The organism is Dactylosporangium sp. NPDC049140 (assembly GCF_040648435.1).
In genome coordinates, this window is sequence record NZ_JBEZDS010000016.1 from 57672 (window position 1) to 115045 (window position 57374).

Genomic DNA, 57374 nt, shown 5'->3' on the forward strand with positions numbered 1-57374 from the left:
CTCCGGGTCACGGACGTACAGCACCTTCGAGTGGTCGTTGAGCACGCCGGAGAGCAGGAAGTTGGTCTCGCGGAAGTACGACGCGTAGAGCAGCCGGCGCCAGAAGGTGTTCACGTCGACGCCGCCGCTGCCGTCGTACGTCGAGTACTGGTCCTGGTCGCCCGAGCCGCCGGTCGGCCGGTCGAACTCGGCGTTGCGGTCGGCGGTCTTGCCCTTGCCGACGATCGCGTAGACGTCGCCCATCTGCTCGCCGTAGTAGATCTGCGGATGGGTGACCTTGATCTGGTCCTCGTCCGAGGCGCACTGCTCGCTGCCCTGGTCGTCGGGCTTGGTGTTGTCGCTGAGGAAGCCGGAGACGTAGAACGGCTGGCCCCCGCAGACGACCTGGTTGGCCGGGGCCGCGACGAAGCCGTAGCCGTGCGTGTAGACGCTGTGCCGGTTCTGCCAGTTGTTCTGCTGGAGCTGGTCGTAGCGGATCTCCCGGACGCCCACGATGTAGTCCTGGGTGCGGGACTTCCCCGTCTTGGGGTCGGTCAGCGAGTACCGGTCGATGTCCAGCTTCGGGTTGAACTCGTAGAAGCCGCGGACCTGCTGCTGCTGGGTGTACGTGTCACCGACGACGGCCGGGTCGAGCAGCCGGATGTTGTTGACGGTCGGGTCGGTGCCGTTGATCAGCGATTGGGGCGGACTGGTGTTGTCCGCCGCGTACGGCGTCACCTGCACGTCCTTCAAGCCGTAGGCCTCGCGGGTGGCGTCGATCGCGTACTTGAAGTACGGCGCCTCCTTCTGCAGCTGGCTCGGCTTGACGGTGAACGACTGCACCGCGGCCGGGTAGATGCCGCCGACCGCCACCGCCGACAGCGCCAGCAGGCCGAGCGCCAGGCCGGGCCATACCAGGTTGCGCATGAAGGCGTTGGAGAACACGAGAATGGCGATGGCGACCACGATGGAGATCCACGCGAGGATCTCCTTGGCCGGCAGAAGAGCATTGATGTTGGTGTACCCGGCGCCGTACAGATCCTGCGTGGGGAACTTGTCGAGCAGCAGGCCGCGGCGGTCCAGGAAGTACGCCGCCGCCTTGAGCAGCACGAAGGCCGCGACGAGGGTGGTCAGGTGGGCCCGCGCCGCGGCCGTCATCCGCTCGCCGGCGCCCTGCAGGCGCACCCCGCCGAAGAGGTAGTGCAGCGCGAGCGCGCCGATCAGCGAGAAGACCACGGCGGTGAAGGCGACGCCCAGCAGGTACCGCCAGAACGGGTACTCGAACACGTAGAACGACAGGTCCACGTGGAACTGCGGGTCGGTCTGGCCGAACGGGGTGCTGTTGCTGAACAGCATCCAGTCCTGCCAGTGGCCCTGTGCCGAGAGGCCGGAGAACAGCCCGATCAGGCCGGCGACCAGGACGATCCAGCCGGTCATGTGCGGCAGCAGGAACAGGCGGTAGCGGTCCAGCGCGTGCTGCTCGGCCGAGTGCGGCCGCAGCAGCGGGCGGGTGCGGTAGGCCAGGTAGAGGTTGGCGGCGATGACGAGCCCGACGGCCACGCCGAAGATCGCGAACATCCAGATCCGCGTCGTGAGCACCCCGGTGAAGACCTGGGGGTACTTGACCTCGGAGAACCACAGATAGTCGGCCCACGCCCCGACCACCCGGTCGAACAACGTGAACAGCAGGAAGACGACCACCAGGACGGCGATCGTGACCCGCCCTCGCCGGCTCACCCTGGTCATTGGATTACGCATTACCACGGTCGGCTCCGCCCGTTCGCGTATGGAAACTCGTCCAGCGTAGTCATCGGCTACACAGCGTCGGCGTCCGACCGGCTCGCAGCGTGTCGAGCGCGGTCAGCGCGTCGTCGATGTTGTTCACTTTGATCAAGGGCAGGCCCGCCTGCGGGTTGTCCATCGCCTCGCCGCAGTTGGCCGCGGGCGTGAGGAACACCTTGGCCCCGGCGGCCTTCGCGGCCACGAGCTTCTGCGGGATGCCGCCGATCGGGCCGACAGCGCCGGCGTCGTCGATCGTGCCGGTCCCGGCGATGACTATGCCGCCCGTGAGGTCCTCGGGCTTGATCGTGTCGATGATGCCCAGCGTGAACATCAGGCCGGCCGACGGGCCGCCGATGCGGTCGAGCTGGATCGTCAGCTTGAAGGGGTGCGGCTGGCTGGTGCCGGCCTGGATGCCGATGCGCGGGCTGCCGTCGTCGCCGGCCTTGGTCGCGACCTCGACGGTCTGCGTCTGCCCGCCCCGCACGATCTCGATCTGGTGCGTCGTGCCGGCCGGCTTGGCCCGCACGAGCTGGGTGAGCTTGTCGGGGCTGTCCACCGCGGTGCCGTCCACGGACTTGATGACGTCGTCCTTCTGCAGCTTGCCCTCGGCCGGGAAACCGGCGCTGACCTCGGCCACGGTGACCATGACCGGGTAGCCGAGCTCGCGCAGGGCGACGGTCTCGGCCGACGTCTGCGACTGCTGGAAGTCGCGGGCGTTGTCCTCGTCGACCTGCTGCTGGGTGCGGTCCGGCGGGTAGATGAGCTCGCGCGGCACGACCGCCCGGTCCTGCTGCCACCAGCCGATCATGGCGTCGAGCAGGGTCATGTCCGGCTGGACCGAGACGGTGGTCATGCGCAGCTGACCCTTGGACTTGGTGGCCTCGGCCCCGTCGACGCTGATGATCGGGTGTCCGCCGGGCTTGCCCGTGTCTGTGCCGAGCGTGTCGTACGTCGGGCCGGGGCCCATCTCGACGTACGGCACCTTGACCACGGTCGCCTGCCAAGCCAGCACCAACAGGAGCAGCGCGCCGAACAGCACGGTCAGCCCACGACGTCTCATGGCGGCGAGCCTAGCGCTCCCGGCCCGGAGCACCTGGAAGCGAGTACCTTTGGGGAATGCCAGCAGACATCCCGTTCGGCTTCGGTCCGTCCGGCGGCGACGTGCCGGATCCGAACGATCCGCGCCAGATGCAGCAATTCCTGAGCCAGCTGCAACAGTTGTTCGCCACGCCCGGTGGCGGTCCGGTCAACTGGGATCTGGCGCGACAGCTGGCTCAGGCCCACCTCACCGGGGCCGGCCCGGCGGCCGGCGTGTCGCAGTTCCCGGTCGGCTTCGCGATGCCCGGCACCCCGTTGCCGACGGCGGAGCCGAGCGACCCGGACGCCGCCAAGCCCGTCGGCGACCCGGCCGTGACGGCCGTCGAGCGCGCCGCGGTCATCGAGGCCCTGCGCCTGGCCGACCTGTGGCTCGAGCCGGAGTCCTCGCTGCCCTCCGGCGTCCGGTCGACGGCCGCCTGGAGCCGCGGCGAGTGGCTCAACCAGACCCTGCCGATCTGGCGCAAGCTCTGCGACCCGGTGGCGGCCCGCATGGTCTCGGCGATGACCGAGCTCGTGCCCGAGGAGATGCGCGCCCAGATGGGGCCGATGACCTCGATGGTGGCCTCGCTCGGCGGGGCGCTGCTCGGCGGTCAGCTGGGCACCGCGCTGGGTTCGCTGGCGGCCGAGGTCCTGTCGGCCGGCGACATCGGCCTGCCCCTCGGCCCGGCCGGCACGGCGGCACTGGTGCCGGCGAACATCGCGGAGTACGGCAAAGGGCTGGAAATCCCCGACGACCAGGTCCGTCTCTATGTGGCCCTGCGCGAGGCGGCCCACCAACGGCTCTTCGGGCACGTCCCGTGGCTGCGTGGACACGTCTTCGCCGCCGTCGAGGCCTACGCGGCCGGCATCCACGTCGACCGCGAGGCGATCGAGGAGGCGATGAGCCGCATCGACCCCTCCACGCTGGGCAACGACCCGCAGGAGCTGGTGCTCGAGGGCATCTTCACACCCGAGGACACGCCGCAGCAGCGCGCGGCCCTGGCCCGGCTCGAGACGGCGCTCGCGCTCGTCGAGGGCTGGGTCTGCCACGTGGTGGACCGCGCGGCCGGCGACCGCCTGCCCGACGTCGTGAAGCTCTCCGAGGCCTTCCGCCGCCGCCGCGCGGCCGGCGGCCCGGCCGAGCAGACGTTCGCGGCCCTGGTCGGCCTGGAGCTGCGGCCGCGGCGGCTGCGCGAGGCCACGGCGCTGTGGAACGCGCTCACCGAGCACCGCGGGGTCAGCGGGCGCGACGCGCTCTGGGGCCACCCGGACCTGCTGCCCGACGAGGAGGCGTTCGCCGACCCGGACATGTTCGCGCGGACCCAGCTCGACCTCGGCGACCTCGGCTTCAACGACGAGACCGGCACCGCGGAAGAGCCCAAGCCCGAGGACTGAACCAGGTCAGGTCAGCAGCGCGCGGGTCGCGTCCCAGCCGTCCAGCCCGAGATCCAGGCGACGGAGGTCTTCGGGGCCGCGCAGGCGGTGCCAGCCCGGCGCGGAGGCGACCATTGTCGGCTCCGGGGCCGGGCGGCGCGCCGCGGCCACGTCGCCGGTCTCGGCGTCGAGCTCGGGCACCCACTCCGGCAGCGGCAGGCGGGCGGCCGCGCCGAGCAGGCCCCCGTTGTGCGCCGGGGCGACCGCCAGGTGGCGGGTCGACAGCGGTCGCAGCAGCTTGCCCACGAGCATGGCCGGGAGGTCGGGGGCGTCGGCGACCAGTACCGCCGCCTTGTCGTGCCCGTCGGCGGCCGCGGCGGCGAGCGCGGCGCGGATGGTCGGGGCCGGGATCTCGTAGATCCGGGTCGACGGCCAGGCGATCTTGGCGGCCAGGGGCAGGTCGGCCGTGATGGCGGCGATGGCCGGCTGGACGCGCGGCAGCGGGGTCAGCAGGTCGACGAGATCCTCGGCCATGGCCGAGCGCCAGGTGTCGGGGTCGGTACCGGGCGGAGCCCAGACGACCGGCACGAGTAGCGCGACGACGGCGGCAACCGTCATTCGGTGATCCCAAGACCGGCGGCCGCTGACACCCCCTCAAGATACCCCCGGGCGCGCTCCGACTTCGGATAGCGGGCAACCAGGGCCCAGAAGGCGCTGCTGTGGCTCGGGATGACCAGGTGTGACAGCTCGTGCAGCAGCACGTAGTCGATGACCCAGTCGGGCATCTCCTGCACGCGGTGGGAGATCCGGATGGTACCGTCGGCCGGCGTGCAAGATCCCCAACGCCCGTTCTGGTTCTGCACCCAGCGAACGCTCGCCGGGCGGGCGGCCGAAGGATGGTCGGGCAGGTAGCGGGCCGCGAGGCGTTGCGCCCGACCGGCCAGCTCCACATCGGTCCGCCGTGCTCGCTGCTCCCGCACCGCCAGGCGCTCGAGCATCCGGTCGACCCACTCGCGCTCTTCGGCGCGGGAGAACTGGGCCGGAATCAGCACCACCACACGCTCGCCGTCACGGTACGCCGACACCGTGCGACGGCGGCGCTTGCTGCGCCGCACCTCAATGACCGGCTTGCGGGTCATGCCGGCCGCCCCCCTCGGGTCCCGCTCACGGGGGAACGCTAGCCGGAGGAAGCCATCCCTTCGCAAGGCCCAATCTCTGGGAGCGCGTCCGTAAGTCACCCATTCGTGGGCACTCGCCGGAAAGATTCCGCCGGAAGTCCGGCCTGCTCCGGGTACCCGCGACGATTTCATCCACAGCAACCCACACCGTTGCCCACACGGTTATCCCCAGGCTGTGCATAGTGTGTACGGTGCGGTTAGAGGAAGATCTTCCGATTACGCTCGGCGTGTCCCGTCTAACCGCACTTTCCCCGAGTGTCCGACAAGGCACACTCACCACGTTGGCCTAGCTGGTCAGCACCGGTGCGCGGAACGTGCCGGACCGAGATGAGGAGGGCATCGTGGCCGAGACCTACAACGGCTACTGCGTCAAGTGCAAGGAGAAGCGGGACTTCGAGGGCGAGATCGCCATCTCGAAGACCGGCATGAAGATGGCCAAGGGCGCCTGCCCGGTCTGCGGCACCACGGTCAACCGAATCCTCGGCAAGGCCTGAGCCCGCAGCTCGGCCCGCCTCGCACCGACGCACCTCGGACTGGCTTGCGGCGCCGTACCGCGCTGAGTGCCCTCCCCGCCCGGCATTCGGCCGGATCGGTCCGCGCTTTATGACGGACATTTCCGGAATATCGGTCCTGCGGCAGTCAGCGAGGTTCGCCATCCACGCCGGAGGGACCGAAGCTTCAGATGCTCGCGTGAACCCCGCGCGGTACGCGGCCTTTGCCCCTTTCCCTGTGGATAACCAGCCCGCCGGCTGTGGATAACGCCGGCCAGCGGTGGATCGTCCTGTGGACAACCACCGCCGGCCGGCGGCAGGCGTGGGAGCGTTGGGGCATGCGACCGAGGCTGCTTCCGGGGCTGCGGCGCCTCTGGCGCGACGAGCGGACCATCCAGCTGGGCACCGACCCGGCCACCGCCGTCGTGCTCGAGCTGAGGCGGCCGGGGCTGGCGCGGGTGCTCGACCTGCTCGACGGGTCGCGCACGCTGCAGCGGGTGTTCACCGAGGCCCGGCCGTTCGGGGTGGACGGGGCGGAGGTGCTCGACCTGGTCGAGGCGCTGCGGGCCACGGGGATGGTGGTGGCCGCGCACGAGATGCTGCCGACCGGGCTGCGGCCGGACGAGGGGGATGGGCTCGCTACCGAGGCGGCGGCGATCAGCCTTCGGCTGCGGGCGGGGCTGACGGGGACTGATGGGGGCGGGCCGGCGTCTGAGGCGGAGCCGCCACCGGTGACTACTACGCAGCCAACGGCGGCCGCCTCGATGGAACTGCGGCCGATGTCCGCGACGGGCCGGGCGACTGAGGCGGCGACGGGGCCCGCGGCGGTGGCAGGGCGGGCGACTTCAGCGGGAGAGGCCGCGCTGGACCTACGGCCGATGTCCGGTGCGGAGCGGCCCACGGCGGCGACGCGGTCGGGGACGGCCGGAGCGCGCCGGCAGACGGCGGCCGGGGTGTTACGACGGCGCCGGACGGCGCGCGTGATAGTGGCCGGTGACGGGCCTCTGGTGGCGCCGCTGGCCGCGGCGCTGGCCGGGGCCGGGGTCGGGCACGTCGAACCGGTGGTCGAGGGCCGGGCGACGGCCGCGGATGTGGCGGTCGGCGGCCTGGCCCGCGACGACGTGGCGGCCTCGCGGTTCCTGGCCACTTCCACCGCGATCGCCCGGCACGCGCCCTGGGTACGGATGACGCCCGGGCGCGAGGACGGCATCGACTTCGTGGTGCGGGTGGGCGACCGGCGCCTCGATGCGCTCGACCGGCGCGGGGTGCGCGTGCATCTGCTGCCGCGGCTGGAGGTGCGGGTGCGGCTCGGCACGGTAATCGTCGGCCCGCTCGTCCGGCCCAGCCGGTCGCCGTGCCGCGGCTGCCTGGAACTGCACCGGCAGGACCGCGATCCGGCCTGGCCCGCGCTCGCGGCCCAGCTGGCCACCGCCCCGCCGGGCATCGGCGAGCCGTGCAGCCTGACCACGGCGATGGCGGGGGCGGCGTTCGCGGCCGACGAGGTGTTGTCATACCTCGACGGGATCGCACTGCGCACCGAGGCGGCGATCGTCGAGATCCCCCGGCCGGGAGAGATCCGGCGCCGGGAGTGGACCGCCCATCCGCGCTGCGACTGCCGTCGCCGACGACGAACCGGCTCGAAGGGACAGGGGGTGCCTTGAGTGAGCAGAGCGGGGGCCCGAAAGCGGACGACAAAGCGGCCGATGCAGCCCGGCCGGGCGAGCACAGGACTCCGCTCGGTCACATTCAGGGTCGCCCCGAGGCGGACGCCGGAGGCCGAAAAGGGCGGACATCCACGCTGTGACTGCCGTCGCCGTCGTCGGGGTGGCTCGAGCGGGTAAGAATGACTTGTGACCGAGATCCCTAGGGGCGCAGTGGCCCGCACCGCACGGCTGGCGTCGCTTCCCCTCGGGCTGGCCGGGCGCGCCGCGCTCGGGCTGGGCAAGCGCGTGACAGGTATGGCCGCCGAAGTCGTCTCCGCCGATGTACAGCGCCGCACCGCCGAGCACCTGTTCAGCGTTCTTGGGCAGCTCAAGGGCGGCGCGATGAAGATGGGGCAGGCGCTGTCGGTCTTCGAGGCCGCACTGCCCGAGGAGCTCGCCGGGCCGTACCGGGCGGCCCTGACCAAGCTCCAGGAGGCCGCCCCGCCGCTGCCCGCCGCCAGCGTGCACAAGGTGCTCGCCGAGTCGCTCGGGGCCGACTGGCGCGAAAGGTTCAAGGAGTTCGACGACAAGCCGGCCGCCGCCGCGTCCATCGGGCAGGTGCACCGGGCCGTGTGGTTGGACGGGCGGGACGTGGCCGTCAAGGTCCAGTACCCGGGGGCCGGCGACGCCCTGCGCTCCGACCTCAACCAGCTGGCGCGCTTCGCCGGGCTCTTCAAGGCGATCCAGCCCGGCCTGGACGTCAAGCCGCTCGTGGCCGAGATCCGCGACCGGGTCACCGAGGAGCTCGACTACGAGCTCGAGGCGCGCTCGCAGGCCGCGTTCGCCGCGGCCTTCGCTGACGACCCCGACATTTTCGTACCCCCGGTGCTCGCCTCCTCGCCCCGCGTCCTCGTCACCGAGTGGGTGGAGGGGACGCCGCTGTCGGGGATCATCTCCAGCGGTACCGAGGAACAGCGCAACCGGGCCGGGCACCTCATGGCGCTGCTGCACTTCTCCGCCCCGGCCCGGGTCGAGATGCTCCACGCGGACCCGCACCCCGGCAACTACCGCCTGCTCGACGACGGCCGGCTCGGCGTGCTCGACTTCGGCGCGGTCGCCCGGCTGCCCGGCGGCCACCCCGACATCATCGGCCGGCTGACCCGCCTGGCCCTGGCCGGGGACGCCGAGGCGGTGCTGGACGGCCTGCGGCAGGAGGGGTTCATCAAGGGCGTCGCGAAGGTCGACGCGCCCGCCGTGCTCGGCTACATCCGGCCGATGCTCGACCCGCTCGCCGAGGACGAGTTCCAGTTCACGCGGGCCTGGCTGCGCGGGGAGGCGACCCGGCTCGCCAATCCCAAGAGCCCGGCGTACGCGCTGAGCCGCCAGCTCAACCTGCCCCCGTCGTACATGCTGGTGCACCGCGTCACGCTCGGCTCGATCGGCGTGCTGTGCCAATTGGAAGCAAAGGCCGCCTATCGCTCCATCCTGACCGAGTGGCTGCCGGGGTTCGCCGAGCCGGAGGCCAAGAAGGCCCGGCGCAAGAAGTAGCGGCCGGCGCAGGAAAGGCGCAGCGCAAGCAGCAGGGGGCCGGCGCGGAGAGGCCGGCCCAAGCAGCAGCAGCGGACGCGCAGGAGGCCGGCCCAAGCAGCAGCAGCGCGGAGAAGGCCCGACACGAAGAAGGCACGCGCGAAGCAGCAGCAGCAGCAAGACACGGAAACGGGCCCCTCCGCGTGAAGGGGCCCGTTTCTCGTCATCAGGGTCAGGGTCGGGTCAGGAAACGCTCCTGCTCGCGACGAGCGCGCATGGCGACCTGACGGGCGGACGGGTAAGCCTCAGAGTGGATGGCAGTCTGAGGCCGACGCATTCGCGCTCTCGACAGTGCTTCGTGAAGTAGTTGCAAAGACATCGCGTAACTCCTGGGTCGGTCGGTGACGAACTCGGTGGAACTAAGCCGGGTCGGCTGCGCGGCGCGCAGTCCTCGGCTGGCCGGCTGGCGATGTGCGCTCATCTCAGGCCGCCACACCGGCGACCACGGCCGCCGTACGGGCGGCAACCTCGCCGCGCAGGACGGCGTCGCGAGCGACGTCCTCCTTGCGCGGGCGGCCCCGCGGACGCTTACGCGGCACAACCGCGCCGCGCTCGAAGATCTCGCCGCCCCAGACGCCCCAGGGCTCGGCGCGCTCGATCGCGCCCGCCAGGCACTCGGCGCGGAGCGGGCACTCCACGCAGAGCGACTTCGCGAGCTCGAGCTCCGCCGGCGAGTCGGCGAACCACAGGTCCGGGTCGAAGGTGCGGCACGGCAGGTCGGACTTCACACCCCGCGCAGCTGCACGGAGACGCTCGTCCGAGGCCGGGTCGATGCGCACATCGATCGATGCCAAGGCCAGGCTCATCCCGGTCACCCCTTTCTGTCTTTCGATCGTTTGGTGTGATCGTTTGGTGCAAATGAATGAGGCCGCGGATCCCGGTTACGGGTTCCGCGGCCTCGAGGTGAGCCGGTTGGTCGGTCTGTTAGACCGGCCTGCCTCGAGGTGGTATGCCGCGGACTCCGCCATTGGGCTTCGGAGCCGTCATGTCGTCGTGCTTCGCGCTGAACCCAGTGGTCCCCTGAACCCGGATTCCGCGCTGGTCGAGCAGAGCCGCCGAGGCGACGTGGATCTCATCGGTCGTGACGTCGGTCCGGATCTCCGCCGGCTCGGTCTCCCGAACCGTCAGATCCACCCGGGCCGACCCGGTAGCGCCCGCGACGAGCGCGGCCGGAACCAGAGCAGCCGGAACGCCGGTAACGCCCGCAACGCGCGCGGCCGGAACCAGAGCAGTCGGAGCCAGGGCAGCCGGAATCGGAGCCAGGGCAGAGTCCTGCCATTGCCGGGAAGCGGTCGGCGCTGTCGACAAGCAGAGGGCAGGCAGCAGCGCGTGCCGCTCCGAGGTCAGATAGAGCTTCACGGGTCCCACCTTCTCTCTAGCTACTCGTCGTGAGTCGACCGCCGGTCGTCCGGCGTCGTGTTCGCAGGCTATGCCGTGCCCCAACGGTAGGGCAAACGATTTATCGGGGAAAGTTTTTTGTCAGTTTCCAGCCCCCGGGCAACCGCTCGCGCTGGTACTCAGTGTGCCATGTCGGGCCAGCTCATGGTGCCCCGAAACGCTCAAACTTCATCGATGGACCGGGCCAGCGCGTCGACGCTCGTGCCACCCACGAGCGCGACGACGTCGTCGCCGTACAACATCAGCTTTCGCGGCCCGATCCCCGCGATGGCGGCCAGCTCCTCGCGGCGCGACGGCCGCCGCTCGGCGATCGCGGACAGCGTCACGTCGGTGAAGACCACGAACGCCGGCACCTTCTGGATCGCGGCCAGCCGGGCCCGCCAGTCCACCAGCCGGGCCAGCAGGTCCTCGTCGAGGTCCGACGGGCACGTCGAGCAGCGCCCGAGCTTGCGGTCGGCCCCGTTGACCAGCCCTGTGCCGCACACCCGGCAGGACACGGCCATGACCCGCCGGACGCGCCCGGCCACGGCGGCCTTGTCCAGCGGGCGGCGGGGAGCGGGCGCGGCGCCGGCCGAGGCCGCGCCGGCCGAGGCGGTCGTGGGCACGAACCGGCTCGGCCGCCGGGCCCGGCCGCCGGGAGTGCGCGCGGCCGCGTGCGAGAGCCAGAGGGTGTGGCGGGCGCGGGTGACGCCGACGTACAGCAGCCGCCGCTCCTCCTCCACCGCGTCCGGAGTGCGGGCGTGGATCACCGGGAGGGTCCCCTCGGTGAGCCCGACGAGGAACACGGCGTCCCACTCGAGCCCCTTGGCGGAGTGCAGCGAGGACAGCGTGACGCCCTCGACAGTCGGCACGTGCTGCAGCGCCGCCCGCCGCTGCAACTCGGTGTTGAACTCGTCCAGCGACAGCGTCGCCATGCCCTCGGCCAGGCTGACGAGCGCGGCGACCGCCTCCCAGCGCTCCCGCTGGGCCCCGCCGGCGGGCGGGGCGTCGGCGCGCCAGGCCACCCGCTCGAGCGCCGTGTGCACGATCTCGAGCAGCCCGCCCTCGTGCGGGCCGCGGTAGGAGCGCAGGGCGATCATCGCCTCGCGGACCTCGGTGCGCTCGAAGAAGCGCTCGGTGCCGTGCACCACGTAGGGGATGCCGGCCTCGGCCAGCGCCTCCTGGTAGACCTCGGACTGGGCGTTGACCCGGAACAGCACGGCGATCTCGCGCGCCGGGGTGCCGGCGGCGATCAGCTCCGCGCAGCGCGCCGCCACGGCCGCGGCCTCCTCGGGCTCGTCGGCGAAGGTCTTCACGGTCGGCTCCGGGCCGGCCGGGCGCTGCCCGACGAGCTCCAGCCGCAGCCGGGACAGCTCGCCGCGGGCGCGGGAGATGACGGCGTTGGCGAGGCCGACGACCTGCGGGGTGGAGCGGTAGTCGCGGGTGAGCCGGACGACCGTGGCGCCGGGGTGGCGGCGGCGGAAGTCCACGAGGTACGACGCGCTCGCCCCGGTGAACGAGTAGATCGTCTGGCTGGCGTCGCCGACGACGGTGAGGTCTTCGCGCCCGCCCAGCCAGGCGTCGAGCAGCCGCTGCTGCATCGGGTTGACGTCCTGGTACTCGTCCACGACGAAGTGCCGGTACTGCGCCCGGACCTGCTCGGCGACGTCCGGGTGCTCCTCGACGGCCCAGATCGCGGCGCGGATCATGTCCTCGAAGTCGATCACGCCCTGGGCGCGCTTGGCCCGCTCGTAGTGCGCGTACACCTTGCCGACCAGGGCCCCGTCGAACGGCGGCTCGCGCAGCGCCTTGGCCGCCGCGGCCGCGTAGTCGTCCGGCTCGACAAGCGACGCCTTGGCCCACTCGATCTCGCTCGCGAGGTCGCGCGACACCTCGCGGTCGGTCTTCAGCCCGGCCTTGGTCGCGGCCAGGCCCACCAGCCGGGCCTTGCTGTCCAGCAGCTGGGGCATGTCGCGGCCGGAGAAGAGCCGGGGCGCGAAGTACCGCACCTGGCGCAGCGCCGCCGCGTGGAACGTGCGCGCCTGCACCCCGTCGGCGCCCAGGCGCCCCAGGCGCTCGCGCATCTCGGCGGCCGCCCGCGCGGTGAACGTGACGGCGAGGACGTGCTGGGCCCGGACCTGCCCGGACCGGACCCGGTGGGCGATGCGGTGCGTGATCGCCCTGGTCTTGCCCGTCCCCGCGCCGGCGAGGATGCACAGGGGTCCCGCCGGGGCGGTCACGGCGATGGACTGGTCCCGGTCCAATCCCGCGAGAATCTCTGAGGAGTCCGCCACAGCTGGACATCATTCCAGTTGGGTACGACGTTATGCCGTTTCGCCTGTGTGACCCCGCCGATGCTTTCTGGAGGAACCACCCCATGCTGACCATGTACTCCACCACCTGGTGCGGCTACTGCCACCGCCTCAAGACCCAGATGGACCGCGAGGGCATCCAGTACCAGGTGATCGACATCGAGCGGGACCCCGCGGCCGCGAAGTTCGTCGAGACCGTCAACGGCGGCAACCAGACGGTTCCGACCCTGCGCTTCGACGACGGCGTGTCCATGACCAACCCGACGATCGTGCAGGTCAAGAAGCATCTGGAAACTGTCGGTAGCTGAACGGGAGCAAATCCGTTACGGTGGCTGGCTAGAAACGCCGGGATGCCTGGGGAGGCCGGCCACCATGCGGGTTGCCCGTCTGTACGCCGTGCGCAACGCGCCGGAGCGGCCGCGGGTGGCCGATCCCGAGCGGCGCCGCCGGATCGCCGACTACCTCGCGGGCGGCACGACGATCGGCCGCGGCCACGGGCCGGCCGTGCTGCACACCGACGGGCTGTGGCTGTGGCCGGAGCGCTTCGTGGGCGAGATCCGCGACGAGGGCCTCGCGCCCGAGCCCGACCTGCTCGCGCGCATGCACGCCCACTCCTACCGGCCCGAGGCGCCCGCGCCCGGGGAACGGCTCAACGACGAGGCGATGCGCTCCTGGCGTGCCGGGCCGCCGGTGGACCCGCGGCAGCTGGTCACGTACTTCGTGCGGGTCAGTCCCGAGACGACGCCGGAGCGCCCGCTGTCGCTGCTGCGGCGCACGGTGAGCCCGGCGGGCGGGGTGACCGAGGAGGCCGTCTGGCGCGACCTCGCCTGGCACCCCACCAACGCCTTCGTGAGCCAGCGCATCGACGACGAGCTGCGCGAGGTCTCCCCCGCGCACGCCGCCGCCGTCCTGGACCGCTGGTGCGCGGCCTGGCACCGCGAAGCGCTCAGGCGTACAGCCAGGACGTGATCAGGTAGTGCGCGATCGAGGCCGGGAACGGCAGCCCGAACTCGGCCGACTCGCCCGCGAGCACCGCCGCGATCTCGCTCCGCGTCAGCCACCGCGCCTCCGCGATCTCCTCCACGTCGACGGTGATCGCCGCGCCCTCCGGGGCGAGCGCGTGGAAGCCGAGCATCAGCGAGCCCGGGAAGGGCCAGGGCTGGCTGGCGAGGTACGTGACCGCGCCGACGCGCACGCCGACCTCCTCGAGCACCTCCCGGGCGACCGCCATCTCGGCCGACTCGCCGGGCTCCACGAACCCGGCGAGGGTGGAGAAGCGCGGCACCGTGGCGCCGAGCGCCTTCCACTGCGCGTTGAACCCGAGCAGGCAGCGCCCGTCCGGGCCGGCCACGCCGTCGTGCACCAGCATGATCACCGCGGGGTCGGTGCGCGGCCAGAGCGTCTCCTCGCCGTCCTCGGTCACCCGCACCCAGCCGCCCTGGGCGGGGCGGGTCAGCCGGCCGCTCAGCGGGCTGTACGGGTGCCGCGAGTGCCAGTTGGCCAGCGCGACCGAGGTGATGAACAGCCCCGCGGGCAGGTCGGTCAGGGCCGCCCCGACCTGGCGCAGGTTGACCCGGCGGGTGCCCTCGGACTCGGTGACGTCGGCGGCGACCGCGAAGTACACGGTGCCATCGTCCGCCTCGCCGAGGAAGAAGCGCTCCCCTGCCGGCGCGTCGGCGGGGTCGATGAGGACCAGCTCCGGCGCGTCGCCCGGGTGGACCAGCACGTGGCCGTCGTCGACCACCACGACCCGGGCCCGTTCGAAGGCCGCGGCGAGCCAGGCCTCGTCGGTGCGCCGGTGCGCGGCCCGGTCGAGCGGGCCGCGCGCGAACGGCGGAGCGTCGGGCACTAACGCGGTCATGCCGCCTCGGCGCGCTGGACCGAGGTGAGGGCGGCGAGCCCGGACTCGATCCGGGCGGCGTCGCCGAGGACGACGGCGGCGGCCCGGGCCGGGGCCAGGTACTGCGCGGCCGCCGCGGCCACGTCCTCCTTGCTCGCCTTGGCCAGCCGGGCGGCGTGCTCGGCCAGGTAGTCCAGCCGCAGCCCGAAGCCCGCGTAGGTGGAGACCAGCCCGGCCAGCCCGGCCTGGGTGGACATCCCGAGCTGGAGCGTGCCCAGCGCGTACTGCCGCGCCTGCTCCAGCTCCTCGTCCTTCGGCGGGAGGCTGGCGATCCGCCCGAGCTCGTACAGCGTCTCCAGCAGCGCCGGACCGGTCACCTCGGTGGCGACCTCGGCGGAGACCACGAGCGCGGAGCCGGCTACGGCGTGCTCGATGAGCGAGTGGGGTCCGTAGGTGTACCCCTTGTCCTCGCGGATGTTCTCGACCCAGCGGGAGGAGAAGTACCCGCCGAAGACCAGGTTCGCCAGCTGCAGCGCGGCGTGGTCGGGGTGCCGGCGCGACACCGCCGGCAGCGCCAGGCGCAGCGAGGACTGCACCGAGTCGGGCCGGTCGACCAGGGTCAGCGGGCCGGGCTCGAGCGCCGGGGCGGGCGGCAGCTCGGCCAGCAGGCCGCCGCCGTTCCACTTGCCCAGCATCCGCTCGGCCGCGGCGATCGCCTGCTCCGGCTCGAGGTCGCCGACGACCACGAGCGTGGCGCCGGCCGGGTGTACCCGCTCGCTGTGCAGCAGTCGCAGCTCGTCGGGTACGACCGACTCGACCTGCTCCGGCGCCGGGGTCTGCACCGCGTAGGGGTGGGCGCCGTACATCCGCTTGAGCAGCGCGACCCGGGCCAGGTGGCTCGGCTGGCTCTGCGCGACGCGGATCCGGTCGACGAGGCGGGCGCGCTCGGTGTCGACCTCCTCCGCCGGGTACGCGGCGTCGGTGAGCACGGCGGAAAGGATGTCCAGCAGCCGATCGAGCCCGTCCACCAGGGAGTTGCCCGAGATCAGCAGGCGGTCGGGGTCGGCGCCGGCGGAGAGCCCGCCGCCGACCTTCTGCAGCTCGGCCGCGATGTCGACGGTCGACATGGTCGAGGTGCCGGACAGCACCGTCTGGGTCAGCAGCGCGGCCCGGGACAGGTCGGCCTGGGCGAACGGCATCCGCAGGCGGACCTCCGCCAGCGGCACCGACGGGCGGCGCAGCGCGATCACGGTGAGGCCGTTGTCCAGGGTGTGCTCGACGGTCGAGGGCACCTTGAGCGCGCGGTTGGGCCCGAGGACCGGCAGGGCGCGCGAGGGGGTTGGCACAGTCACTTGGCTCCTCCGGCGATGACCTCGACCGCGGCGCGGCGGGACGGCACGAGCTGGGCCGCGGCCGCGACGATCTGCTCCTCGGTGACGTCACCGATCAGCGTGTGGAGCCGGTTGAGCAGCTCCGGCTCGCCGCGCTGCTGCTCCAGCACGGCCATCTGCAGGGCGCGGCCGAGCACCGCGTCGGTGTCGCGCAGCAGGTGGGTGGCCATGCGCGCCTGGGTCCGGCTCAGCTCGTCGGGGGCGAGCCCGTCGCTCGCGATGCGGGCGCACTCTTCCTCGACGGTGCGCAGCACCTTGTCGACGTCGCCGCCGGGAGGGAGGTGGGCCTGCAGCACCAGGGCGGTGGGGTCGCGTACCGCGAAGGGCTCACCCATGAAGCCGATGTACCCGCCGACGCTGGTCACCGACCGGTCCCGCAGCACCAGCCGCTCGACCAGGCGCGACGCGTCGCCGTCGGTGAGGACCTCGGCGAGGACCACGTAGGGCAGGTAGCCGGCGAGGTCGTTGACCGGGTCGGGCACCCGCCAGGCGGCCGCGATGGCGGGCAGCGGCGCCAGCCGGTCCTCGTAGGTGGAGCGGCGCTCCGCGGTGAGGTCGGCCTCGGTGAAGTCGGGGCGCACCGGTGCGGGCCGGGCCGGCACGTCGCCGAAGTGCCGCTCGACCAGCTCGGTCGCGGTGGCCACGTCGAAGTCCCCGGAGACCGCGAGCACGGCGTTGCCGCAGGCGTAATACCGGTCGAAGAAGTCGGCCGCGTCGGCCACGGTCGCCGACTCGAGGTCCTCGAACGAGCCGTAGCCGTCGTGCGCGTTGGCGAACGTATCGAACATGACCGGGGGGAGCCGCAGCCAGGGGAAGCCGCCGTAGGGACGGTTGAGCACGTTGACCCGGATCTCCTCCTTGACCACGTCGATCTGGTTGCGGAGGTTCTCCTCGGTCAGCCGCGGCGCGCGCATCCGGTCGGCCTCGAGGAAGAGGGCCCGCTCCAGCGCGTTGGAGGGCAGCGTCTCGAAGTAGTCGGTGTAGTCGAAGTGCGTCGAGCCGTTGAACGTGCCGCCCGAGCCCTGCACGTGCCGGAAGTGGGCGAGCTTCTCCAGGTTTTCCGAGCCCTGGAACATCAGGTGTTCGAACAGGTGGGCGAAGCCGGTGCGCCCCTGGGGCTCGGATCTGATGCCGACGTCGTAGACCACCGCCACGCCGACGACCGGCGCGGCGCGATCTGGGGTCAGCACCACGCGCAGGCCGTTGGCCAGGGTGAAGCGCTCGACGGGATACTTGGAAGCCGGGATCCGCACAGCGGGGCTACGACTGGACACCCACCGAATCTACTTCGTTTCGGGCCGAAATCCGGATTCGGTGTTCGGCCAGACCGGCGTAAACGCCCACTCCGGCGATCACGGCGAGCAGCGGCAGGCCCAGCAGCCAGCCGTAAGGCCCGCGGGAGCGCGGTGTCGAGGGCGCCGCGACCGGCGTTGCGGCCGGAGAGACGGCGAGTGATGTTGATCTCACCGAAGGTGATGGCGAGGGGCTCGGCAGCCGCCGGGTGAGCGCCTGAATGAGATCGAGCCGCCCGAGGCCGTTGTCGGCGTCGGGGCCGGCCGGGCCCGCGTCGACCGCGGTCAGCGTGAGCCGGCGGACGATCTCGGGCGCCTTGACCCCCGGGTACGCCGCCCGGACCAGCGCGACCGCGGCCCCGAGGATGCCGGGCGAGGCGCTGCCGTCGTCGACGCGGTACCGGTTGCCGCTGTTCGTGGTCATGATCTGGAACCCGGGCACGCCCAGGCCCAGCTTGCGGCCGCTCGCCGATGTCACCAGCACCTCGCCGGTGCGGGTGAGCGGAACCGCGGTGATCACGCCGTCGTAGGCGGCCGGGTAGGGCTCGAAGTCGCGGCCGGGCTGGTCGCCGTCGGCGGCCACGATTATCGCGTCGGCGGCCTGGGCGTCGCGGACCGCCTGCAGCAGCCGCTCGCTGCCGGCCACCGAGTACCCGATCACGATGACCGCGGTGCGCTGGGCGATCGCCGCCTCGATGCCGGCCGCGAGCTCGTCGCCGGTGGGCGCCCGGCCGACCGGGGTGTCGAGCACGATCGGCTGCACCTTGGCGCCGGGCGCGATGCCGATGACGCCGTCGGCGTGCTCGGAGCCGTGGCCCTGACCGGCGATGATGCCGGCGAGCGCGGTACCGTGCCCGTCCGGGTCGGCCTCCGGGACGCCGGCGGCCGGCGGGTCCGACGGGCTCGGCGCGGCCCCGGGGTCGCCCGGCGTGGTGACGCGGACGGGGTCGAGCACGGCGCCGGCGAGGTCGGCGTGGGCCCGGTCGACGCCGCGGTCGATCACCGCGACCGTCACGCCCTCGCCGCGGGTGTGCCCGTTGGCCTCGGCGACGCTGAGGTACCGCAGGTGCCACTCGGTGTCGCGGATGACGTCGGCCCGGGCGGCGCCGGCGGGCACCACGGCCGCGAAGAGTCCGAGGGCCACCGCGGCCAGCCGCTGCTTCATGCGGGCTAGCGTGCCGGATGGATGCAAGCGGCGCCACTTGCCCTGCTCAGACGGGGCGGATGCTCTCGGGGGCCTCGTCGGCGACGTAGTCGAACTGACGGTGCGTGTCGGGGATGGACACGTACAGGATCGCCGCCTCGGGCTTGCCCAGGTCCACCAGGGCGATCGAGACCAGCTCGCTCTTGGCCCGCAGCCCGGGCTGGTTGAAGTGCAGGCGGAACTTGAGCAGCCGGGCCGGGCGCCCGCCCAGCGTCAGGTCCTTCGCCGCGATCTGCTCGAGCTGGTTGCCCTTGGGGTAGAAGCTGATCCGCACGTCGGCGGCGATCTGGTCGCCGACGCAGTGCAGGTCGAGGACCATGCCGTCGTTGACCGCGGCGGGAACGTGGCCGGACAGGATCGTGGCGTGGTAGTCGGCGCCGGCCCCGTCGTAGTTCGGCTCGGTGACGAAGTCCTGGCCGATGCGGTACGTGATCTTGAGTTCGCCCTGGTCGCGCCAGTTCTCGGCGAGCGGGCGCCAGGGCTCGCCGTACTGCTTGTAGCTGATCCCGGACTCGCCGTCGCTCGTGCGCGGACCCGGCGGGACCTCCTCGCCGCCCTGGTTCGGGTTGTCCGGCGGGATGGTCGGCGGCGGGCAGCGCCGCGCCAGCTCGGGCCGGGTGTCGCTGGGCCCCTCGGCCTGCTTGTTGAACAGCCCGCCCGGCGTGGTCGCGTTGTTGGTCATCACCGACACGAGGATCACGATGAGCCCGATCGCGACGACCAGGATGGCGCCCCCGCCCAGCCACTTCAGGATTCGCTGGTTGCGGCGGATCGGATCGTCGTCGCCGGCGCGCTCGAGATCCGGCAGATCCGGCGGCGGTACCACGGGAGGCGTCCCCGACCGCCCGACCCGCCCGGACGCGTAGCCCCCCGCGACCCGCTGCTCGCGCCGGCGGAACGGTTCGGCGGGTGCGGCTGATGGCGACGCGGGCACGGTGACCGGTTCGATCACGGTCTGTGTGTCCGGCGTCGCCCACGGCGAATTCTGCTCGGTCATGTCAAAACCCAGTGTCGCAGCCGAATGCGACGGCGACCAGCAGCCCCCCGCCCCGCCCAGCTGGGGATTCGCTGGGGGTTGTGGACTACGGCTGCGGGTGGGGCGGCGGGTGCAGCTGGGTGACCTGCGGATAGCGGTGCGAATCGTCCGCCGCCACGGGTCCGATGACCACGAGCGCAACGGTCAGCACCCCGGCGGTGGCAACGCCCACCACCAGTGCGACTTCGCGAACGTACGGTGCCTGCATGTTGAGCGCTCCCCCTCGCATGCCCTCTTGGACAGCTTCGGGGACGGATCGGTTGCACCGACAGGCGCGTGTCGGAAGCTTGCCAATTCATTGAGACTTGGCTGTTACCTAGGTGGCGGGAAGCTCCGTGATGAGGGCGAGCAGCCCGGCCTCGTCCAGCAGGTCGGCCGGGCGGACCGTCTCGCCGCCGCGCACATAGAAGAACGCGGCCCCGACGCCGGCCAGGGGCACCCCCCGCAGCTGCGCCCACGCCAGGCGGTAGGCCGCCAGCTGCACCGCCGCCGCCGTCGCGTCCGCACCGCCCGGGCGCCCGCCGGTCTTCCAGTCCACGACGTCGAAGCGGCCGTCCGGGTACCGGTAGACCGCGTCCATCCGCCCGCGCACCACCACCCCGGCGATCACCGACGCGAACGGCACCTCGACGTCGAGCGGCACCCGGTCGGCCCATTCGCTCGCCAGGAACCGCGCCTGCAGGTCGGCCAGGGCCGAGTCGGGGGCGGCGTCCTCGTCGGCCGCGCCCGGCAGCTCGTCGAGGTCGATCAGCCGCTCGGCCCGGAAGCGCTGCTCGAGCCAGTGGTGGAAGGCGGTGCCGCGGCGCGCGTACGGGTCCGGGCGGGCCGGCAGCGGGCGTCGCAGCGAGCGGGCCAGCCGCTGCGGGTCGCGGCGCAGCGACACCAGCTGCGACACCGAGAGGTGCCCGGGCAGCGCGACCTCGACCGTCCCGCCGGCCCGGGGCGCGAGCCGGGCGCGCTCGGCCAGCAGCAGCTCGGCCTCGCCGGCCCAGCGCGCCACGAGCGGGTCGCCGGTGTCCAGGGCCGCCTCGGGGTCGGCCGCGCGGACCAGCTCGGCGGCCGCCTCCAGCAGCGGGCGGCGGTGGCCGAGCGGATCGGCGGGCCAGCTGGCGCTGGGCACGTCGGCGGCGGTCGGGTTCTGCGCGTCGGCCTCCGGCTTGGGCGCCCAGACGTCGACCACCCCGGCCCCGGCCAGGCAGCGCTCGCGGATCTCGTCCAGGAACACCGAGGCGCCGCGGGCCCGCTTGACCCCCTCGCCCCACCAGTACCCGCTCGCCAGCAGCAGCCGGCGGGGGCGGGTGACGGCGACGTACGCCAGCCGCCGCTCCTCCCGGATGTCGTGCTCACGCCAGTCCCGGGTGAACGTCTCCAGCGCCCCGACCACGCCCTTGATGTCCTCGACGCCCGCGAGGCGCAGCGCGGGCAGCCCGGCGTGGTCGCCGCGCAGCGGGAACGGCAGCACGCCGAGGCCGCGCAGCCAGTGGTCGCCCGCGTTGCTCGGCCCCGGGAAGACGTCCGTGCACAGCCCGGCGACGGCCACCACGTCCCACTCCAGGCCCTTGGCCGCGTGCGCGGTGAGGATCTGCACCGCCCCGGCGACGACCTCGACCTCGCCCGGGGCCAGGCCGCGCTCCTCGTTCTCGGCCGCGGCCAGGAACGCCAGGAACGCGCTCAGCGTGGCACCCTCCGACTCGGCGGCGAAGCGGGCCGCGATGTTGCCGAACGCGTCGAGGTGGCCGCGGGCCAGACCGGCGTCGCCGGGGCGGGCGGCGACCTCGACGTCGAGGCCGGTGACGCGCTCCAGGTCGGCGACGAGGTCGGGCAGCGGCTGGTCGAGCCGGCGGCGCAGGGCGCGGAGCTCGCCACCGAGGCGCACGAAGCGGCGGTGGCCCTCTTCGGAGTACAGCTCGGGGTCGCCCAGGTCGTCGAGGGCCTCCACGAGTACCGCCTCGTCCAGCCGGTCCGCGAGCTCCGGCTCGGCGGCGGTGTCCCCGTGGCGGCGCGCGGCGGCGAGCGCCCGGGCACGCCGGTACAGGGCGACCAGGTCCCGCGGGCCGATCCGCCACCGGGGGCCGGTGAGGATGCGCAGGAGCGCCGCGCCCTCGGCGGGGTCGGCGAGCACCCGCATGATGCTCACCACGTCGCGTACCTCGGGGGTGTCCAGCAGCCCGCCGAGGCCGACGACCTCGACCGGCAGGCCCCGCGAGCGCAGCGCGTTCTCCAGCGCCGGGATCTGGGCCCGGGTCCGCACGAGCACCGCGGTCGACGGGCGGTCCTCGACGGGGATGTCGTACGGGAACGTGTCCGGCTCGACCTTCGCCGCCAGCCGCCACGAGGCGAGGACCCGGTCGGCGAGCCAGGCGGCCTCCTCGGTGTACGTGTCGAGCAGGGCGCAGTGCACGGTCGCGGTCGAGGCGGGCTCGGCGAGCACGTCGGCCGGGGCGAGCTCGGCGACGCGGGCGCCGTACGCGCGCAGCGGCGCGGACAGCGTGTTGGCGATGTCGAGGATCTCGGGCCGGTTGCGCCAGCTCGTGGTCAGCTCCATCAACGGCGCCGGCTCCTCGGCCGTCACCGGGAACTCGGCCGGGAAGCGCTCCAGGGTGCCGGCCGAGGCGCCGCGCCAGCCGTAGATGGACTGGCACGGGTCGCCGACCGCGGTGACCGGGTGGCCGCCGCCGAACAGGGCGCGCAGCAGCACCACCTGGGCGTGGGAGGTGTCCTGGTACTCGTCCAGCAGCACGATCCGGAAGCGGTCCCGCTCGACCTGGCCGACCTCGGGGTGCGCGGTCGCGACGGCCGCCGCGCGCGACAGCTGGTCGCCGAAGTCCATCGCCTCCAGCAGGGCCTTCTTCTCGGCGTACTGCCGGATCAACGGCAGCAGCTGCAGGCGCGCCTGCTGCCGGGAGAGCACGTCGCGCACCGGCTTGGCCATCTTGCCGGTCTTCGAGCCCATCTCGGCGAAGAACCGCCCCGTCCACGCGGCCACGTCGGCGGGCTCGCGCAGGTGCTCGGCCAGGTCGCCGGCGAGGTGCAGCACCGCGTCGACCACGGTCGACGGGGCGGCCGAGACCGCGGTCATGTCGCCGTCGTACGCGCGCACGACCGCGTCGGCGAGCTGCCAGCACGCGGCCTCGGTCAGCAGCCGGGTCGACGGCTCGAACCCGGCCCGCACGCCGTGCTCGCGCACGACCCGGGCCGCGTACGAGTGGTAGGTGGCCACCGTCGGCTCGCCGGCGATGAGGTCGTCGCGGCCGAGACGGCGCACGAGCTGGCCGAGGCGCTGGCGCACCCGGTGCGAGAGCTCGCCGGCGGCCTTGCGGGTGAAGGTCAGGCCCAGGATCTGCTCCGGGCGGGCGTGGCCGTTGGCGACGAGCCAGACGACCCGGGCCGCCATCGTCTCGGTCTTGCCCGACCCGGCGCCGGCCACCACGAGCAGCGGCCCGACGGGCGCGGCGATGACCTTCGCCTGCTGCGGCGTCGGCGCCGGCAGTTTCAGAAGTCGGGCCAGCTCCAAGGGCGTCATGTGACGTGGCGGCCCTTGCCCGAGACCGGGCACGCGGTCTTCACCGGGCAGACCCGGCACTTGTTGTTGACCACGGCGCTGAAGGTCGAGGCGGCCATCGTCTTCGCGGTGCGCTGCACCAGGGCCTGGGCCCAGTTCGGGTCGTCGGCCTCGCCCAGCGGCGGCTGGACCTGCTCGCGCGCGGTGTTGGTCTCGCCGCCCAGCTGTACCAGCGCCGCGCCGCCGGCCACCGACGACTCCTCGAACGCGCCGAGCTCGATCGCGGCCTGGTACGCGGCCAGCTGCGGGTGCTCGGCCAGGTTGGCGTTGGCCGGGATCGACTTGCCGGTCTTGAGGTCCACGACCACGAGCCGCCCGTGCTCGTCGAGCTCCAGCCGGTCGACCCGCCCCTTGATCTCCACCGGCGCCTCGGGGTCGGCCAGCTCCACGAGGAAGTCCTGCTCGATCGCGACGAGCCGGCGCGGGTTGCCGGCCAGCCAGCCGATGAGCTTGTCGAGCATGGTCTCCGCACGGTCCCGCTCCCGCCCGGCGAGCCACCGGGCCGAGAGCTCGATGGCGTCGAAGCGGTCGGCGACGTACGCCACCAGCTGCGCCCGGTCCGCGCTGGCGTCGGCGGCCAGCATCGCGGCGGCGTGCACGAGGTTGCCGATGGACTGCTCCGGCGACGGGGTCAGGGCCCCGCCGTGGCGCTCCAGCAGCCACCGCAGGCTGCAACGCTCGACGCTCTCCACGGTGGAGGGGGTCACCTGCACCGGCTCGCCCGGGTCGACCAGCGGCCGCTCGTCGGACAGAGCCGGCAGGCCCCACCAACCGCCGGGATCCGCCCCCGGTACCTCCTGTTGCGCGAGGCGCGCCAGCAGCGCGGCGGCCGCGGCCCGCCGCTCCTCGGGCGCGTCGGGGTCGACCAGCGCGACCCGCAGCTCGGCCACCAGCGTCGGCAGCGTGAGCGCGCGGGGCGCCTCGAACCCGGGCTGCTCGTCGTCGATCGACAGCTCGATGAGGAACCGGCTCGGCTGCTCCTCGCCGTCGCCGGACGCGACCGCGGTCACGAGCACCTGCTCCCGGGACCGCGACACGGCCACGTAGAACAGCCGCCGCTCCTCGTCCAGCAGCGCCGAGAGCCGCCCGATGGTCTCCATGGTCCGCCCGGCCAGCACCTCGACCAGCAGCTCCGAGCCGAGCACGCTACCGCGCAGCCGCAGGTCGGGCCAGACGCCCTCCTGCACCCCGGCCACGGCGACGACGTCCCACTCCAGGCCCTTGGCGGCGTGCGCGGTGAGGATGCGCACCGCGTCGCCGCGGTCGGCCATGGGGGCGAGGTTGTCCGCCGGAAGGTCCTGGCCCTCGACATGGTCCAGGAACACGTCGGTACCCGCGCCCGGCAGCCGGTCCGTGAAGCGCGCGGCCGCGTCGAAGAGCGTCACGACCGCGTCGAGGTCCCGGTCGGCGGCCGCGCCCCGGTGCCCGCCGCGCGCGCTCAGCGCCGACCAGCGCTCGGCCAGGCCGCCGGCGTGCCACACCGCCCACAGCACCTCCTCGGCCGTCGCGCCCGGGCGGGCCGCGGCGTCGCGGGCCTGCTGGAGCAGCCCGGCCACGGCCCGCGCGGGCGCCGCCCAGCGCCGCTCGACCATCGCCAGCTCGGCGGGGTTGCGCAGCGCCGCGAGCAGCAGCAGGCCCGAGGGCCGCCGGTCCCCCGCGGCCAGCGCGAGCGCCCGCAGCCCCTGCCGCAGCCGCCGCTCGGCCAGCGGGTCGGCCCCGCCCAGCGCCGAGTGCAGCAGCGCGACCGCCGCGTCCTCGTCCAGCCGCGCGTCGTCCAGCGCGCACCGCAGGAGCAGCAGCAGCGGCGCGACCGCCGGCTGCAGGTGCAGCGGCAGGTCCTCGGCCTCGGTCGTCGTCGGTACCCCGGCGGTGTGCAGCGCCCGCTGCAGCGGGGCGAGCTGCCGCGCGGTCGAGCGCACGACGACCGCCATCCGCGCCCACGGGATGCCGCGCAGCAGGTGCGCCTCCCGCAGCCGGTGCGCGATGAACGCGGCCTCGGACGTCTCGGACGCGAACGTGCGCGTCTCGACGCTGCCGCCGGCCCGCTGCGGGAGCATCGCCCGGTGCCGCGAGGGCCCGCGCAGGCGCGCCGCGACCCGTCCGATCGGCGCGAGGAGGCCCTCACCGAGCCGCCGCGAATGAGGCAGCGTCACCTGTACCGCGCCCGGGAAGTACTGCTCGAAGTCGTTCACGATCGCCGGGTCGGCGCCGCGGAAGGCGAAGGTCGAGGAGTCCGGGTCCGCGAAGGCCACGAGGTGCTTGCCGTTGCCGGCGACGAGCTCCAGCAGCTCGACCTGGGCGGGGTCGGTGTCGGGGAGCTCGTCGACGTACACGTACCGCAGCCGGTTGCGCTCCCTGGCGAGCAGGTCCTCGTCGTCGGCGAGCATCCCGGCGGCGGCGCGCACTAGCTCGGCGTAGTCGTAGGCCACGGAGCCGCGCCCGGTCGCGTCGCGCAGGGCGAGCACCTGGAGGTACTCGCGGAAGAAGATCGCCGCGGCGCTCCAGTCGCTGCGCCGGTGCACCCGCGCCAGCGCCGCGAGCCCGTCCGGCCCGACGCCCCGCTCGACCGCGCGCAGGAGCAGGTCGCGCAGCTCGGTCGCGAACGCGCGCGTGTTGAGCGCGCTGCGCAGCGCCTCCGGCCAGGGCGCGCCCGACTCCGGCAGCAGCTCGCGGATCACCAGGTCCTGCTCGGGCCCGGTGAGCAGCCGCGGCGACGCCTCGCCGCGGTCGACGGCGGCCCGGCGGAGGAGGCCGAACGCGTACCCGTGGAAGGTCCTGACCATCGGCTCGGCCGTCGTGCGCAGCCCGCTGGAGCGCCCGAGCCGCGCCTCGATCCGGTCGCGCAGCCGGCTCGCCCCGCGCCGCCCGAAGGTCAGGACCAGGATCGACTCCGGGTCCTCCCCGTCGGCGACGCGCTGAGCGACGGCCTCGACCAGCGTGCTCGTCTTGCCGGTGCCGGGCCCGCCGACGACGAGCAGCGGCCCCCGGACGTGCTCCACGACGAGCCGCTGCCACGGGTCGGCCACGACCGGAACGGCCCGCCCCGGCGCGCGGCGCACGAGCCGGTAGGCCCGGCGCGGCGGCGCGGGGGAAGCGGTCGCGGTCACGGCCCAATGCAATCACGCGTCACACCGTTTTCCAGCATCGACGCGTCTCTAGGTTGCCTTCGCGACCCGGAGGTCACGTTCGGCGATCCGTTCCAGGACGGCCGTGTAGAGGTGCCGCTTGTCGGGCCGGGCGCGGCCGGCGGCATGGCGCAGGGCCGGGATCGCCGGGGATCCGATCTGGGCGAGCCCCGTCGCGGCGGCCCGGCGGACGGCGGGGTGGGGGTGGGCGAGCAGTCCGACGATCGGCGGGATCGCGGGCCGGTGGCCGGCGTGGCAGAGGGTGCGGACGGCCGACCGGACCGTGTCGGGCTCGGGGTCGTCGAGCAGGACCGCGGTGTGGCGCAGGTGGATCGGCCGGTCCAGGACCTCCCGGCCGATCCGATGGGCGTGCCGGCGGACCCGGGCCTCGGGATGGCGGAGCAGGCCCGCCAGCAGCCGTTCCAGCTCGGGATCGGGGCCCGCCGGGCGATGGTCCTCGGCCAGCTGGGTGAGTGCGCGCCGGATCTGTTCGGGACTGCCGGTCCGGATCAGGTCGAACAGCTCACGGCGGGACGGCCCGGGTTCGGCGGCCGGATGCGGGCGGACGCGGAGCGCCGCGAGGGCGTCCTCGCGCTGCGCCTGCGGGTTCCGCAGCGGGCCGTCGACCAGGACGAGGCGGTCGGCGAGGTCGCCGCGCCCTTCTCGGCGAAGCCGCGCGCACGCCTGCGTCAGGGCCGGGGTCCGCAGCAGGGGGCGGCCGGCGATCAGGTCCAGGAAGCCCCAGGCCCCGGCGCCGAGGTGGCCGCGGAGGTGCTCGGCGACGGCGTCGGCGTGTTCCCGGCGCAGGGCGCGTTCGGCCGCGGCGCGGGTGGCCTCGCCGCCCTGCTCCCACCACTGCAGCAGCAGCGGAACCAGGCGGTGCAGGTCGGGCGGGCCGAGGTGGTAGGCCAGGCCGGCGGCACGCTCGCGAACGGTGTCGGCCGTGTCGCCGCCGCCTGCCGCGATCCGCAATTCGGCCTCATTGACACCGAGGGGCGCGACGTCGACGTCTCCGCGCAGGAACGCGCGGAGCACGGCCTGCCTGGTCTGCGGTTCCGGCCAGTCCCGCAGGGCCCTTGCCGCGGCTTGGCGCTGACCGGCGGCGGGCGCGTCGAGCAGGGCGAGCAGGCGGGCACGGAGCGCGGCCGATCGGGGCTGGTCGAGGTCGCCGTCGTGGGGTGCCCGGGGCGCCACGGGGGCCCGGCGGGCCTCCTCGGCGAGGGTCCACCGGGGCGCGTCGATCGGTTGGAGGGCCTCCAGCCAGTCCAGAACCGCGCCGCGGGCGTCGGGGCCGGCCGAGGGGAACACGTCGATCAGCGCCTTGAGCCGGTCGCGGGACTTCGGCGGCCGCTCGTCGCGGGACCGGAGAGCGGCGAGCGCCTGCGGCGTGCCCACCGCGGTCTCGAGCGCGCGCCGCCAGGCCGCGGCCCCCTCGGACGGCGCCGCGGCCGCGGCCTTCTCGGAGGGCGCCGCGGCCTCGGCCCCCTCGGACGGCGCCGCGGCCTCGGCCCCCTCGGACGGCGCCGCGGCCTCGGCCCCCTCGGACGGCGCCGCGGCCTCGGCCTTCTCGGACGGCGCCGCGGTGGGGACCGCGAACGCCTCGCGCAGCACCTCGGTCTCGGCGAGCCAGGGATCGGCCCCGAGCCGGGCGGCGGCCAGCGACCGCTCGACGTCGCCGCGGGTCAGCACCGCGCCGCAGCGGCGCAGCAGCGCCAGCAGCGAGCGGCGCCCGGCCGGCGCGGCCGGCAGCGCGCGGAGCCGCGCGATGGCGTCGAGGGCCGCGGCCGCGGACAGCTTCGGCGCGACCGCCCCGAGGACCGCGAGGAGCGCGTCCCGGTCGTCGCCGCCGGCCGCGGACAGGCCGGCGAGCAGGGTCGGGGCCGCCCGGGTGAAGGTCTCGACCTCGGCGGCCGACCAGGGTGCGGGACAGACCGCCAGCGTGAACCGCAGGATGGCCCGGCGGGCCACCGGCTCGGCCTCGGCCAGGCGCAGCCAGTCCGCCAGCAGCGGCCTCAGCCGGGCGGCCTGGTCGGCGGGCGGCCGTCCGGAGCGCCGTTCGTGCCGATCCACGGCCTGGAGCGCGGCCTCGTCGGTCCAGCCGTCGCGCACCAGCGAGTCGACGCCGCCGTCCGGCCGGTCGCCGGTGCCCGGCGCGGGTCGGACCGGCACGGCGATGCCGTGCGCCGCCAGCTGGGCGGCCAGGTCCTCTACGGTTCCGCCGGCGAGCCCGACCCGTCCGGCGGCGACCAGCGCGAGCAGCATCGGCGCGACCGGCGACCCCTGCTGCGCCAGGGCGTTTACCGCGCGCGCCTCCAGCACCCGGCCGAGCCCGGCGAGCAGCAGCTCGCGGCCCCGGTCGTCGCCGGCCTGCTCGGCCGCGGCGAGGACGGTGGCGGCGTACGCGGCGCCGAGGATCGCCCGGAGCGCCTCGACGAGCGTGGCGCGCAGGCCCGGGTTGTCGTGGTGGCCGAGCCAGAACAGCAGCTTCGGCACGGCGGCGGGCGCCCCGGCGTCGACCAGGACCGCGGCGGCGGTCTTCTTGACGTTCATGGCGGGGTGGTCGAGCCCGGCCGCGATCGCCGGCGCGGCCCAGCGCGCGCGGACGCGACCGAGCGCGAGCAGGGCCTGCCGCACGGTCTGGGCATCCCCGGCGGCGGTCAGCGCGATCAAGCTCGCCGAGAGCGCCTCGGCGTCCGCGCCGGCGCCGGCGATCGCCGCGATCGCGTGTTTGCGGACGTGCCGGTCGCGGTGGCGCAGCAGGCGGTGGATCCGGGCGCGGGTGGCCGGGTACGGGGCGCGCCGCAGCAGGGCGAGCAGGATCGCCCGCTCGCGATCCGGCACGTCGGGGCGCTCGACGAGGTCCAGCGCGACCGTCGCGACGAGCGCGTGCCCGGCCGCCTCGGCGTCGGCCGCGTCGAGCAGGCAGACCGGCCGGATCTTTCCCCGGTCGTGGAGGCGCCGGCCGAGCGCGTGGACGGCGGCCACGACCGGCTCGGGCACGGCGGGCTCGCCGGCGGGCCGGTCGCCGTCGAACCAGTCGCCCGGAGGCTTCGGGCCGCCCGGTTCCCGGGCCGCGGCGAGATCCGCCACGATCCGTGCCAGGAGGTCGGCGATGATCGGCACGGAGCCGGCGTCGCCGTTGCGAGCGAGTCTGACGAGCGCCGCGACCGGGTCGTCCGGATCGAACCCGGCCCCGAGCAGCGCCAGTTCTTGCGGGTCGGCGGCGCCGAGGTCGATGACGATCCGGCCGGGAAGATCGCGGGGGTCGAGGCGGGTGAGGATCGCCCGCCGCCTTTCGGTCTCGTCGGTCAGGTGCCACAACAGCTCGAGGGCGCGATGGCGCACCGGGCGCAGGTACGCCGCGATGGCGTCGTCCGCCTCCGGCTCACCCCCGCGCGGGGACAGCCCGAGTCCCGCCGCCAGCGCGGCCGCGGTGGCCGGGCCGCCGATGGCCTCGAGCGCGTCCAGGGCCGCCTCGGGCGCCCGCGGCAACGTGTCGAGGACGGCCGTCTCGGCGGGCGTGTGCCGCAGCGTACGGAGAGCGGCGAGGAACGGCTCCGGCCGGGACGCCCCGGCCAGCCCCTCGGTGATCGCGTCGCCGATCGGGAGGTCGTCGCCGCCCTGCCGGGCCAGGCCGACCAGCAGGTCCAGCCGCCGCGGCCACGTCTCGTCGTCGGGCCCCGCCGCCGTCAGCGCGCCGAACGCCTCGCGCCGGCACGTGAACAAGATCGTGGCGACCTCGTCCGCGGACACCGTGTGATCGGCGAGCGCCAGGGACACGACGGCCGCCGCGTCGTCGCCGCCCGGCAGGCGCCCCCGCCGGTGCATCGCCCGCAGACAGGCCACCGCCGGTCCGCCCAGCAACAGCGGATCGGCGGCGGCGAGCGCCGTCAGCGCGCCGATGTCGTCGCGTTCGGCGAGCTCGCCCAGCGCCGCCAGCGCCCGCTGCCGCGCCCGCGGCGGCGCGCCCTCGTCCGCGACGAGGTCACGCAGGAGGTCGGCGTGCCCGTGCCGGGCGGCGGCCGCGAGCGCGGCATCGACCAGGGAAGCCTCGACCGGCACGCCGGCCGACCCAGCCTCAACCGGCGAGCCGGCGGCCAGGACCGCGCGCAGTCGCTCCCGCGGCAACGCAACCAGTGCGGCCCACGGCTCCGCGAGCTCGCGCAGGGCGGCGACGGCAACGGCCGGGGTCGCGAGCAGCCGCCCGATGTACTCCCGGGCCCGCGCCGGAGCCAGCAGCCCGGCGTGCAGCCCCTCCCGGATCAGCCGCAACGCCGCGGCGTGCAGCACCGGATCGGGGCGGTCGACCAGCTCACGGATCAGCGCCGCGGGATCGGGCCCGCCGACCGCGTCGACCCCCGCGACGGCCTGGTACAGCAGCTCGCCCGCGGGTTCGCGCCGCACGGTCGCCGGCTCGTTCACCAGCTCGGCCCGCAACCAGGCGACCCGCACCCGGACCGGCAGCTCGGCCGGGCGCCATCGGGGCCGGCGCGGCCTCGGCACGTACGGCCAAAGCCTGTAGTGGACCCCCGCCGCGACGAGCGCCGTCTCGGGCGGCCCGTCGAGCCCCGCCGGGAGCAGCGCCCCGAGCTCGGCCAGCTCGGCCTCGCCGGTCTCGGGGCGCGCGATCCGCTCGGCGAGCCGGACCCAGCCCAGGTGGCGGAGCCCGGCGTCGTCGTGCCGGAGCAGGAGACCCACGACGGCCGGCGGGCAGTCGCGCGCCTCCAGGTGGGCGGCGAGCCAGCCGGCGTCGCCGCGCTGCACCGCCGCGCGGATCTGGGCGTCGACGCGCCCGGTCACGACCTGCCGGCGCCCAGCAGGGACGCCTCGATCAGGTCCAGCGAAGTGGGGACGTCGCGCGAGGTGAGGAGCATCGACATGGCCGTGGAGCGGACGAACTCCTGGCTCGCCAGCGTGCGCAGCCACTGCAGCAGGCCGTCGTAGAAGCCCTCGTAGTCCAGCAGCAGGATCGGCTTGCGATGGAGGTCGAGCGTGGCCGTGGTCCAGACCTCGAAGAGCTCGTCCAGGGTGCCGAGGCCGCCCGGGAGGACGACGAAGGCGTCCGCGCGCTCGATCAGGAGGGTCTTGCGCGAGGCCATCCCGTCCGTCACGACGAGCTCGTCCGACTTGGTGTCGGCGACCTCGAGGTCGACGAGCTTCTGGGGGATCACGCCGTACGTGCGGGCGCCGCCCTCGCGCGCGCCGTCGGCGACCGCACCCATCATGCCGACGCAGCCGCCGCCGGAGACGAGCTCGTGGCCGCGGCGGCCGATCTCGACGCCGAGGTCGTGGGCCAGGTCGAGCCAGTGCTGGTCGAGGCGTTGCGACGAGGCGCAGAAGACGCCGATCCGCGCCATCAGCTGCCGCCGCCCAGCTTGTCATCTTCCAGCTGCTCGGCCGCCTCCTTGATGTGCTGCACCGCGGCGTCGACGTCGTCGGTGAGGTACAGCAGCTCGAGGTCCTCGGGGCCGATCTTGCCGTCGGGCAGCATCGTGTCGCGCAGCCAGTCGAGGAGGCCCTGCCAGTAGGCGGTACCCATGAGGACCACCGGGAAGCGCGTGACCTTGCGCGTCTGCACCAGGGTCACGGCCTCGAAGAGCTCGTCAAGCGTGCCGAAGCCGCCCGGCAGCACGACGAAGGCCTGGGCGTACTTCACGAACATCGTCTTGCGGGCGAAGAAGTACCGGAAGTCGATGCCGACGTCGACCCAGTCGTTGAGGCCCTGCTCGAACGGCAGCTCGATGCCCAGGCCGATGGAGAGCCCGCCGGCGTCGGCGACGCCCTTGTTCGCGGCCTCCATGACGCCGGGGCCGCCGCCAGTGATCACCGCGTACCCGGCGCGGGCGAGCGCCCCGCCGAGCTCCTCGCCCATGCGGTACTCGGCGCTCTCGGGCTTGCTGCGGGCCGAGCCGAACACGCTCACCGCGGGCGGCACGTCCGCCAGTGTGTCGAACCCCTCGACGAACTCGCTGAGGATGCGCAGCGCCCGCCAGGCATCCTTCGTCTTCCACTCGTGGCGCAGGCGGGAGTCCAGCAGCCGCTGGTCGGCGGTGCTCGGCGGGATCGCGTCGCGTCGCAGAGTCACCATGCCGCGATGCCGCTCCCGTGGGCGGTTGCGCTTCGGCTCGCTCATGCCTGTCACGGTACGTCGATCACCAAAGACGGGGCCCACCAGCCCGCCACAGCCATGGTCCAATACGGCCATGGGGAGACGGACGGGGCTGCTGATCGCGGCGGCGTGCGCCCTTTTGGCCGGATCGCTGCTCATCTGGTACACCCTGAGCGGCTCCGCCCCGACGGGCGGCTTCGTGGCCGGGGACGCGCTTTCCTCGGCCGCCGTCGAGTTTCCGGTCTCCGAGCGTCCGTCGCCGCCGGCCTCGGCTCCGGCGTCGCCGACGCGCTCGGCCCCGCCGACCGTGCCCGCGCACGGCAACGGGAAGTTCGACCTCGCGGCGAGCGGCGGCGAGCGGGTCGGCACCGCCGGGCACCTGGTGCACTACGTGGTCGCGACCGAACAGGGCTCGGGCGTCGATCCGGAGGTCTTCGCGGCGGCGGTACAGCAGACGCTGGGCGACGCGCGCAGCTGGATCGCGGGCGGCAAGTTTTCGTTCCAGCGCGTCCCGGCGGGCAGCGCGTCCGAGCTCACCGTGCACCTGGCCACCCCCTCGACGACCGACTCCATGTGCGCGCGGCGCGGCGTGCGCACCAAGGGCGAGGTCTCCTGCCGCGGCGGCCGCGACGTCATCGTGAACCTGAAGCGGTGGCTGCTGGGCGTCACGTGGTACCCGAGCGTCGCCGAGTACCGCCACATGGTCGTCAACCACGAGGTCGGCCACTTCCTCGGCAACGGCCACGCGGTCTGCCCGCGCAAGGGCGCGCCGGCCCCGGTCATGGCCCGCCAGTCGTTCGGGCTCGAGGGCTGTGTCGCAAACGCCTGGCCCTATCCGGACGGTAAGACCTTCGTCACAGGTCCACCGGCGCCGCGCTGATCGGACATTCCCGGTAGGAAAACGGGTGCAGAGGGCAACGTTTACCCCTACCGTCGCGTCCTACCCGATATACCGGCGGCAGGGCGTGGGGGGTGTGACCGGCATGACACGGATTGAGACCGACCGCCAGAAGCGGCAGATGAACCGTCGGATTCGCGAGGTGCTCGCGCTGCGCCGCATGATGCGCACGCTCGAGCCGCTGCCGGAGGAGCCGCCGGCCGCCGCGTCAGGAGTCACCCCGTAGCCAGCGGCGCAGGACCTCGGCCCCCTCGGTGATCTTGGGGATCTCGACGCGCTCGTCCTGCTTGTGCGCGAGGTTGGGGTCGCCCGGGCCGAAGTTCAGGCCGGGAATACCCAGCACGGCGAAGCGGGCCACGTCGGTCCAGCCGAGCTTGGCACGCGGCGGGCGGCCGATCGCGCCGAGCAGCTCCCGGGCCGCGGGCGCGTCGAGGCCGGGCAGCGCGCCCGGGGCCGAGTCCACGAACTCGATGTCGAACCCGTCGAACACCTCGCGCACGTGCGCCTCGGCGGCCGCCTCGTCGCGGTCGGGCGCGAAGCGGAAGTTGACCTCCACGACGCACTCGTCGGGGATGACGTTGCCGGCCACGCCGCCGGAGATCCGGACCGCGTTCAGTCCCTCACGGAACTCGCAGCCGTCGATGACGACCGAGCGGTCACGGTACCGCTGCAGACGCTCCAAAATCGGGGCCGCCTTGTGGATGGCGTTCTCACCGAGCCAGGACCGGGCCGAGTGCGCGCGCTTCCCGCTGGTGCGCACCAGCACCCGCTGCGTGCCCTGGCAGCCGCCCTCGATCAACCCGTGCGTGGGCTCGAGCAGCACCGCGAAGGACGCGTCGGTGAGCAGGTGCGGGTTGCTGTCGGCGAGGATCTTCAGCCCGTTGCGCGCGGAGTCGACCTCCTCGGCCTCGTAGAAGACGTATGTCACGTCGTGGCGCGGCTCCGGCTCGGTGACCGCGAGGTGCAGGGCGATCGCGGTGCCGGACTTCATGTCGGACGTACCGCAGCCCCACATCACGTCGCCCTCGGTGCGCGACGGAAAGTTGTCGTGCAGCGGCACCGTGTCGAGGTGCCCGGCGAGCACGACCCGCTGCGCCCGGTCGAGCTCGGTGCGCGCGACGATGGTGTGCCCGAAGCGCTCGACCTTGAGCACGGTGCCGGCCAGCGCCTCCTCGACGCGGTCGGCGATCTCGGCCTCGTTGCCGGAGACCGACTCGATGTCGACCAGCGCCCGGGTCAGGGCCACGGGATCGGCGAGCACGTCACGGGTGAGCATGGGTCGACCTTATCCGGGCGGCCGATCCGGCGGGTGCGGTAGCGTTCGCTCACGTGACGACCGCCTACATCGACTCCCCCGCGTGGGGCCTGGGCCTGGCCACCGTGACGTCCTCGGGCCAGGTGCTGGACGCCTGGTTCCCGGCCGGCAACCTCGGCCTCGGCACCGCCCCCTCCGCGCCGGACGCGCCGGGCCTGGACCCGGCCGTGGCCGCCGCCGCGAACGCCGCCTCCGTCCTCGACCCCGGCGACACGGCCGCCGCGGTCTCCGCCGCCGTCGCCGCGGCGGGCCCCGCGGACTTCTCGGACCTCCCGGCCGCGGACGGCCGCCTCGGCCTGCGGTCGGAGGTCGTCCGCGTGGAGATCCAGTCCCTCGGCGATGCACCGAAGAGCACGGCCGAGGTGTACCTGCGGCTGCACCTGCTGTCGCACCGAGTCATCCGCCCGCACCAGGCGAACCTCGACGGCCAGTTCGGCCTGCTCGCGAACGTGGCCTGGACCTCGGCCGGCCCGTGCCTGCCCGAACAGGTCGACGAGCTGCGCGTCCTGGAGCGCCGCGCGGGCCGCCGCCTCAACGTCTTCGGCGTGGACAAGTTCCCGCGCATGGTCGACTACGTGACCCCGTCGGGCGTGCGCATCGCCGACGCCGACCGCGTACGCCTGGGCGCGCACCTGGCCCCCGGTACGACAGTCATGCACGAAGGCTTCGTCAACTTCAACGCGGGCACCCTGGGCAACTCCATGGTCGAGGGCCGCATCTCGGCCGGCGTCGTGGTCGGCGACGGCACCGACGTCGGCGGCGGCGCCTCGATCATGGGCACCCTCTCCGGCGGCGGCAAGGAGACGATCTCGCTGGGCGAGCGCTGCCTGCTCGGCGCGAACGCGGGCATCGGCATCTCCCTAGGCGACGACTGCGTGGTCGAGGCGGGCTGCTACATCACGGCGGGCTCGAAGCTGACCCTGCCGGACGGCCGCGTGGCGAAGGCGCGCGAGCTCTCGGGCGTGAGCAACCTGCTCTTCATCCGCAACTCGGTGACGGGCCGCCTGGAGGTACGCGAACGCCAGGGCCGCGGCATCGAGCTCAACGCCGCCCTGCACGCGAACTGACCGCGGACGGGCAGGCCGCACCCAGCTCCGCGGCCCGCCCGTTTCCCGCGGCTCCTGGCCGGCTCTCTCACGCCGGCCCGTCGGTCCGCGCCGGGTCCCGCCAGCTCTTTGCGGTCGACTCGGTAGCGCCCGTCCGCTGCCACGCCAACTTTCCCGCACCCCGTCCGCTGCCGCGCCGGCCTTCTGGCGCCCCGTCCGCTGCCGCGCCGACGTTCCCGCGACCCGTCCGCTGCCGCGCCGGCTCCCTTGCGGCTAACCTGCTGCTGCGCCGGCTCCCTCGCGGTTCGCCCGCTGCCTCGCCGGCTTTCTTTGCGGCTCGCCGCTGCCTCGCCGGTTTCCTTTGCGGCTCGCCCGCTGCGGCGCCAACTTTCCCACGACCCCGTCCGCTGCACGCCGACTTCTCGCCTCGTCCGCGGGTCGCCAACTTCCTCTGACCCGTCCGCCGCCGCGCCGGCTTCCTTGCGGCTCGCCTATTGCCGCCCGCCTGGTCGCCGACGGCCGCACGTTCGACAACCCGGGGACTCTCGCCACAACGCTCGTGCTGGCCGCGGGGTTCCGGCGCGCAGATATGTCGTGGCGCGCCAGCGCCCGACATTTCGCGCAAAACCGGCCGACGCGCAAAACCGGCCGACGCGCAAAACCGGCGCGACAACGCGCGACGCAGGTTTGGTCAGAGGCGCGAAGCGGCCGAGTCCACGCGCTCGTCCGTGGCCGTGAACGCCACCCGCACGTGCCGCTCCCCCGCCGGACCGTAGAACGCGCCCGGCGCCGCCAGAATCCCGCGCTCCGCCAGCCAGTCGACGGTCGCCCAGGAGTCCTCGCCGCGCGTGAGCCAGAGGTACAGGCCGGCCTCCGAATGCTCGACCGTGAACCCGGCGCGCTCGAAGGCCTCGCGAAGGACCGAGCGGCGCCGGGCGTACCGGGCGCGCTGCTCCCCCACGTGCGCCTCATCGCCCAGCGCGGCGACCATGGCGGCCTGCACCGGGGCGGGCACGATCATGCCGGCGTGCTTGCGGGCGGCGAGCACCTCGTCGACGAGCGCGGGGTCACCGGCGACGAACCCGGCGCGGTACCCGGCGAGGTTCGAGCGCTTCGAGAGCGAGTGCACGGCGAGAACCCCGTCGAAGTTCCCGTCGCACACCGACAGGATCGACACCGGCTCCGACTCCCACGGCAGCGGCAGGTAGCACTCGTCGCTCACCACGATCGCGCCGCGCTCGCGCGCCCACGTGACGACCTTGCGCAGGTGCGCCTCGGGCAGCACCTTGCCGGTCGGGTTGGACGGCGAGTTGACCCACACCATGCTGACGCGTTCCGGCCCGAGCGCCGTCAGCGAGTCGGCGCGGAGCACGCGGGCACCCGCGAGCAGGACGCCGACCTCGTACGTCGGGTAGCACACCCGCGGAATGACCACGGTGTCCCCGGAGCCGAGGCCAAGCAGCGTCGGCAGCCAGGCCACGAGCTCCTTGGAGCCGATCGTCGGCAACACCCCGAAACTGCCGGATTCGGTACCGCACCAGCGCCCCACCCACCCCCGGATCGCCTCGCGCAGGCGCGGGGTGCCGGCGGTGAGCGGATACCCGGGGGCGTCCGACGCCTCGGCGAGCGCCGCGCGGATCAGCGCCGGCACGGGGTCGACCGGCGTGCCGATCGACAGGTCGACGAGGCCGTCGGGGTGGCGGGACGCGGCGGCCTTGGCCGGCTCGAGCCGGTCCCACGGAAAGTCGGGTAGCCCGGCCGCGAGTGCGCGCCGGGCCCCGAAGACTGTGCCGGTCAGTGTTCGCGCTCCTGCGGCGGCAAGGAGGCGACGAACGACGCGTCCTTCTCGATCTTGCCGACCTTCGACGCCCCGCCGGGCGAGCCGAGCTCGTCGAAGAAGGTGTAGTTCGCGCCGACGTAGTCCTTCCACTTCTCCGGAACGTCGTCCTCGTAGAAGATCGCCTCGACCGGGCACACCGGCTCGCAGGCGCCGCAGTCCACGCACTCGTCCGGGTGGATGTAGAGCATGCGGTTACCCTCGTAGATGCAGTCGACAGGGCACTCCTCGATGCATGCCTTGTCGAGCAGGTCCACGCAAGGTTCGGCGATGATGTAAGTCACGGGTCGCCCTCTTTCGCGCCTGAGGCTGCCAACCTGGGCTGGCAAGCCCCGCCGCATCCCTACCGCGGCGGTACGAGCCTAGTATCCAGGTTCACGGGAGGTCGATCGTGCTCGGGCCACAACATGTGGGACAACGCGTTGTGGTGCGCCGAATCGTAGGGATGCGTGACTCACGACCCGTGTTTTCGGACATTCTGGGCCACCTCCTCGAAGCCACCGAGACGCATCTCACAATCCGTGCACGCACGGGCGCGGTACGCGTTCCAGTTGATGAGATCGCACGCGCTAAACCGGTACCCCCGCGCCGTCGTTTCACACCAACCGAGTCCCTGGAGGCCGCCGCCGCACTGGGCTGGCCGGCCCGCGAGCAGGCGCGCCTCGGCGACTGGCAGCTGCGCGCGACCGACGGCTGGACCCAGCGCGCCAACTCGGCGCTGGCGATCGGCTCCCCCGACCTCCCGCCGTCCGACGCGATCGAATTCGTCCGGCATTGGTACCGCGAACGCTCCCTCACCCCCGCCATGTCCATCCCGGTGCCGCTCTTCCAGCGTCTCGACAACGAGCTGGAGCGCCTCGGCTGGACCGCGATGCCGGTGACACAGGTGATGACGGCCGCCCTGCCGCCCCTGCTGGCCGCGCTGTCCCCGGCCCCGCCGGGCGGCCCGATCGAGCCGGCCACCGCACCCGCGCCGGCGGCCGGGCGGATCGAGCCGGCCACCTCGCCCGCGCCGGCCCCGGCGGTCGTGCCGGGCGGGCGCATCGAGCTGGCCACCTCGCCGTCCGACGACTGGCTGGCCGCCGTCGCCGGGCGCAAGGGTCCGTTGCCCGAGTCGGCGCGGCACGTGCTCACGGCAGTGCCCGAGGTGCGGTTCGCCGAGTGGTACGACGAGGACGGCACCCTCCGCGGCACCGCCCGCGGCGTGATCGCCGACGAGGAGTCGCGCTGGCTCGGGCTGTCGCTGATCGGCGTCGACGAGCGCCTGCGCCGCCGCGGCCTCGCGCAGCGCCTGATCGCCGCGCTGGTGCAGTGGGCCCTGACGCTGGGTGCCCGCGACGCCTATCTGCAGGTGGAGCAGCGCAACACGGCGGCCGTGGCGCTGTACGAGCGCCTCGGCTTCACGGTGCACCACGTCTACTCGTCCCGCCGCCTGCTCACCGGCTGACGGGCCGGGGTCAGCGGCGAACGACCTTGCGGGGCTTGGTTCCGGCCTGCTCGATGTACCGCTTCCAGGACTGCGACCGGTAGTCCAGCCCGGTCGTCATGAGCACCAGAAGCCCGACCACCGCGCCGATCGCGGACAGCCCCACGAAGTAGAAGAACTGGCGGAACACGAGCCCGACGCCGTTGCTGAACGGGCCGACCCCGGACACGAACGGCCCGATGAGCACGGCCAGCAGGCACGCCGCCACGACGGCCAGGCCGAGCTCGCCGATGACACGGATCATCGGGACGCGCCGGCCGTACCAGAACGCGATCGGAATCATCACCGCGCCCACCGCGAACAGCGCCCACAGGCCGATCGTGATCTGCTTGGCGTCATCGCCGCCGGCCGCGATCCGCACCACGAGCCGGGCGATGACATTGACCACGAAGAGGCCCGCCGCGACGAGCCCGACGGGCAACCACCGCTCCTTCATTGCAGCCTCCGTCACTTGTGTTCCCCGATTCGCCGAGCTCTCGCAATCCCGGCGCGGGAACGTGTTTACCCGTCTACCCTCCGTGCGCGCAAGACCCGTCGCCTCAGAGTTCGCTGAGCCCGCGCATTTCCGCACGACAAAGCGACGCCGAACCGCCCACGGTCACATTTCGGACCGCGGGCAACCCGGGCCGGACGGAGCTCAGGTGCCGGCGGACGCGGACGCGGGCGGGGCGGGCCGCGAGCGCAGCGTCGAGATGTAGATGCCGATGGCGAACGCGAGCGGCCCCGCGAACAGGGTCAGCAGCCCGACCCAGTTGTCCTCGGTGATGATCAGGTCGCCCTCCGAGGTGCGCCCCGCCGCCAGTACCCACACCACGCACCAGGCCGCCGCGGGCAGCAGCGCGGCCAGGCGGCGCCGCGTCGTCGTGTACGCGAACCACCCCAGCAGCGGATTGGTCGCCAACGCCATGACCAGCGAGACGGGCACGCGCCACCCGCCGATGCGCAGCGGCGAGTACAGCGCCTCGATGATCGCCAGCGCCGCGCCGAGCAGGGTGGCCACGAGCAGCCCGGCGATCGTGAGGGCGATCTCGAGGGACGCCCGGGTCTGCGGCGACAGGTTCAGCCACGAACGCGACGGCTCCGCCGCGGGCCAGACAACGCCGTCCGGCACCCCGAACCCGGACTCGGGCGCGGCGCCAGCAAACGGCGACTCGGGGGGACCGGAAGCCGAGCCGGAACCGGAAGCCGAAGCCGGACCGAAAGCCGAAGCGGAGCCGGAGGCCGAGCCAGAAGCCGAAGCGGAGCCGGAGCCGGAAGCCGACGCCGGACCGGAAGCCGAGGCCGGACCGGAAGCCGACGCCGGACCGGAAGCGGAGGCCGGACCAGAAGCCGGGGCGGAGTCGGGAGCCGGGGCGGAGTCGGGAGCCGGAGCGGGGCTGGAAGCCGGAGCGGGCGCGGAAGCGGCCGGCCGGCGCGCCGAAGCGGCCGGCCCAGGCGCGGTAGCGGCCGGCCCGGGCCGCGGCGATCCCTTGCGCTTGGTCGTCACGATGACCCGGACTCCAGACCGGCCGACCCCAGCGTCGAGGTCCCGAGCACGGCGGCCGACGGCGCGGACGGCTCCAGCACCGACACGCGCGGAGCCGGCGGGCGGGCCGCGTCCACGTCGAGGCCGGCGAAGAGGTCCTCCTCCCAGCCGTGCGGCCCGACGCCGGGCCCCTTGGCGCCGCGCGCCAGCTGGTAGTACTCCACGCCCATGAACTCGGCGCCGAAGTTCCCCGCGATCGAGAACAGCCAGGACGTCTGCGGGATCTGCGTGGCGTGGGCCTTGAGGGCGGCCGTCTTCTCCTCCGCGTACTCGTGGGCGTCCACCCGCGCCGCGATGTCCGCGTCGGCGGTGCCGAAGGGCAGGTCCTCCGGCCGCTCGATCTCGGCGAACGGGTTGTCGGAGGAGCCGCGGAACTGCTCCATGCCGGCCTCCAGCACGGAACGGGGCACGGCGGTCCAGTACACCTTCGCGGGGGCCGTGCCCTCGGCCTCGGCCAGCTCCACGGCGCGCATGAGCACGCGGTGGGCCTGGATGTGGTCGGGGTGCCCGTAGAAACCGTTCGGGTCGTAGGTGACCGCCACCTGCGGGCGGGTCTCGCGGATGACCTCGAGCAGCTGGCCGGCGGCCACGTCGAGGTCGGCGCCCCAGAAGGAACGCGGGTGCTTGTTGGCCGGGGTGTCCATCATCCCGGAGTCGCGGTAGCGCCCGGCCCCGCCGAGGAAGCGGTGGTCGCGGACGCCCAGACGGCGACAGGCGGCATCGAGCTCGGCGATGCGGTAGCCGCCGAGCTGGTCACCCTCGGCGGCGGCGATCCCGGCCAGCGCGGGCACGTGGATCTCGCCTTCTTCACCGAGCGTGCAGGTGACGAGGGTGACGTGGGCGCCGTCGGCCGCGTAGCGGGCCATGGTCGCGCCGGTCCCCATCGACTCGTCGTCGGGGTGTGCATGGACGAACAGGATGCTCCGAGCACTCACGGGGGCAACTCTACGGCCTGCCCCCGACACTTTTCCCAACCGCCACGGCCAGCGTGAGCATCCCCTCACCAGGAGTGACCAACGCGCCCGGTTCCGGCCCAATCACATGACAATCCGGCGGGCAGGAGTCAACATTCCGGGGTGGACTATCCGGAGTTGGCCGCACGAACCCGACGTTTCTCCTATGGCGCGCCCCGCGCCGTCACGGTGAGCCCGGACGGTGCCCGCGTGATCTTCCTGCGTTCGTCGGGCCCCGAGGACCCCGCGGACGCGCTGTGGGTCTTCGACGTCGCCGCGCGCACCGAGCGCCTCCTGGCCGACCCGGCGACGCTGCTGGGCGACCAGCCCGACCTGCCGCCGGCCGAGCGGGCGCTGCGCGAGCGGCTGCGGCTGTCCGCGGGCGGCATCGGTTCGTTCGCGCTCGACGCGGCCGGGGTGCTGGCCGTCTTCCCGCTCGGCGGCCGGCTGTTCCGCGCCGACCTGCTCACCGGCGACGTCACCGAGATCGACACCGCCGGGCCGGTCGTCGACCCGCGGCTCGACCCGACCGGGCGCCGGATCGCCTACGTCACCGGCGGCGCCCTCCGGGTGATCGACACCGACGGCACCGACGCGGTGCTGGCCGGCGAGGAGGGCGTGACCTGGGGCCTCGCGGAGTTCGTGGGGGCTGAGGAGTTCCACCGCTTCCGGGGGTACTGGTGGTCGCCCGACGGCCACAGCATCCTCACGGCCCGCGTCGACGAGTCGCGGGTCCCCCGCTGGCACCTGCACGACCCGTCGCAGCCGGAGCAGCCGCCCACCACGGTCGCCTATCCGCACGCCGGCGCGACAAACGCCAAGGTCACGCTGCACGTGCTCGACCTCGACGGCGGCTGGGTCGACGTGCACTGGGACCGGGAGACGTACCCGTACCTGGTCGCCGCCAGCTGGTCCGAGCAGGGCGGCCCGCTGCTCGCGGTGCTGCGCCGGCTCCAGCAGCACGGCCTCGTGATCGCGGTCGACCCGCGCACCGGCGAGACGCAGGTCCACGCCGAGCTCGCCGACCCCCGCTGGGTCGAGCCGGTGCCGGGCACGCCCACCCACCTCTCCGACGGCCGGGTGCTGGTCGGGGGCGAGCTCGCCCACGACGGCTACGACGCGCGCTGCCTGTTCGCCGACGGCAGCCTCATCACACCCCCCAACTTGTACGTCCGCAGGGTGGTCGGCCGCCTCGACGGCGACCTGGTCGTGGAGGCCAGCGACGGGGAGCCGAGCGAGCAGCACATCTTCCACATCCCGGTGACTCAGTCCAGCCCGCGCGCCACCCGCCTGACCTCGGAGCCCGGCTGGCACGTGGCCCAGGCGGCCGGGCGGACCGTCGTGATCGGGTCGCAGACGCTGGAGCGGGCCGGCTGGGAGTACCGGATCGTCCACAACGGCGAGACGGTCGGCGCGATCGCGTCCCTCGCCGCGTCGCCGCCCTTCGCGCCGCGGCCCGTCCTCGAGCGGGTGACCGATCGGCACGTTCCGACCGGCGTGCTGTACCCCCGAAGCCACGTGGCGGGGCGCCGGCTGCCGGTGCTGGTGGCGATCTACGGCGGCCCGGGCCATCAGGAGGTCGTCGCCGCGCGGGCCCGCTGGCTGGAGAAGCAGTGGTGGGCCGACCAGGGCTTCGCCGTCGTGTCCATCGACAACCGCGGCACGCCCGGCATCGCGCCCAGCTTCGACAAGGCCATCCACCGCCGCTTCTCCGACGTGATCCTGTCCGACCAGGTCGACGCGCTGGAGGCGCTGGCCGGCAAGCACCCCGACCTCGACCTCGGCCGGGTCGCGATCCGCGGCTGGTCCTTCGGCGGCTGGCTGTCGGCGCTCGGGGTGCTGCGGCGGCCGGACGTGTACCACTGCGCGGTCGTCGGGGCGCCGGTCACCGACTGGGCCCTCTACGACACCGCCTACACCGAGCGGTACCTCGGGCTGCCGGCCGACGCCCCCGACGTGTACGCGCACAACTCGCTCGTGGAGCTGGCCGCCGAGCCGCCGGTACGCCCCGACGACGCGCGGCCGATGCTGCTCGTGCACGGCCTGGTCGACGACAACGTGGTGGCCGCGCACACCCTGCGCCTCTCGGCCGCCCTGCTCGCCACGGGCCGGCCGCACTCGATGATCCCGCTGACCGGCGCCACCCACATGGCCGCGGGCGGCCTCGCCGAGAAGCTGCTGCGCATCGAGCTCGACTTCATCCGCCGCTCGCTGCCGCCGCCAGGCTGATCATGACGTCGCCGCCGAGACGCCCGCCCTCGGGCGAGCGCCGCACGGCCCCGGAGTGCAGCAGCGCCGCGATGACCTTCTGCGCGTCGGCGGCGCGGTACACCGTGTCCGTGAGCGCGAACCGCTTGAGCTCGGTCACGGTGAGCCCGCCGCCGCCGAGCCGCTGCAGGATCTCGCGCCGCAGCGCGCCCGGGTTCGGCTCCAGCGAGATGTCCATCAGGTGCCCTTCGGGATCACGCGGATCGCGATAGCGCACGCCGGCGTACTCGTCCAGCGCCCAAAGCTCGCCCTTGAACACTTCCAGGCGCTTGTCCGAGCGCGTACCGAAGCCGACGAGCATTTCCTCGTCGCCTTCCACGAGTTCGACCCCGGCCGTGAGCTCGAGCCCCGCCGCGTGCAGTTCCCGGCGCTGTTCGGCCCATGTACCGGCGGGGGCGGTGAGGAGTACAACCGCGGCTTTGAAGCTTTTGACAATGCTGTCGTCGACCATTGCCAGCAGCGGCCCGCTCGCGGCCCCGGCCGCTTTGAGAACGGCATCGACATTACCGCCGGGCACGACGTGAACGGCCATTTCCGCGGGTGTACCGATTTCGCGCTGAACCTCCGCGAGCCGCCCCCGGAGCCCCTCGGCCCCGGGCGCGACGAACAGCAGCGTAAGCCGCCCACGCAGCCGATCCCCGAACTCCCCGAACGCGCGAACGGCGGCTTCGGCCGCCTCATCGTCAATCCCCCGCGCGGACGCGTAGAGAAACGCGGCCCCGTGCGCAGCGTGCAGATTCCCGGGCGCCCACGTGTCGACACAGCGCACGAGCAGTTCCCGGGTTACCGCACGGATAGACATATCGTCCTTTCGACCCCAGTACCCACCCCGCTACTTTAAGCACGTCGATAGACGGACGGGGAGGCAAACCGTGGCGGACGGCAAGCGCATCGAGATCGACCCGGAGGGCGTCCGCACCTTCGGCGCCGACCTACAGGCCTACGTGGACAAGGACATCGCCCCGACGACGGCCTTCGTGACGCGGCAGCTGCAGTCGTACGGCGCTTTCGGCATACACAGCGCCAGCCCGGCGGTTCAAGAAGCGGCGCTGCAGTACTGGAACACGATGGACCAGGCCATCACCTTCCTGTCGGCGCTGTCGCACAACACGGCCGCGCTGGCCCGGACGGCGAGGGAACTCGCCACCACGTACCGCGATGCCGACCTCGACTCCGCCGACTTCCTGAAGTCGGTCGAGGGCGGCGCGTCGGCGGGCCTGACCGCCTCCGAGCAGGCCACCCAGGTCCAGAACCGCAACGACCTGCTCCAGGAGCGGCGCAACACGCACGGCGGTGCCGCATGACCAACTACCAGCAGTACACGGTGCGCGAACTCTGGGAGATGGTGGCGCACGAGAACCCGGCGGAACACGCCGAGGCCATGCGCGGCTGGGAGGCGAAGCACTCGATGCTCAGCGCCCAGGTGAACAACCTGCGGCGACTGCGCCAGGACCTCGCCGAAGCTTGGCACCCAGAGGGCAGCCCGGCAGCGCAGGCCTTCCTCGAGCAGATCGACCGGACCATCGAGGCCATGGCCGGTGCGCAGGAGGCGGCCGGTCGAGCCAAAACGGTCTACGGCAAGGTGACCAGCGCTTTGATCGCCGCACAACAACGGATCAAGCCGCTGCACGACGCCTACGACGACCCGAAGATGGCGTGGCGGTCGTACCTCGCGAAGACCCCGGCAGGCCCAATGATCAACGCGTTGCCTGACAGCTGGACACCGAACGTGAACATGCCCGATCTCGCCACCGATGCGGTGCTGCGCCAGCATCGGGAGGAGCTCGACCGGCAGGCCCGCGCCATCATGGACGACACCGACGTAAAGGTGACCGCCGCTACAGCACAGCCCCTCGACATGCCGCGCATACGGCGTCTCGACGACAGCGCGCCGCCGGTCGTGCCGTCGAACCCGCGCAACGGCCGCGGTAACGGCACGACCAGCAGCGTGCCTCCGCCAGTGTTCGATCCGCCGCCGCCCCATCTGGGGTTGATCAATCCCGGCCCAGGACCCGCAACCCCGCCGATGACCTTCGACCCAGGACCGTTTCTGACCCGCACTCCGGCGCCGGTGCTTCCTCCGGTGCTGATGCCGCCCCCGCCGGCCACACCGGTCGTGGGGTCGCCGATCACACTGCCGCCGACACCTCGGCCAGTGCCGCCGATGACCGGCCGACTGATGCCGACCAACGGCCTCATCGAGCGTCCACCGGCCCGATCCGACGTTGGTCGTACGGGTGGTGCTGCACTCGGTGAGCACGGTGTCATCGGCGGCCGGGGCGCTGGGTCCGTTGGACGGCCAGGTGTAAGCGGCGGCCGGCCTTCGCGGTCTGCCGGGCGCGGCACCGGCCGTCCCGTCGCGGCCGAGCCAGGCGCGGAAGGTGGCGAACGGCTGCCCGGCGGTGGCTGGCGGGACCGCAGCTACGAGGCGTACGCCCAGCGCCGCCGCTCCGGACACAAGCGCCCGGAGGATGAGATGTGGCCGGTAGAAGAGGGCGTGGCTCCGGTACTGGAGGCGCCTCCGGCCGCGTCTACCGGCGACGTTCCACCGGGCGTGATCGGAATCGACCGTTGATCCTGCGACGCATCGCGCTGCCGCTGGCCGTGACGGTGTTGGCAGCCGTGGCCGTCCCCGTCCCGGCAGTCGCAGACACCGTCCGCGACCAGCAGTGGCACCTCGATTTCATGCACGTCACCGAGGCCCAGCGCATCAGCCAGGGTGAGGGGGTGCTCGTCGCGGTCGCGGATACCGGGGTCGAGGCAAGCGTGCCCGAACTTGCTGGGGCTGTGATCCCGGGCAAGGATTTCGGCGGCAACACTGGCGATGGGCGCCACGATCCGCAAGGCCACGGCACCGCAATGGCCGCTCTCATCGCCGGACGCGGCCGAGGCGGGGACAAGGGCGTGCTCGGCATCGCCCCGAAAGCCACGATCCTGCCGATTCAGCTCTCTCCCGACTTCGACTTTGCCATGGGGTACGCGCGCGACGTCGCCGCCGCAATCGACTACGCCGTGAGCCAGGGCGCCAAGGTCATCTGCCTCTCGGTCGGAAGCGGCGACAACCAGAGCGTGCGCGCTGCGATCCAGAAGGCTCTCGACGCAGATGTTGTCGTGGTGGCCGCCGCCGGCAACAAGCCCGACGTCGGCAGCGTCGACTTCCCGGCCAGAGTGCCGGGCGTCGTCGCGGTCGGCGCCGTGGACCGCAACGGCGAGCGCGCCGCCATCTCCGTCGCCGGGCCCGAACTCACCCTGGTCGCCCCGGGAGTCGACATCGCTGCGGTCGACGCCGCGGGAAGGACACGCACCGGCACCGGCACCAGCGACGCCAACGCGCTCGTCGTCGGTGCCGTGGCCCTCATCCGCGCCAGGTACCCGCAGCTCAAAGGGCCCGACGTGGTCCGCCGGCTGACCGAGACGGCGCTGGACAAGGGTGAGCCCGGGAAGGATCCGGTGTACGGCTACGGCGTCATCGACCTCGTCAAGGCCCTCACCGCCGACGTTCCTCCCGCCCTGACCAGCGCCTCACCATCCCCGAGCGCGGCGCCCGGCAACGGTGGAAGCGGCCGAACGGCGGCCGTGATCGCGGCCATCGGGGCGGCTGTAGTGGTCATGGTGTTCATCGCCGTACTCCAGACCATCCTCCGCGGCCGCCGGCGCCGCCCGTGATCCTTCGACGTGGCGCTGCCTTGTCCCCGGCAAGGACTTCGGCGGCAACACAGGTGATGGACGCAAGAATCTCGTCGGCCACGGCACCGCCATGGCCGCCCTCGTCGCCGGGCGCGGGCGGGGCGCCGACAAGGGCGTGCTCGGCATCGCCCCCAAAGCCATGATTCTGCCGATCCAGATCGCCCCGACATCGACCTCGGCGGCCGACCTCGCCTTTTCCGCGCGAGTGCCGCGCGTCGTCGCGGTCGGCGCCGTCGACCACAACGGAGAGCGCGCCGCCAGGCCCGAGCTCACCCTGGTCGCCCCGGGAGCCGACATCACCGCGGTCGACGCCGACGGCGAAGCGCGCACCGCCACCGGTGCCAGCGACGCCAACGCCCTCGTCGCCGGCGCCGTGGCGCTGATCCGCGCGAAGTACCCGCAACTCAAAGGCCCGACGTGGTTCGCCGGCTCACCCTGACCGCGCAGGACCTCGTCAAGGCCCTCACCGCCGACATCCCCCAAGCCCCACCCAGCGCCTCCCCACCCCCAAGCCCACCCCCGCCCGCCGACCGCAGCGCCGCCGTGATCACAGCCATCGGCGCCGCCGTAGTGGTCATGGTCCTCATAGCCGTCCTCCGAAGCAGCCGCCGCCGGCAACATCGGTGAACAGGCGGGAGTAGGTTCGGGAGCATGGCTGACGTACTCGGCAACGACCAGATCTCCGCCGCGCTCGAGAAGCTCGCCGGCTGGGCCGGTGACGCGGACGGCATCGAGCGCTCCGTGACCGCCGCTTCGTTCCTCGACGGTATCCGGCTGGTCGCCGAGGTCGCGCACCTGGCCGAGGCCGCCGATCACCACCCCGACATCGACATCCGCTGGCGGACCGTCACCTTCCGGCTGTCCACCCACTCGGCGGGTGGGGTGACGGAGAAGGACATCGCGCTCGCGCGGCAGATCAACGAGTTGGTCGGGTAGCCGGGACATCGACGTAGGGTCGTGTCCGCCCAAAGTGTCACACCCCCTCGGTAGGGTCCAACCATGACCCACTTCGACGTGGCGACCGCGGCGGTCGAGGCAGCCCTCGCGGCCGGCGCCCGATATGCCGACGCCCGCGTGATGCACCGCCGTTCCGAGTCGATGTCCGCTCGCAACGGGGAGATCGAGGATCTCAGCCAGGACGAGGACGCGGGTGTCGGCGTGCGGGCGCTGGTGGGATCGAGCTGGGGATTTTTCGCGGTGCCCGACCTGGGCTCGGCCGCCGCCAAGCGCGCCGGGGAGCGGGCCACGGCGATCGCCCGGGCCTCGGCCACGGTGCCCGGGCCGGCGGTCGACCTCGTCGACGTCGAGGCGCGGGTGGACTCGTGGGCGAGCGCCTGCGAGGTGGACCCGCTCGGGGTGGCGCTGTCGGTCAAGGGTGACCTGCTGACGAGCGCGACCGCGGAGTCGCACAAGGCGGGCGCGGACATCGCCGAGGGGCTGTACCAGATCTGGGACACGCGCAAGTGGTTCGTCTCCTCGCAGGGGCACCGCATCGACCAGCACATCCGGGAGTCGGGCGCGGGAATCTCGGCCACGGTCATCGGTGACGGCGAGACCCAGCGGCGTTCGTATCCGTCCTACCGCGGGCAGTACGGCACCCGCGGCTGGGAGCTCGTCGACGAACTGGACCTGGCCGCGCACGCGGCGCGCATCGCCGACGAGGCGCGGGCGCTGCTCTCGGCGCCCCAGTGCCCGGCGGGTGAGACGACGCTCATCCTCGGCAGCGAGCAGATGGCGCTGCAGATCCACGAGTCGGTCGGGCACGCCATCGAGCTGGACCGGATCCTGGGGTGGGAGGCGGCGTTCGCGGGCACGTCGTGGCTCGACCTGGCGAAGATCAACCAGCTGCGGTACGGCTCGGAGCTCATGAACATCACGATCGACCCGACGATTCCGGGGGCGCTGGGCTCGTTCGGGTACGACGACGAAGGCACTCCGGCCCGGCAACGCTATGCGGTGCGCGACGGCATCTGGGTCGGCACGCTCGCCGGGCGCGACTCGGCCGCGGTCGCGGGGCTGGACTACGCGGGCAGCGTGCGCGCCGACGGGTGGGCACGGCTGCCGATGGTGCGCATGACGAACGTCGGGCTGCTGCCGGGGCCGCACACGCTCGACGAGATGATCGCCGCGACCGGCGACGGCGTGCTCATGGACCTGAACCGGTCCTGGTCGATCGACGACAAGCGCCTCAACTTCCAGTTCGGCTGCGAGGTCGGCTGGGAGATCAAGAACGGGCGCCGCGGGCGGATGTTGCGCAACCCGACGTATACGGGCATCGGTCCCCGGTTCTGGGGCTCCATGGACATGCTGAGCTCGGAGATCGTCTCCTGGGGCACCCCGAACTGCGGCAAGGGCCAGCCGGGCCAGATCGGCCACACCGGACACCCGGCCGCGGCCGCGCGGTTCCAGAACGTCAGGGTGGGGGTCCGCGGATGACACGGAACACAGCCGGGATCGGCACTGACGGGGACGACGAGCGCGTGGGGGTGCGGGGATGAGCGTGACGGCGACGGAGACCGACCTGGCGCAGCGGGTGCTGGAGCTGGTCGGGGCCGGGATCGAGGCCGAGGTGACGGTCGAGCGGCAGGCGCTGGCGCTGACGCGGTTCGCCGGGTCGTACATCCACCAGAACGTGGCCGACGAGGTCACCGTGGTGCGGCTGCGGCTGCACGCCGACGGGCGGACGGCGAGCGCCTCGACCACGGTGGTCGAGGGGCTGGAGGCGCTGGTGGGGCGCACGGTCGCGTCGATGCGGCTCGCGCCCGCCGACCCGACGTGGCCCGGGCTGGCGCCGCCGAGCGCGCTCGGCCCGGAGGCAGAAGGGAACGTGGACGACGAGACCGCCGCCGCGTCGCCGGACGACCGGGCCGCTCGGGTGCGGGCGTTCGTGCGCGAGGCCGCGGGGCTGGACACCGCCGGGTACTGCCGGACGTCAGCGGCCCGCGTGGTGTACGCGAACTCGGCGGGGCAGCACCTGGCCGCGGCGCGGACCAGTGCGGCGATGGACGGCATCGCGCGGACCTCGAGCTCGGACGGGCTCGCCCGGCTCGCGGCGGTGCGGCTCGGGGACATCGACGGCGCGGTGCTCGGGGCGCGGGCGGCGGCTAAGGCGCGGGCCGGGGTCGACCCGGTGGAGCTGGCGCCGGGGCGCTACGAGGTGGTGCTCGAGGCGGCCGCGGTCGCGGACGTGCTGATGATGCTGGCGATGTACGGGTTCAACGCCCGGATGGTGCTCGACCGCCAGTCGTTCCTGGAGGTCGGCGCGGCGCAGTTCGACCCGGCGGTGACAATGGTCGAGGACGCCTTGCAGCCGGACGCGACGGCGATCCCGTTCGACGTCGAGGGCACGCCGCGGCGGCGGGTCGTGCTCGTGGACCGGGGCGTGTCGGCCGCGGTGGTGCACGACCGGCGGACGGCGGCGCGGGCCGGCGACGGGACCGAGTCGACCGGGCACGCGATCCCGGGCGGGGCCAGCTTCGGGGCGATCCCGTCGAGCCTGCGGCTGCTGCCCGCGGACGGGCCGGCGGTGCACGAGGTCGACGGGCCGGCGACGGACTCGACCGTGGCGGCGCTCGTCGCGGGGGTCGAGCGCGGGCTGCTGGTCACCGACAACTACTACACGCGGGTGCTCGACCCGCGCACGCTCGTGGTCACGGGGCTGACCCGCAACGGGGTGTGGCTCATCGAGGACGGGCGGATCACGACCCCGGTGCGGAACTTCCGGTTCACGCAGTCCTACCCGCAGGCGCTCGGGCCCGGAGCGGTGCTCGGGATCGGTTCGCACGCGGTCGAGATGCCGGGGCCGTGGGCCGAGGCCGGGTTCATGGCCCCGGCGCTGCGGCTCGCCTCGTGGAACTACACCGGAGGCGCGTCGGGCTGAGCGCGAATGCCCGTGACAGTGAAGTTCTCCACAACCGGGGCCGAGGTTTCCATCAGGCCTTTCGGTAGCGACTCGGCGCGCGTAAGACTCCCAGCGCACGTCGCTTCGGGATCGGGCGTAACGTGTGCACCGACCATAGATCGGTACATCAGAGAACTCTTCACCAGCCCGTCCAGGGAGTACTCACCATGACGACCACGCCTACACGGCCACGGTCAGTCGCGGGCGCTGGGCCCCGCGCAGCCATTGCCGCCAAGACATTGCGGACGGACGGGTGGCGGACTTCCCCGCTCTCCATCGCGGCGATTCTGCTGTTCTTCATCGTCTATTCGACGATCCGGATTTTCATGGCGAAGTGGTACTTCGTCCCCGAGCACGGATATCTCACGCCGTTGTACTCGCCGTGTCTGAGCGACTCCTGTCAGGAGGGCGCATCGCACTTCGGCACCCCGTTCGGCGAGTTCCCGCGATGGCTTCCGCTCGGCCTGGCGGCCTTCCCGTTCGTCGCCGGCTTCCGGGTGACGTGCTACTACTACCGCAAGAGCGGGTACCGGTCGCTCTGGCTGTCCCCGCAAGCGTGCGCGGTGCAGGAGCCGCACAAGAAGTACAGCGGCGAGACCCGCTTCCCGCTGGTCTTCATGAACTCGCACCGCTACTTCTTCTACGTGGCGTCGCTGATCCTGCTGATCAACGTCTGGGACGCCTTCCACGCCTTCAAGGGCGACGACGGCGGGTTCGGCATCGGGCTCGGCTCGCTGATCATCGTGGTGAACGTGCTCGCGCTGGCGGGGTACACGGCCAGCTGCCACGCCTGCCGGCACGTGATGGGCGGGCGGCTCAAGCACTTCTCGAAGCACCCGGTCCGGTACCGGCTCTGGACGCTGATCTCCAAGCTGAACACCCGGCACGGCACCTTCGCCATGACGTCGCTGTTCACGGTCATCCTGACGGACGCGTACATCATGGCCGTGTCCGCGGGCTGGATCACCGACCTTCGAATCTGGAATTAGGACCCCCCGATGACGAACATCGAGCGACACACCTACGACGTCGTGGTGATCGGTGCGGGCGGCGCCGGGCTGCGGGCCGCGATCGAGGCCCGGCTCGCGGGCAAGAAGACCGCCATCATCTCGAAGTCGCTGTTCGGCAAGGCGCACACCGTCATGGCCGAGGGCGGCGCCGCCGCGGCCATGGGCAACGTCAACGCGAAAGACAACTGGCAGGTGCACTTCCGCGACACCATGCGCGGCGGCAAGTTCCTGAACAACTTCAGGATGGCCGAGCTGCACGCCAAGGAGGCCCCGGACCGGATCTGGGAGCTGGAGACGTACGGTGCGCTGTTCGACCGCACCAAGGACGGCAAGATCAGCCAGCGTAACTTCGGCGGCCACGAGTACCCGCGGCTGGCGCACGTCGGCGACCGCACCGGCCTGGAGCTGATCCGCACCCTGCAGCAGAAGATCGTCTCGCTGCAGCAGGAGGACTACGCGGAGCACGGCGACTACGAGGCGCGCATCCGGGTCTTCCAGGAGTGCACGATCACCGAGCTGTTCATCGAGAACGGCGCGGTCGCGGGCGCTTTCGGCTACTACCGCGAGTCCGGCGACTTCGTGCTGTTCGAGACCTCGGCGATCGTGCTGGCCACGGGCGGCGTGGGCAAGTCCTACAAGGTCACGTCGAACTCGTGGGAGTACACCGGCGACGGCCACGCCCTGGCCCTGCGCAGCGGCGCGACGCTGATCAACATGGAGTTCCTGCAGTTCCACCCGACCGGCATGGTCTGGCCGCCCTCGGTCAAGGGCATCCTGGTCACCGAGTCGGTCCGGGGCGACGGCGGCGTGCTGCGCAACACCGACGGCAAGCGGTTCATGTTCAACTACGTCCCCGACGTCTTCCGCAAGCAGTACGCGGAGACCGAGGAGGAGGCCGACCGCTGGTACTCCGACCCGGACAACAACCGCCGCCCGCCCGAGCTACTCCCCCGCGACGAGGTCGCCCGCGCGATCAACAGCGAGGTCAAGGCCGGCCGCGGCACCCAGGCCGGCGGCGTGCTGCTCGACATCGCCAGCCGCCTGCCGGCCGAGCAGGTGCGCAAGCGGCTGCCGTCGATGTACCACCAGTTCAAGGAGCTGGCCGACGTCGACATCACCAAGCAGCCCATGGAGGTCGGACCGACCTGCCACTACGTGATGGGCGGCGTGGAGGTCGACGCCGACTCGGGGTCGGCCGCGGTGGCGGGCCTGTTCGCGGCCGGCGAGGTCTCCGGCGGCATGCACGGCTCCAACCGGCTCGGCGGCAACTCGCTGTCGGACCTGCTGGTCTTCGGCAAGCGGGCGGGCGAGCACGCGGCGGTCCACGCGACCGAGGCGGGTCGGCGCAAGCCGTCGCCGGCGGCGGTCGAGGCGGCCGTGGAGACGGCGCTGGCCCCGCTGGCGCGGGGTGAGGGCGGCGAGAACCCGTACACCCTGCACCAGGAGCTGCAGGACATCATGGGCACGCTCGTCGGCATCATCCGGCGCGAGGGCGAGCTGCGCGACTCGCTGGTACGGCTGGCCGAGCTCAAGGAACGCGTGAAGAAGGTCGGCGTAACCGGCGGGCGACGGTACAACCCGGGCTGGCATCTGGCGCTCGACCTGCGCAACATGCTGGTGGTCTCCGAGTGCACCGCGAAGGCGGCGCTGGAGCGTACCGAGTCGCGCGGCGGGCACACCCGCGAGGACTTCCCGAAGATGGACCCCGACTGGCGCCGGGTCAACCTGGTCTGCTCGCTCGACGGCGAGGACGTCCGGCTCGAGCGCAAGCCGCTGCCGGTGATGCGGCCGGAGCTGCAGGCCCTGTTCGAGCAGAGCGAGCTGGCCAAGTACATGACCGACGAGGAGCTGTGATGGGTACCAATCGCCACTTCCGCGTCTGGCGCGGCGACGACACGGGCGGCCAGCTGCAGGACTTCCAGGTGGAGGTCAACGAGGGCGAGGTCGTGCTCGACGTCATCCATCGCCTCCAGGCCACCCAGACCCCCGACCTCGCGGTGCGCTGGAACTGCAAGGCCGGCAAGTGCGGCTCCTGCTCGATGGAGATCAACGGCAAGCCGCGCCTGGGCTGCATGACCCGGATGTCGACGTTCGAGGACAACGAGACGGTGACGGTCACCCCGCTGCGCACCTTCCCGGTGATCCGCGACCTGGTCACGAACGTCAACTTCAACTACCAGAAGGCGCGGGAGATGCCCGCCTTCGCGCCGCCGAAGGGCGTGGAGCCCGGCGAGTACCGCATGCAGCAGATCGATGTGGAACGCTCGCAGGAGTTCCGTAAATGCATCGAGTGCTACATGTGCCAGAACGTGTGTCACGTGATCCGCGACCACGAGGAGAACAAGCGGGCCTTCTCCGGCCCCCGGTTCTTCATCCGGGCCGCCGAGCTGGACATGCACCCGCTCGACGCGCGGGGCGACCGCAAGGAGATGGCCCAGGCGGAGCAGGGCCTGGGCTACTGCAACATCACCAAGTGCTGCACCGAGGTGTGCCCCGAACACATCAAGATCACTGATAATGCGATCATTCCCATGAAGGAACGCGTTGTCGATCGGAGGTACGACCCCGTGACCTGGCTTGGGCGCAAGATCTTCCGCCGTGACCAACTGGACGAGCCGGCCCTGGCGCACGCGTCGAGCCCGACGGGCGCGGCGGCGGACACGGGCACGCACTGGAACCAGCAGGGCCCCGTGCCGCAGGAGCCGGCCGTCGGCTCGGACGGCAAGCTGACCGTGGCCGAGCTCTACCTGGACCGCGCCGCGGCGGCCTCGCCGTTCGGCGACGACCAGGAGTTCCCGCTGCCACCGGAGAAGCTGCGGTACAACCACCCGGACGAGCACTAGACGACCCCGCGGATGCAGGGCCTCGGCCACCGGTCAGAGGCTCTGCATCGCGGCCGCGTAGCGGTCCGTGACCTTCGCCTGCAACAGGCGCGCCACCGGCGCGCCCAGCTTCACCCACCACTTGGCCGGACGGCTGAACGCCCGCACGTCGAACCATACGTGCCCTTCGGCGTCGGTGGAGAGCAGGAACGCCTCCTCGCCGGTCTCCACGTGCCCGGGCAGCGTCCCGAACCCGAACCCGTAGCGGCCGGGCTCGTCGACGATCCACACGATCCTGCACGGCACCCACAGCCGCAGCGGGCCCGCCCCGATCCCGGACGCGAACTCGACCCCGAGCCCGGCCCGCTCCGCGTCCGTGCGCACCCTGAGCCCGGCCCCGTGCTGCGGCCGCCAGCGGGCGAGCGCCTCGGCCGCCGCCGCGAACCCCGCCGTGAGGCGGACCCGCCGGGTCACGTGCAGATAGCCGGCCGGCAGCGGACCCTCGCGCGTCGCGCCGACCTCGGCGTATGTGACATCCACGGGGCCCAAGGTAACAACGGCGCCTACGAGGGCAGCAGGGGCTCCAGCGCGTGCACGATCGGCGCGTCGGCGGGCAGCCACGGCACGCTGTCGAGCTCCCCCGCGCCCAGCCAGCGCAGGTCGCTGTGCTCGAGCGGGAGCGGCTGGCCGCCGTTGATCAGCGTCGCGATGTACACCCGCAGGATCGCGGTCCCGTTCAGCATCGCGATGTCGTCCCCGACCCGCTCGCCCACCGCGACGTCGACCCCGAGCTCTTCCTGGCACTCGCGCACCAGCGCCTGCTCCTCGGTCTCCCCCGGATCGACCTTGCCCCCGGGGAACTCCCACTTTCCGGCCATTTCGGGCGGTTGGGCTCTTTCGCACGCCAAAACGCGCCCGTCGGCGATGATCGCCGCGCCGACGATGATCCGTGGCATCAACCGTTCGGTCTGCACGGGCAACCAGGGTGCCAGATCCATATGAAGTTCCGGTGGCGGGCTATGCCCTGTTGTTCACCAGACGAGGGAAAAGTGGCCGTGGACAGATCCCCCGGTTGCTAGTCAGACTTGCAGACACCGTTGATGACGGGCAGGCTTCGAATCGGCCACAAGCCGGCAACGATGCCGTGGGAGGGTAGGTCGACATGCGGGCCCGGTGGAGCGATGATCACCGCGACTATCTCAGCGATGCGCTGGCCTTACTACAAGGCTGGACACATGACGGCGGTGAGATCCGCCGGACGCTGCATCTCGACGATTCCCAGCATGCGGCACTGACCGAGCGAATGAAAGTGGTCGCCGATGCCGTCGGCGTCCGCCCGGACGTCCGCCGCCTGGACGGCCGCACCCAGATCCGCTTACGGGTGCCCGGCAGCGACGAGTCGGACCTCTCCCCGGGCGAAGTGACGCTTGCCGCACGCATCGAGGACCTGTACAAGAACATCATTGCCGGAGCGGCATAAAAGATCCTTGCTCGGGCCCGCGTCACCTGCGGACCGTCGCTCCCGCCAGAAATCCCGGCGTCCGTGCGGACAAGACCGCACGGCACCGATGTGCCGGGCGCTGCGCGCCCGGCCGATCGGAACCGGCTCAGTACTCGCCCTTGATGACGAAGAACGAGCCGCGGATGGTGCCGGCGAGCTTCGACCGCTGACGGGCGAACTTGAAGCGGTCCGCGAGCTCCTCCGGGACCTCCATCCCGTCCGAGAGCTTGAAGCCGACGGCGCGCTTCCCGCCGTCCTCGACGGTGTAGAGCACGTTGACCGACAGGCCCGACTCGTAGAACACGTAGGTCCAGCGGACGCCCTCGACCTCGAAGGACGTCACCTCCAGCGGCCGGGAGCCGATGGCGAGGTCCCGCTCCTCCCGCAGGATGCGGTGCACGTACTCCACCGCATCCGGGGCCGCCGTCGCCGGCTCGACCGTGAAGACGTGGTCGTACTTGTTCTTGAAGTAACGGGCCTCGTTGGCGCGCAGGCCGGCGAGGGCCTCGGCCACCGGTGAGGTCTCCAGGCCGGTGGTGGAGACGGTCTCGAAATCGACCACGTACGACAAGGTGCGCTCCTAGACGTTGAACCGGAACTCGACGACGTCACCGTCCTGCATGGTGTAGTCCTTGCCCTCGATGCGGACCTTGCCCGCGGCCTTCGCGGCGTTCATCGAGCCCGCCGTCATCAGGTCGTCGAACGAGACCACCTCGGCCTTGATGAAGCCGCGCTGGAAGTCCGAGTGGATCACGCCGGCCGCCTC

Annotated in this window: 51 protein-coding genes (2 of these 51 cut by a window edge); 22 read left to right on the forward strand and 29 right to left on the reverse strand. The window is 72.9% G+C overall.

The annotated features are described in order from the left end of the window. On the reverse strand, window positions 1-1743 hold the 5' portion of the coding sequence (locus AB0B76_RS25540; protein WP_360379774.1) for a UPF0182 family protein. Its footprint begins 1272 nt before the window's first position; only the first 1743 of its 3015 coding nucleotides appear in the window; its start codon is at window positions 1741-1743; its stop codon lies off the left edge, out of view. 43 nt (window positions 1744-1786) lie between these two features. Continuing rightward, window positions 1787-2821, reverse strand: a complete 1035-nt coding sequence (locus tag AB0B76_RS25545; RefSeq protein WP_360379777.1) for a PDZ domain-containing protein — start codon at window positions 2819-2821, stop codon at window positions 1787-1789. A gap of 56 nt (window positions 2822-2877) precedes the next feature. On the opposite strand from AB0B76_RS25545, the gene AB0B76_RS25550 reads away from it, so the two are divergent. Further along, entirely contained in the window at window positions 2878-4233 is a 1356-nt protein-coding gene (locus AB0B76_RS25550) for a zinc-dependent metalloprotease (RefSeq protein WP_360379780.1), read from the forward strand. Window positions 4234-4239: 6 nt separating this feature from the next. Here AB0B76_RS25550 and AB0B76_RS25555 read toward each other — a convergent pair whose 3' ends face one another. Together AB0B76_RS25555 and AB0B76_RS25560 are read right to left on the reverse strand one after the other, a co-directional pair. Beyond that, entirely contained in the window at window positions 4240-4830 is a 591-nt protein-coding gene (locus AB0B76_RS25555; RefSeq protein WP_360379782.1) for a hypothetical protein, read from the reverse strand. Then, window positions 4827-5351, reverse strand: a complete 525-nt coding sequence (locus AB0B76_RS25560) for a M48 family metallopeptidase (protein WP_360379784.1) — start codon at window positions 5349-5351, stop codon at window positions 4827-4829. The genes AB0B76_RS25555 and AB0B76_RS25560 overlap by 4 nt, the downstream gene beginning before the upstream one ends. Before the next feature lie 380 nt (window positions 5352-5731). Between AB0B76_RS25560 and AB0B76_RS25565 the strand changes: the two genes are divergently transcribed. From AB0B76_RS25565 to AB0B76_RS25575, 3 genes are all read left to right on the forward strand, one after another. Next, a complete protein-coding gene (locus AB0B76_RS25565; RefSeq protein WP_190251171.1) occupies window positions 5732-5884 on the forward strand; it encodes a DUF5679 domain-containing protein in 153 nt (50 codons plus the stop codon). A gap of 335 nt (window positions 5885-6219) precedes the next feature. Then, the gene (locus AB0B76_RS25570) at window positions 6220-7542 is read left to right on the forward strand and encodes a hypothetical protein (protein WP_360379787.1); all 1323 of its coding nucleotides are present in this window, start codon (window positions 6220-6222) and stop codon (window positions 7540-7542) included. Window positions 7543-7731: 189 nt separating this feature from the next. Further along, window positions 7732-9072, forward strand: a complete 1341-nt coding sequence (locus AB0B76_RS25575) for an AarF/ABC1/UbiB kinase family protein (protein WP_360379790.1) — start codon at window positions 7732-7734, stop codon at window positions 9070-9072. A gap of 461 nt (window positions 9073-9533) precedes the next feature. Here the strand turns inward: AB0B76_RS25575 and AB0B76_RS25580 are convergent, their stop codons facing one another. The 3 genes from AB0B76_RS25580 to AB0B76_RS25590 form a co-directional block, all read right to left on the reverse strand. Further along, a complete protein-coding gene (locus AB0B76_RS25580; protein WP_360379792.1) occupies window positions 9534-9917 on the reverse strand; it encodes a WhiB family transcriptional regulator in 384 nt (127 codons plus the stop codon). A 118-nt stretch (window positions 9918-10035) separates the two neighbouring features. After that, complete coding sequence (locus tag AB0B76_RS25585) at window positions 10036-10470, reverse strand: hypothetical protein (protein ID WP_360379794.1); 435 nt, start codon at window positions 10468-10470, stop codon at window positions 10036-10038. A gap of 200 nt (window positions 10471-10670) precedes the next feature. Beyond that, the gene (locus AB0B76_RS25590) at window positions 10671-12782 is read right to left on the reverse strand and encodes an ATP-dependent DNA helicase UvrD2 (RefSeq protein ID WP_360379797.1); all 2112 of its coding nucleotides are present in this window, start codon (window positions 12780-12782) and stop codon (window positions 10671-10673) included. A gap of 83 nt (window positions 12783-12865) precedes the next feature. On the opposite strand from AB0B76_RS25590, the gene AB0B76_RS25595 reads away from it, so the two are divergent. Beyond that, entirely contained in the window at window positions 12866-13108 is a 243-nt protein-coding gene (locus AB0B76_RS25595; RefSeq protein WP_360379800.1) for a mycoredoxin, read from the forward strand. A gap of 64 nt (window positions 13109-13172) precedes the next feature. After that, on the forward strand, window positions 13173-13769 hold the full coding sequence (locus tag AB0B76_RS25600; protein ID WP_360379802.1) for a hypothetical protein: 597 nt from the start codon (window positions 13173-13175) through the stop codon (window positions 13767-13769). Here the strand turns inward: AB0B76_RS25600 and nudC are convergent. The 11 genes from nudC to AB0B76_RS25655 form a co-directional block, all read right to left on the reverse strand. After that, window positions 13747-14661, reverse strand: coding sequence for an NAD(+) diphosphatase (gene nudC, locus AB0B76_RS25605; protein ID WP_360379804.1), 915 nt, complete (start codon window positions 14659-14661; stop codon window positions 13747-13749). The two genes, AB0B76_RS25600 and nudC, sit on opposite strands and share 23 nt — an antisense overlap. Then, window positions 14658-15992, reverse strand: coding sequence for a pitrilysin family protein (locus AB0B76_RS25610; RefSeq protein WP_360379806.1), 1335 nt, complete (start codon window positions 15990-15992; stop codon window positions 14658-14660). The genes nudC and AB0B76_RS25610 overlap by 4 nt, the downstream gene beginning before the upstream one ends. Beyond that, window positions 15989-17284, reverse strand: a complete 1296-nt coding sequence (locus AB0B76_RS25615; RefSeq protein WP_360380116.1) for a pitrilysin family protein — start codon at window positions 17282-17284, stop codon at window positions 15989-15991. The genes AB0B76_RS25610 and AB0B76_RS25615 overlap by 4 nt, the downstream gene beginning before the upstream one ends. 7 nt (window positions 17285-17291) lie before the next feature. Beyond that, window positions 17292-18488 carry a S8 family serine peptidase gene (locus AB0B76_RS25620; RefSeq protein ID WP_360379809.1) on the reverse strand — a complete coding sequence of 399 codons (1197 nt, stop codon included), beginning with the start codon at window positions 18486-18488 and terminating at the stop codon, window positions 17292-17294. A gap of 46 nt (window positions 18489-18534) precedes the next feature. After that, window positions 18535-19524 (reverse strand): hypothetical protein, encoded by a 990-nt coding sequence (locus AB0B76_RS25625; protein WP_360379812.1) that lies wholly within the window; start codon window positions 19522-19524, stop codon window positions 18535-18537. A gap of 85 nt (window positions 19525-19609) precedes the next feature. Next, the gene (locus tag AB0B76_RS25630) at window positions 19610-19771 is read right to left on the reverse strand and encodes a hypothetical protein (RefSeq protein ID WP_360379814.1); all 162 of its coding nucleotides are present in this window, start codon (window positions 19769-19771) and stop codon (window positions 19610-19612) included. A gap of 108 nt (window positions 19772-19879) precedes the next feature. Next, window positions 19880-23146: a UvrD-helicase domain-containing protein gene (locus tag AB0B76_RS25635; protein WP_360379816.1), complete on the reverse strand. Its 3267-nt coding sequence runs from the start codon at window positions 23144-23146 to the stop codon at window positions 19880-19882. Then, complete coding sequence (locus AB0B76_RS25640; protein ID WP_360380119.1) at window positions 23083-26151, reverse strand: ATP-dependent DNA helicase; 3069 nt, start codon at window positions 26149-26151, stop codon at window positions 23083-23085. Before AB0B76_RS25640 ends, AB0B76_RS25635 begins: the two co-directional genes overlap by 64 nt. 129 nt (window positions 26152-26280) lie before the next feature. Beyond that, window positions 26281-31050 carry a HEAT repeat domain-containing protein gene (locus AB0B76_RS25645; protein ID WP_360379819.1) on the reverse strand — a complete coding sequence of 1590 codons (4770 nt, stop codon included), beginning with the start codon at window positions 31048-31050 and terminating at the stop codon, window positions 26281-26283. Then, complete coding sequence (locus AB0B76_RS25650; protein WP_360379821.1) at window positions 31047-31607, reverse strand: TIGR00730 family Rossman fold protein; 561 nt, start codon at window positions 31605-31607, stop codon at window positions 31047-31049. The genes AB0B76_RS25645 and AB0B76_RS25650 overlap by 4 nt, the downstream gene beginning before the upstream one ends. Further along, window positions 31607-32383, reverse strand: a complete 777-nt coding sequence (locus AB0B76_RS25655) for a TIGR00730 family Rossman fold protein (RefSeq protein WP_360379824.1) — start codon at window positions 32381-32383, stop codon at window positions 31607-31609. The genes AB0B76_RS25650 and AB0B76_RS25655 overlap by 1 nt, the downstream gene beginning before the upstream one ends. 70 nt (window positions 32384-32453) lie before the next feature. Here AB0B76_RS25655 and AB0B76_RS25660 point away from each other — a divergent pair, with 70 nt between their 5' ends. Continuing rightward, window positions 32454-33239 carry a DUF3152 domain-containing protein gene (locus AB0B76_RS25660; RefSeq protein WP_360379826.1) on the forward strand — a complete coding sequence of 262 codons (786 nt, stop codon included), beginning with the start codon at window positions 32454-32456 and terminating at the stop codon, window positions 33237-33239. Window positions 33240-33342: 103 nt separating this feature from the next. After that, window positions 33343-33483 carry a hypothetical protein gene (locus AB0B76_RS25665; protein ID WP_360379828.1) on the forward strand — a complete coding sequence of 47 codons (141 nt, stop codon included), beginning with the start codon at window positions 33343-33345 and terminating at the stop codon, window positions 33481-33483. Here the strand turns inward: AB0B76_RS25665 and dapE are convergent. Further along, window positions 33466-34533, reverse strand: a complete 1068-nt coding sequence (dapE, locus tag AB0B76_RS25670; RefSeq protein WP_360379831.1) for a succinyl-diaminopimelate desuccinylase — start codon at window positions 34531-34533, stop codon at window positions 33466-33468. The two genes, AB0B76_RS25665 and dapE, sit on opposite strands and share 18 nt — an antisense overlap. 53 nt (window positions 34534-34586) lie before the next feature. Between dapE and dapD the strand changes: the two genes are divergently transcribed. Further along, on the forward strand, window positions 34587-35639 hold the full coding sequence (gene dapD / locus AB0B76_RS25675) for a 2,3,4,5-tetrahydropyridine-2,6-dicarboxylate N-succinyltransferase (RefSeq protein ID WP_360379834.1): 1053 nt from the start codon (window positions 34587-34589) through the stop codon (window positions 35637-35639). Window positions 35640-36309: 670 nt separating this feature from the next. On the opposite strand, the gene dapC is transcribed toward dapD, so the two are convergent. Beyond that, entirely contained in the window at window positions 36310-37416 is a 1107-nt protein-coding gene (gene dapC, locus AB0B76_RS25680) for a succinyldiaminopimelate transaminase (RefSeq protein ID WP_360380122.1), read from the reverse strand. Beyond that, window positions 37413-37739, reverse strand: a complete 327-nt coding sequence (gene fdxA, locus AB0B76_RS25685) for a ferredoxin (RefSeq protein WP_360379837.1) — start codon at window positions 37737-37739, stop codon at window positions 37413-37415. The genes dapC and fdxA overlap by 4 nt, the downstream gene beginning before the upstream one ends. 107 nt (window positions 37740-37846) lie before the next feature. On the opposite strand from fdxA, the gene AB0B76_RS25690 reads away from it, so the two are divergent. Further along, entirely contained in the window at window positions 37847-38902 is a 1056-nt protein-coding gene (locus AB0B76_RS25690; RefSeq protein WP_360379840.1) for a GNAT family N-acetyltransferase, read from the forward strand. 10 nt (window positions 38903-38912) lie between these two features. On the opposite strand, the gene AB0B76_RS25695 is transcribed toward AB0B76_RS25690, so the two are convergent. The 3 genes from AB0B76_RS25695 to mshB all read right to left on the reverse strand — a co-directional run bounded on the left by AB0B76_RS25695 (window position 38913) and on the right by mshB (window position 41401). Beyond that, window positions 38913-39377 carry a hypothetical protein gene (locus AB0B76_RS25695; protein WP_360379842.1) on the reverse strand — a complete coding sequence of 155 codons (465 nt, stop codon included), beginning with the start codon at window positions 39375-39377 and terminating at the stop codon, window positions 38913-38915. A gap of 201 nt (window positions 39378-39578) precedes the next feature. Beyond that, window positions 39579-40052, reverse strand: coding sequence for a hypothetical protein (locus AB0B76_RS25700; RefSeq protein ID WP_360379844.1), 474 nt, complete (start codon window positions 40050-40052; stop codon window positions 39579-39581). A 371-nt stretch (window positions 40053-40423) separates the two neighbouring features. Then, window positions 40424-41401: an N-acetyl-1-D-myo-inositol-2-amino-2-deoxy-alpha-D-glucopyranoside deacetylase gene (gene mshB / locus AB0B76_RS25705; protein ID WP_360379846.1), complete on the reverse strand. Its 978-nt coding sequence runs from the start codon at window positions 41399-41401 to the stop codon at window positions 40424-40426. 141 nt (window positions 41402-41542) lie between these two features. Here mshB and AB0B76_RS25710 point away from each other — a divergent pair, with 141 nt between their 5' ends. Next, on the forward strand, window positions 41543-43648 hold the full coding sequence (locus AB0B76_RS25710; protein ID WP_360379848.1) for a prolyl oligopeptidase family serine peptidase: 2106 nt from the start codon (window positions 41543-41545) through the stop codon (window positions 43646-43648). Here the strand turns inward: AB0B76_RS25710 and AB0B76_RS25715 are convergent. Continuing rightward, entirely contained in the window at window positions 43617-44489 is an 873-nt protein-coding gene (locus AB0B76_RS25715) for a hypothetical protein (protein WP_360379850.1), read from the reverse strand. The genes AB0B76_RS25710 and AB0B76_RS25715 overlap by 32 nt on opposite strands. 70 nt (window positions 44490-44559) lie before the next feature. Here AB0B76_RS25715 and AB0B76_RS25720 point away from each other — a divergent pair, with 70 nt between their 5' ends. The 10 genes from AB0B76_RS25720 (at window position 44560) to AB0B76_RS25765 (ending at window position 55128) form a co-directional block, all read left to right on the forward strand. Then, a complete protein-coding gene (locus AB0B76_RS25720; protein ID WP_360379853.1) occupies window positions 44560-44991 on the forward strand; it encodes a hypothetical protein in 432 nt (143 codons plus the stop codon). Further along, a complete protein-coding gene (locus tag AB0B76_RS25725; RefSeq protein WP_360379855.1) occupies window positions 44988-46262 on the forward strand; it encodes a hypothetical protein in 1275 nt (424 codons plus the stop codon). The genes AB0B76_RS25720 and AB0B76_RS25725 overlap by 4 nt, the downstream gene beginning before the upstream one ends. Further along, the gene (locus AB0B76_RS25730) at window positions 46259-47353 is read left to right on the forward strand and encodes a S8 family serine peptidase (protein ID WP_360379857.1); all 1095 of its coding nucleotides are present in this window, start codon (window positions 46259-46261) and stop codon (window positions 47351-47353) included. Before AB0B76_RS25725 ends, AB0B76_RS25730 begins: the two co-directional genes overlap by 4 nt. A 91-nt stretch (window positions 47354-47444) precedes the next feature. Beyond that, window positions 47445-47813 carry a S8 family serine peptidase gene (locus AB0B76_RS25735; protein ID WP_360379860.1) on the forward strand — a complete coding sequence of 123 codons (369 nt, stop codon included), beginning with the start codon at window positions 47445-47447 and terminating at the stop codon, window positions 47811-47813. Between the two features lie 212 nt (window positions 47814-48025). After that, window positions 48026-48310 carry a 4a-hydroxytetrahydrobiopterin dehydratase gene (locus tag AB0B76_RS25740; RefSeq protein ID WP_360379863.1) on the forward strand — a complete coding sequence of 95 codons (285 nt, stop codon included), beginning with the start codon at window positions 48026-48028 and terminating at the stop codon, window positions 48308-48310. Between the two features lie 63 nt (window positions 48311-48373). Next, a complete protein-coding gene (locus AB0B76_RS25745; RefSeq protein WP_360379866.1) occupies window positions 48374-49810 on the forward strand; it encodes a TldD/PmbA family protein in 1437 nt (478 codons plus the stop codon). Window positions 49811-49868: 58 nt separating this feature from the next. Then, window positions 49869-51254, forward strand: coding sequence for a metallopeptidase TldD-related protein (locus AB0B76_RS25750; RefSeq protein ID WP_360379869.1), 1386 nt, complete (start codon window positions 49869-49871; stop codon window positions 51252-51254). A 188-nt stretch (window positions 51255-51442) separates the two neighbouring features. Next, the gene (locus AB0B76_RS25755; protein WP_360379872.1) at window positions 51443-52264 is read left to right on the forward strand and encodes a hypothetical protein; all 822 of its coding nucleotides are present in this window, start codon (window positions 51443-51445) and stop codon (window positions 52262-52264) included. Window positions 52265-52273: 9 nt separating this feature from the next. Further along, window positions 52274-54139, forward strand: coding sequence for a fumarate reductase/succinate dehydrogenase flavoprotein subunit (locus AB0B76_RS25760; RefSeq protein ID WP_360379874.1), 1866 nt, complete (start codon window positions 52274-52276; stop codon window positions 54137-54139). Then, the gene (locus AB0B76_RS25765) at window positions 54139-55128 is read left to right on the forward strand and encodes a succinate dehydrogenase/fumarate reductase iron-sulfur subunit (RefSeq protein WP_360379877.1); all 990 of its coding nucleotides are present in this window, start codon (window positions 54139-54141) and stop codon (window positions 55126-55128) included. Before AB0B76_RS25760 ends, AB0B76_RS25765 begins: the two co-directional genes overlap by 1 nt. Before the next feature lie 33 nt (window positions 55129-55161). Here the strand turns inward: AB0B76_RS25765 and AB0B76_RS25770 are convergent, their stop codons facing one another. Beyond that, a complete protein-coding gene (locus AB0B76_RS25770) occupies window positions 55162-55647 on the reverse strand; it encodes a DUF1990 domain-containing protein (protein WP_360379880.1) in 486 nt (161 codons plus the stop codon). A 23-nt stretch (window positions 55648-55670) separates the two neighbouring features. Beyond that, entirely contained in the window at window positions 55671-56105 is a 435-nt protein-coding gene (locus tag AB0B76_RS25775) for a (deoxy)nucleoside triphosphate pyrophosphohydrolase (protein WP_360379882.1), read from the reverse strand. 164 nt (window positions 56106-56269) lie between these two features. Between AB0B76_RS25775 and AB0B76_RS25780 the strand changes: the two genes are divergently transcribed. Then, the gene (locus AB0B76_RS25780; RefSeq protein ID WP_350611762.1) at window positions 56270-56587 is read left to right on the forward strand and encodes a pterin dehydratase; all 318 of its coding nucleotides are present in this window, start codon (window positions 56270-56272) and stop codon (window positions 56585-56587) included. A 127-nt stretch (window positions 56588-56714) separates the two neighbouring features. Here AB0B76_RS25780 and AB0B76_RS25785 read toward each other — a convergent pair whose 3' ends face one another. Both AB0B76_RS25785 and ychF read right to left on the reverse strand, forming a co-directional pair. Beyond that, entirely contained in the window at window positions 56715-57170 is a 456-nt protein-coding gene (locus AB0B76_RS25785) for a phage tail protein (protein WP_360379884.1), read from the reverse strand. A gap of 18 nt (window positions 57171-57188) precedes the next feature. Continuing rightward, window positions 57189-57374, reverse strand: the 3' portion of a protein-coding gene (gene ychF, locus AB0B76_RS25790; protein ID WP_360379886.1) for a redox-regulated ATPase YchF. It continues 888 nt past the right edge of the window; the window shows 186 of its 1074 coding nt (coding positions 889-1074); its start codon lies off the right edge, out of view — the gene reads right to left on this strand; it ends in the stop codon at window positions 57189-57191.

Bases quoted from the DNA above. Each gene is read 5' to 3' on its own strand.
- AB0B76_RS25545 (WP_360379777.1), bottom strand. From the start codon at position 2,821: ATGAGACGTCGTGGGCTGACCGTGCTGTTCGGCGCGCTGCTCCTGTTG.
- AB0B76_RS25550 (WP_360379780.1), top strand. From the start codon at position 2,878: ATGCCAGCAGACATCCCGTTCGGCTTCGGTCCGTCCGGCGGCGACGTG.
- AB0B76_RS25555 (WP_360379782.1), bottom strand. From the start codon at position 4,830: ATGACGGTTGCCGCCGTCGTCGCGCTACTCGTGCCGGTCGTCTGGGCT.
- AB0B76_RS25560 (WP_360379784.1), bottom strand. From the start codon at position 5,351: ATGACCCGCAAGCCGGTCATTGAGGTGCGGCGCAGCAAGCGCCGCCGT.
- AB0B76_RS25570 (WP_360379787.1), top strand. From the start codon at position 6,220: ATGCGACCGAGGCTGCTTCCGGGGCTGCGGCGCCTCTGGCGCGACGAG.
- AB0B76_RS25580 (WP_360379792.1), bottom strand. From the start codon at position 9,917: ATGAGCCTGGCCTTGGCATCGATCGATGTGCGCATCGACCCGGCCTCG.
- AB0B76_RS25595 (WP_360379800.1), top strand. From the start codon at position 12,866: ATGCTGACCATGTACTCCACCACCTGGTGCGGCTACTGCCACCGCCTC.
- AB0B76_RS25600 (WP_360379802.1), top strand. From the start codon at position 13,173: ATGCGGGTTGCCCGTCTGTACGCCGTGCGCAACGCGCCGGAGCGGCCG.
- nudC (WP_360379804.1), bottom strand. From the start codon at position 14,661: ATGACCGCGTTAGTGCCCGACGCTCCGCCGTTCGCGCGCGGCCCGCTC.
- AB0B76_RS25620 (WP_360379809.1), bottom strand. From the start codon at position 18,488: ATGAAGCAGCGGCTGGCCGCGGTGGCCCTCGGACTCTTCGCGGCCGTG.
- AB0B76_RS25625 (WP_360379812.1), bottom strand. From the start codon at position 19,524: ATGACCGAGCAGAATTCGCCGTGGGCGACGCCGGACACACAGACCGTG.
- AB0B76_RS25630 (WP_360379814.1), bottom strand. From the start codon at position 19,771: ATGCAGGCACCGTACGTTCGCGAAGTCGCACTGGTGGTGGGCGTTGCC.
- AB0B76_RS25650 (WP_360379821.1), bottom strand. From the start codon at position 31,607: ATGGCGCGGATCGGCGTCTTCTGCGCCTCGTCGCAACGCCTCGACCAG.
- AB0B76_RS25655 (WP_360379824.1), bottom strand. From the start codon at position 32,383: ATGAGCGAGCCGAAGCGCAACCGCCCACGGGAGCGGCATCGCGGCATG.
- AB0B76_RS25660 (WP_360379826.1), top strand. From the start codon at position 32,454: ATGGGGAGACGGACGGGGCTGCTGATCGCGGCGGCGTGCGCCCTTTTG.
- AB0B76_RS25665 (WP_360379828.1), top strand. From the start codon at position 33,343: ATGACACGGATTGAGACCGACCGCCAGAAGCGGCAGATGAACCGTCGG.
- dapE (WP_360379831.1), bottom strand. From the start codon at position 34,533: ATGCTCACCCGTGACGTGCTCGCCGATCCCGTGGCCCTGACCCGGGCG.
- AB0B76_RS25695 (WP_360379842.1), bottom strand. From the start codon at position 39,377: ATGAAGGAGCGGTGGTTGCCCGTCGGGCTCGTCGCGGCGGGCCTCTTC.
- AB0B76_RS25715 (WP_360379850.1), bottom strand. From the start codon at position 44,489: ATGTCTATCCGTGCGGTAACCCGGGAACTGCTCGTGCGCTGTGTCGAC.
- AB0B76_RS25725 (WP_360379855.1), top strand. From the start codon at position 44,988: ATGACCAACTACCAGCAGTACACGGTGCGCGAACTCTGGGAGATGGTG.
- AB0B76_RS25735 (WP_360379860.1), top strand. From the start codon at position 47,445: ATGGCCGCCCTCGTCGCCGGGCGCGGGCGGGGCGCCGACAAGGGCGTG.
- AB0B76_RS25740 (WP_360379863.1), top strand. From the start codon at position 48,026: ATGGCTGACGTACTCGGCAACGACCAGATCTCCGCCGCGCTCGAGAAG.
- AB0B76_RS25745 (WP_360379866.1), top strand. From the start codon at position 48,374: ATGACCCACTTCGACGTGGCGACCGCGGCGGTCGAGGCAGCCCTCGCG.
- AB0B76_RS25750 (WP_360379869.1), top strand. From the start codon at position 49,869: ATGAGCGTGACGGCGACGGAGACCGACCTGGCGCAGCGGGTGCTGGAG.
- AB0B76_RS25755 (WP_360379872.1), top strand. From the start codon at position 51,443: ATGACGACCACGCCTACACGGCCACGGTCAGTCGCGGGCGCTGGGCCC.
- AB0B76_RS25760 (WP_360379874.1), top strand. From the start codon at position 52,274: ATGACGAACATCGAGCGACACACCTACGACGTCGTGGTGATCGGTGCG.
- AB0B76_RS25765 (WP_360379877.1), top strand. From the start codon at position 54,139: ATGGGTACCAATCGCCACTTCCGCGTCTGGCGCGGCGACGACACGGGC.
- AB0B76_RS25775 (WP_360379882.1), bottom strand. From the start codon at position 56,105: ATGGATCTGGCACCCTGGTTGCCCGTGCAGACCGAACGGTTGATGCCA.
- AB0B76_RS25780 (WP_350611762.1), top strand. From the start codon at position 56,270: ATGCGGGCCCGGTGGAGCGATGATCACCGCGACTATCTCAGCGATGCG.